Here is a 57,671-nt window from a genome sequence, read left to right as displayed (position 1 = left end):
GAGTGTAAACTTGGGTTGAGGCTAAACTAGAATGTCCTAGTAATTCTTTAACCGAATTTAAATCCGCACCTTGATTGAGTAATTGGGTAGCAAAAGTGTGCCTAAGAATATGCGGACTTTTTTTTGTCTTTGTCGAGACCTTACTAAAGTAACGATTTATAATTCGATAAACAAGTGTTTCATAAATTTTATTTCCTTTCTCTGTTATAAATAAGTATTCATTATTTTCAACTATTTCATTTCTACTGGTTATGTATTTCTTCAGAGTTTGGGTTACAGCAAATATCAAAGGAACTATTCTTTCTTTATTTCTTTTCCCTAATATTTTCACTGTATTAGAACTTAAATCTACATCAGATAACTTAATGTTAATTAGCTCTATTCTTCTCATTCCTGTAGAATAAAACAACTCTACAATTAATCTGTTTCTTAAAGAAACAAAATCATCCTCATTTAAATCTTTAAAGACATTTTCCATTTCTTTTATAGAAAACGGAATTTCATTTTTCTTCTGTGTTTTTAATGCCTTATGTTTAGAGAGCGGATTAGCAGTAATCACTTCTATTTTTTGAAGAAATTTATAAAAGGTCTTTAAACTACTTACTTTTCTATTTATGGTTCTATTTGATATCCCTTGATCTACTAAAGTAACTATCCAACTTCTAATTTGATTATAATTGATAGATTCTAAATCAACTTGATCGAATTCGACCTCACAATAATCTTTAAAAGCAATTAAATCTGTTTTATATGCTAACACAGTATGTGCTGAATATTTTTTTTCAAGAGATAAATAATCTAAAAAAGCATCAATAAACATAAACCAACTTCAATTTTGAATAATATTAATAAAAAAATAAGCCCACACAAAATGTATGGGCTTAATTCTTATTGTAAAAAATTGGTTTAACCAATTTCTTCTTGTGTTCTTAATCTTTGGATATAAGAAGCTTTAATTTTCTGAGCTCTTTTTGCTACAGATGGTTTTGTGTACTGCTTACGAGCACGTAAGTTTCTCATAGTTTTCGTACGATCGAATTTACGCTTGTAACGTTTTAAAGCTCTATCGATATTCTCACCTTCTTTAACTGGAATAATTAACATGTTTTTGCACCTCCTCTCATACGTATCTTCTATATTTTTGTTTCAAAATCAGAAAGTTATCTAATTTTAAAAATTATTATCTTATTTTTTGGGACTGCAAAGATACATATTATATTATATAATCCAATTAATCAATAATTTATTTTGGTGACCAAACTGTATAACTTTTAGGTGGCGCTTGAACTTTAACCCATTTTCCTCCTTGAGTTACAGGTTGCCAGTTTGAATTTCCTGTATAATCTTTTATTCTTGTATTAGACCAGTTCGTTTCAATCCATCTTTCTTTCCAAGAATTAGAATTATTTATATAAACTACTAAACCAGCATTATTGTGTCCATTTCTTCTTGCTACATACTCATCGTTATCTACATGAAGGATAGATGTACTTCCACCTGCAAGATTATTATGAATCCAAATTAAATTCTTCAATTTTGTTTTACTTAGCCATTCTTCGTAATCTCTATAAAAAATAGTTGGATACCCTTCATGAGTTAAAATGTAAGCATAAGCTAATAATTTTCCATTATAAATTTCATCTGTGTCATGATTTGCTACGAATGTAACTGCTTTTCTAGAATTTCTCTTCCAAAGCATATCTCCTTTTAATTTATTTAAATCATTGCCTTGAAAAGCATCTCTCATTCTGTAATAACACGCAAAATCAAAAGCTGAAACTTGTGCTTCACCTGACCACCAATCTAAAGTACTTGCATTACCATCCCAATACTCTCCTACTGAAAATCCGCCTACTGCATTTTTCCATTCTCTTACTACCCATGGTTCAAAACCTTTTACATAGTCGAATCTCCAACCATCGAATCCCATAACATTCTTATAATATTTAGCTACACTGTTAGATCTCTTCCATAGCCAATCTTGCACATAGGGTTGACAATGACTTAAATCTGGAAAACCTCCAAATACCCCTGAATCACTATTACAATTTGCATTTGGATGAAAATCACTGTTAGTTCTAAAAAACTTTCCTGATTTCGGATTAAAATCTGTATAATATGGTGTACCAGTATATGGATTGTCTTCTAATTCTCCTCCACTATTGTGATTGATTACGATATCTGCAATTACACTTAATTTTGCATTGTGCGCTTTATTAATTAAACTTTCTAGTTCAGTTTTCGAACCAAAACGTGTTTCCACACTTCCCATTTGATTGTACTGACCAAAATCATAATAATCAAAAGGATCATATCCCATTGAAAAAGCTCCGTTTTGTGCTTTTGATACTGGTGGTAGCCAAATAGCATCGATTCCAGCATCACTCCAACTTTGAACTTTGCTTTCTACTTTTTCCCACCAAGTACCACCTGCTGGAACATCCCAATAAAAAGCTTGCATCATAACACCTGTACCGATAGGTTTTAAACCTTGTCTGGCTTTCAGTTTTTTTTCTGAACTATTTTGTGATGAAGTTTCATCTATAACTGAATCTACCCCTGCTTCATTATTTGAGCAAGAATAATTGATAAATAATAGTATTATCAAAAATTTAAAAAGAGTTTTCATTTTAATAAGATTTATTTGTTTTTCTCAAGTTATTTAATGAGAAGTAAACTACGAAATCGGTGTAGAAGCGAAATCGATTTCGTGTTAATAAATTAAACAAATCGTAATAAAAACAACCTCTAAATTTTGTTTTAATAAATTATAAGACAAAAAAAAGAGAATACCTCGGTATTCTCTTTTTTATAAAATTGTTTCCACCTACTGTTTTTAAGTTGCAGACTTATATTCCTTTTTGTCAATTATCATTTTTGCAATGTAGAGATACATTTTTGCAAAAAGAAATTGACATAAATTATGTTGCTGGCTTGTACTCTTTTTTGTCAATTATCATTTTTGCAATAATCTCTTTCAAGATTTCAGATGTTCCTCCTCCAATAGGTCCTAACCTACTATCTCTAAACATACGAGCTAAAGGATAATCTTCCATATAACCATAACCTCCTAATAATTGCAAAGCATCATAAATTACTTCGTCTGCAATTTTAGTAGATAAGAATTTACTCATACTAGCTTCTTTAACTACATAAGTACCATCGTTTAGTCTTTTTGTAATAGAATAGTTATATTCTTTACACATATCAACTTTAGAAGCCATTTCAGCCACCTTATGTCTTAATGCTTGGAATTCATTTATTTTTTTACCAAAAGCTTCACGCTCGTTCATATAGTCTATGGCATACTCTAAAGCATACTCTGCCCTAGCATGCGCATTAACTCCCATGATTAATCTCTCTAAAGCAAAATGTTGCATAATGTAAGGAAAACCTTTTCCTTCTTCGCCCATTAAGTTTTCTTTAGGGATTACAACATTATCAAAAGCTATTTCTCCTGTATCAGAAGCTCTCCATCCTAATTTATTTAATTTTGTAGAAGAAACACCTTCTGTTTCTCTATCAACAAGGAAAATACTCATCCCTTTATATTTATCGTTAGGATCTGTTTTAGCAGCCACGATTAAATAATCAGAGTATACTCCATTAGTAATAAATGTTTTAGAACCATTTATTACATAATTATCACCTTGTTTAACTGCTGTAGTTCTCATACCAGCAACGTCACTACCACCAAAAGGTTCTGTAATACACAAGCAACCTATCTTTTTTCCTTCTATACTAGGAGTAAGATACTCTGTTTTTATTCTGTGATCTCCTTCTTTTTTAAGGTGTGTCATTGCTAAATATGCATGTGCCCACATAGCAGCAGCAAAACCTCCTGAGTTAATCCTTTGTAATTCTTCTAAAAATATTATTGTGTAAAATAAATCAAGATTTAATCCACCATATTCTTCTGGTTGGTATAAACCAAAGTACCCCATTTCTCCAAATTTCTCCCAAATAAAGCGATCTATGGTACCAGTTTCCTCCCATTTTTCAATATGAGGAACTACTTCTTTCTGTAAAAAGTCTCTAAAACTTTTACGAAATGATTCATGTTCTTCAGTAAAGTACATACTGTAAATAAGTTTTAATTAAGTTTGTTGTTTGTTATTTTGCATTCAAATATAATACTATTCTGTCGTATTTGTTTTGAGGAAAATCTTTAATATTTCTTAATTCTTTTATATCTTGAAGTTCGGCTACCTCATCTCGATATTCAAAAATCTTCTTACATAAATTATAATCTATGTAGGGTAAATTCAATATTTCCTTAAATGAAGCTGTATTTACATTGATTTTTTCAATGTAAGGTTTTTCTTGAATCTCAAAGGTTTTTAATATTTCATTTGCGAGTCCTTTCTCTAAACCCCAGACTTCATAAAGTTGATCTTTAAAACTAAATCCCTTTAATTTAGAACGATACTTAATAATTCTAGTTGAAATTACTTCTCCTACTCCACTCACAACAGTAAAATCGTTTACACTAGCTTTATTGATATCGTTTGTAGAAACTGTTTTTTTAATAGAAACATCTGAATCGTCGATTACAGATTTATTGATAGTTTGTTCTGATTTATACTTCTGTTTCTTAGTAACCCAATCTGGAAATTTAAAATATGGAGAAATTACATTTAATAAGCTATCAGAAACCTGAGTAACTCTTTGAAATTCTGATGCAGAATTCACAAACTTATTTTGTTTACGAAAAGCATGTAATCTATCAATTTCCTCTAAAGACATTCCTAGTTTTTCTCCTTTGTAATCTGTAATGTAATTTGGATTAAACGAATATATTTTATTAAGCTTTTCTTCTTTTACTTTTCTAAGGCTATCTATTTCCGATTGTAATGTTACTATTTCATCTGTATTGACAGGAATTTCATTTTCAGGAGAGACATCAATAAAAAAGTATACCAATTGAAATATTATAATTAGTAAAGCCAAAAATAAAATCCCATTTCTTTGGCTTTTAGAATACCAGAAATGGGATTTGAAATTTTTCATATTTATGATAATTAACTATCTTTTGATAGCATCTAAATATCTTCTTAATTGTTTTTTTACAACTGGCATTAAGAAATATAATCCTACCATATTTGGAAACACCATTGCAAAGATCATTGCATCAGAGAAAGCCCAAATAGACCCCATACTTGCCGCAGCTCCAATTACAACAAAAGTTAAGAATAAAACCTTATAAGTTAAATCAGCTTTTTTACCTCTACCGAATAAGAATTTCCAAGATTGTAATCCGTAGTAAGACCAAGAAATCATTGTTGAAACAGCAAATAATACTACTGCAATAGTTAAGAAAACATCTGAATAAGGAATGTAAGCAGCAAAAGCTTTAGAAGTAATTCCTGCTCCTTCATATGCTACACCATCAATTAATACAGCTCCTGTTCCGTCTCCACCATATTCAAAAACTCCTCCTGTATTAAATATAATAATTACTAAAGCAGTCATTGTACAAATCACTACTGTATCAATAAAAGGTTCTAATAATGCTACTAAACCTTCAGAAGCTGAATATTTCGTTTTTACAGCTGAGTGTGCAATTGAAGCAGAACCAGCTCCGGCTTCATTTGAGAAAGCTGCTCTTTTAAATCCTTGTAATAAAACACCTATAAAACCACCTACAGCAATAGATCTAGGACTAAAAGCTTCACTAAAAATTAATCCAAATGCATCATCTACTAAAGAGAAATTACTAAAAATAATATATAAACATGCAAGAATATAAACTACAGCCATAAGAGGAACTACTTTTTCTGTTACTGTAGCGATACGCTTAATACCACCTATAATAATAATACCAACGATTAATGCTAATACTAAACCGATAATTGCTCCTGCGCTAGTGCTTTGAATTCCTAATAAATCTTTAATTACTACAGTTGCTTGATTTGACTGAGCTGCATTACCTCCACCAAAAGATCCTCCAATACAGAAAATTGCAAATAAAACAGCCGCAATTTTACCTAGCATTTCGAAACCTCTTTCCTTTAAACCTTTAGACAAGTAATACATTGGACCACCATAAACAGTACCTTCTTCATCTACATCTCTATATTGAACTCCTAAAGTACATTCAACAAATTTTGTTGACATTCCTAACAAACCACAAATAATCATCCAAAATGTAGCACCTGGACCACCTAAAGCAATTGCTAAGGCAACACCTGCAATATTTCCGTTACCAACAGTACCAGATACTGCTGTTGCTAAAGCTTGAAAGTGAGTTACCTCTCCTTCTTTACTTTCATCTCTAATAGTTTCTATTGAATCTCCACCTGGAGTAGAATCTCCATAAGCTGGCTCTACTACAGCTTTATCTAAATCGTCATATTTTCCTCTTACTACATTTATAGAAGTTAAAAAATGACGGATATTTGGAAATCCAAAATAAATTGTAAAAAAAGCAGCACTGAATACTAACAGTACTAAAACGAATGGAATATTTGGGTCTTTCCAAACTGGAAAGAAAATTACTTCACTAAAAAAATTTGAAATTGGTTGAAATGCTTCATCTATTTTTTGATCTAAACCTTTCTCCTGGGCGAAAGTTAACATCGGCAATAACCCCAATAGTAATGCCGTTAGTTTTTTATTCATCATGTGTAAATAATAGTTTTGTTGAATTAGTAGCTCGCAATATCTTAAAAAACTGAACTTTTAACAAGTTTTTCTCGTTAAAACTACTTTTTAATCACCTAAACTATTAGAAACTCTGTAATGGTTAAAACAAAATTAATTTTTCTGATTTGTGTTTATAAATTAAAACAACTCTCTCAACTTATCAATTTGTTCTGGTCTTCCTAAAACAATTAAATTTCCGTTAGTTTCTAACTTTAAAGAAGCATCTGGATTAATTATATATTCATTGTTTAAAGTTTTGTAACCTATTACAGTACAACCTGTTTTTTTTCTTAAATCTAAATCTAAGATTGTTTTATTTAAATACTCTTTAGGTAAATCATTAATAGCAACTTCTTCTAAATTTGCTGTTGTGTCGCCTTCAATTGTTAATCGATCTACAAATTCAATAACATCAGGAGTTACGACTAAAGATGCCATATGTGCTCCACCAAGTTTATCTGGCATTATTACATTATGAGCTCCTGCAATTTTCAGCTTACTATATGTAGTCTCTTTAGAAGCTCTACTAATAATCTTACATTTCTTATTTAATTGACTTGCTGTTAAAACCACAAATAAATTATCTGCATCTGAAGGTAATGCTGTGATTAAATACTTCGCTTTTTCGATTCCTGCTTTAAGTAAGGTTTCATCTGAAGTTGCATCTCCTTCTACATTTAGAACACGGTTTTCATCTAAATGTTTAATTAACTCTTTATCTTTTTCAATAATAACAACCTCTCTTTTGTAACTTTTTAGTTTTGCTAAAGCTTGCTTTCCATTTCTTCCAAAACCACATACAATAGTGTGTCCTTCTAGTTGTTCAATTTGTTTTTGCACTCGTTTTATTTTTAGTTGTTGAAAAAAATCGCCGCTTATTAAATATTCAGAAAAGGAAGATACAGCATATCCAAAAGTAAATAAACTCGATAATATTAAAAATGTAGTAAATACTTTCTCTTCAGTAGAAAATGGATGAACTTCTCCAAAACCAACAGTAGTAACTGTAATAACAGTCATGTAAAAAGCATCAATTAGGGAATAATCAAAAAAAAGTAAATACCCTAAAACTCCTATAGAAAATATTAACCCTGTAAAAAAGAAAGCTTTGTAAAGACGAGATTTTAAAACTATTCGAATCATAAATCAAAAACAGAAGTTCTTTTAGTGTAAATTTTATCCTTTAGTTTTAAAATAAAAGCTAAAATTAAATATAATCCGAAAGATAAACCGACGGTTACAAATGAAAAGTAAATAAAAAATAAACGCACATTTACCACTCGCATTCCTAGTCTATCTCCTAATCTAGAAGATACATCAAAACCATTTCGTTCAAAAAAATGTCGTATTGAATCAACCATTACATTTATAATTTAACGCAAGATACATCGAATTTTAATTGTTATCAATATCAATTTAAAAATCAGAATGTATTCAGTAAATTTGCTTTTTGTCAAATATATTACTTTGAAAGAACAAGAATTCATTGAAGTTTACGGAGCAAGAGCTCATAACTTAAAGAATATAGATATTAAAATTCCTCGTGAAAAACTAGTTGTAATCACTGGTTTAAGCGGAAGTGGAAAATCTTCATTAGCTTTTGATACCATTTACGCTGAAGGGCAACGTAGATATATTGAAACATTTTCTGCTTATGCACGACAATTTTTAGGCGGATTAGAACGACCAGATGTTGATAAAATTAATGGTTTATCTCCTGTAATTTCCATTGAACAAAAGACCACTAATAAAAGTCCACGTTCTACCGTTGGAACAATTACAGAAATTTATGATTTCTTACGTCTTTTATTCTCTAGAGCTTCAGATGCTTACTCTTATAATACAGGGGAGAAAATGGTTAGTTATTCTGATGATCAAATCAAGGAATTAATTCTAAAAGATTTTGAGAATAAACGAATTGCCGTTCTTGCTCCTTTAATTAAATCTAGAAAAGGACATTATCGTGAATTGTTTGAACAAATATCTAAACAAGGTTTTGTTAGAGTTCGTGTTGATGGAGAAATTAGAGAAATAGAAAAAGGCATGAAACTCGATCGTTATAAAACTCACGATATAGAAGTGGTTATAGATCGACTTGTTGTTAACAATGAAGCTGAAAAAAGATTAGAAGAAACCATTAAAACTGCTCTTTACACAGGAAACAATATTTTAATGGTTATTGATGTTGATGATGTAAAGCCACGATATTTTAGTAGAGAATTGATGTGTCCTACTACTGGAATTGCATATCCAAATCCAGAACCAAATACTTTTTCTTTTAACTCTCCAAAAGGAGCTTGTGAGAAATGTAACGGACTTGGTATTAACAACGAAGTTAATCTTAAAAAAGTAATACCTGACGATTCTGTTTCCATTAAAAATGGAGGAATTGTTCCATTAGGTGAACAAAAAAACAGTTGGATTTTTAAACAACTTCAGAATATTGCGGAACGCTATAAGTTTAAACTTACAGATCCTATTAATAAAATTCCAGAAGAAGCATTAGATGTAATTTTAAATGGAGGAAAAGAGAGTTTTAAAATTCAATCTAAAACAGCTGGAGTTACACGTAGTTACGATATCGACTTTGAAGGAATTATTTCATTCATTACAAATCAATATAAAAATTCCGACAGTTCATCTATCAAAAGATGGGCGAAAGGATTTATGGATGAAGTAAAATGTACAAGTTGTGAAGGAAAACGATTAAAAAAAGAAGCTTTAAACTTTAAAATCACAGATAAAAACATCAGTGATTTAGCACAAATGGATGTTAGTGAATTAGCTAATTGGTTTGCTAATATTGAAGAAAAATTAAGTGCTAAACAATTAAAAATCGCTTCAGAGATTTTAAAAGAAATTCGTACTCGGATTCAGTTTTTATTAGATGTTGGTTTAGATTATTTAACCTTAGATCGAACTTCAAAATCTTTATCTGGTGGTGAAGCACAACGTATTCGTTTGGCAACTCAAATCGGATCCCAACTAGTAGGTGTACTTTATATTTTAGATGAACCGAGCATTGGTTTACACCAACGTGATAACCAGAAGTTAATTGATTCTTTGATAAAACTTAGAGATGTTGGCAACTCAGTTTTAGTTGTAGAACATGATGAAGACATGATAAAACATGCAGATTATGTTTTAGATATTGGTCCGGGTGCAGGTAGACATGGTGGAGAAATTGTAAGTAAAGGATCTTTTGAAGATTTGACCCAACAACAAACACTAACTGCAGATTATATAGCCAAGCGAAAAGCCATTGAAGTTCCTAAGCAACGTAGAAAAGGAAACGGAAAAAAGATAAAGTTAACAGGTGCTTCTGGAAACAACTTAAAAAATGTTTCTGTAGAATTCCCTTTAGGGAAAATGATTTGTGTTACAGGAGTTTCAGGAAGTGGAAAGTCTACCTTAATTAACGAAACGCTATATCCTATTTTAAATGCACACATTTACAGAGGCGTAAAAAAACCGATGCCTTACAAAAGCATTAAAGGATTAGAACATGTAGATAAAGTGATTGATATCGATCAATCTCCGATTGGTAGAACGCCACGTTCAAATCCAGCAACCTACACAGGAGTATTTAGTGAAATTCGTAGTTTATTTGCTAAAACACCAGAGGCTTCAATTCGTGGTTATAAACCAGGCCGTTTCAGTTTTAATGTAAAAGGTGGAAGATGCGAAACTTGTCAAGGAGGTGGTTTACGTGTAATTGAAATGAACTTTTTACCCGATGTTCATGTAGAATGTGAAACTTGTCAAGGAAAACGTTTCAATAGAGAAACTTTAGAAATTCGTTATAAAGGAAAATCAATTTCTGATGTGTTAGAAATGACGATCAATGAAGCAGTTGCATTTTTTGAACACATTCCAAAAATTTATAGAAAGTTAAAAACCATTCAAGATGTTGGTCTTGGTTATATAACTCTCGGACAACAATCTACTACATTATCTGGTGGAGAAGCACAGCGTATTAAACTAGCTTCTGAACTTTCTAAACGAGATACTGGAAACACCTTTTATATCTTAGATGAACCAACTACTGGTTTACATTTTGAAGACATTCGTGTTTTAATGGAAGTTTTAAATAAACTTGTAGAGAAAGGAAATACTGTTTTAATCATCGAACATAATTTAGACGTTATAAAATTAGCCGATCATATTATAGATGTTGGTATGGAAGGCGGAAAAGGTGGCGGACAAATTCTTGTTACTGGAACTCCGGAAAAAGTAGCAAAACACAAAGAAAGTTATACTGCTAAATTCTTGAAAAAAGAGTTATAACTGTAATAATAAAGTCCATCAAAAAAAATTAAAAAACCATTAATGAAAACAATGTCATTAATGGTTTTATTGTTATATTTACTTTATATGAAAAAGTAAAAAATTGTACTTGCTATGCAATCTTTTTATTTAATATCATTTTATACTAAACAAGATAGTCTTAACGAATATCTTCTATAATATTTTTCGCGAAGAAAGACACAAACCTTGAGTGTCTATAAATGTTCAAGGATTTAATCATTTTTAAATCTTAATTATTATGAAAAAATCAATCTTAAATCTAGGTAAAACTTTAAATAAAAACCAACAAAAATCTATTAACGGTGGTAATACTTGTGCTTCTTACCCTATTTGTTACGGAATAACAAGTTTCGGATCGCCTCAATGTGCTCCTTGTGAAGATTATAAAAACTTACCTGTACACTGCCAAAACCAAGTATTTACAACTTGCCCTTTTTAATATTCTATATATTATAGAAACTATGTAATTAATTAGATATTTTCTTTAGTCTTTGTACAAACAAAATTCTAAGCCAAACGTATACTTGATACATATCAAGTTTTATATGACGTTTAGCTTAACTATTAATGGAAATAATATAAAACTAATAGTTTTTATTACTAGAGTGTTTCTTAATATACATGTGAAGTAAGGTGTTTTTAAATTACATTAATCCTAAAATATTATAAAACATTTTTCGCGAAGAAAGACACAAACCTTGAGTGTCTATAAATGTTCAAGGATTAATAATTTTTAAATCTTAATTATGAAAAAATCAATTTTAAATCTAGGTAAAGCTTTAAACAAAGTAGAGCAAAAAAATGTAAACGGTGGTACTCGTTATTTTTGTCCAGGTGGCTATAACCCTCCTGGTGTTATATTACCAAGATGTCCAGCTTTCTGTTTTCAAGGAAACTGTCTTTTTTAAATGACTTCTAAAGATAAGGGTATTAGTAAATACCCTTATTGAATAAATTTTATCTAAAACTTATTATTCAAAAAAATGAAAAAATCAATTTTAAACTTAGGACTTACTTTAAATAAAACGGCACAAAAACAAATTAAAGGTGGATATTATTTAGGAAGATGTTTAGACAGTTGTGCGGAAAGACACACTGGTGATGATGTCTTCGAATGTGAAGAAACATGTTATTTAGCCCATGGAGGTACTTTTTAAAAACACTCAAATAATCTTAAAGTATAAATCATGAAAAAATCAATTTTAAATCTAGGTAAAGTTTTAAATAAAACAAAACAACAAGAAATTGTTGGAGGTATTAATTCGGCTGTTCCACAATTAATAGGATGCGAATGTGAAGAAGTTCCAGATCCTACTAGCCTTATTGGTGTTCGATATGTTATCACAAATTTCCCATGTGATATGAGTGCAACACCATTGAAGTGCTTTGGTATATTTCCACAATAGAATTATTTTTTAGATTGTAGTTTACAATTTAAACTATACAGGTATTAGAAAAGGAGAGTTTTAAACTCTCCTTTTCTTATATTTTATCTAAAATTTTTTCTGCTTTATCTTTATTAAACAGTTTTTCCTTTACTATTTTTTTAAATACTTCCTTAGCTTCTTTTTTATTGTTAGATTTTAAATACAAAAGACCTAAATACCAATATCCTTTTTCTGCATCAATGAAATCACTATTAGTTAGTGTTTTCAAAGTTCGCTTGGCGTTATCAAACTTATTCAATTCAACTTCAGAAAGTGCTTTATAAATAAATATGTTACTATTTTTATTTTCTTCCAATTCGATAGAAAAAATAGCCAATGCATCTTCATATCTTTTAGCTTTGAATAGTTTTTCTGCATCGACGAGTTTTACATCAGTTGTTTGACTTCTAGTAACAAAAGATGGTAATTTTTCTAATTGAATATTATCTGCATATAAAACCTGTGCATCTACAGTTTCCTTTAAGAAAATATTAGAAGCTAGTACCAATACAATTGCCGCTGCAAAACCTGAAATAAATGCAATAACTTTTCTGTTTTTACTTTTTGTTTTTACTCTAGAGGCATCTTTAATTGCTTCTTTAATTGCTATTACTTCTGGACTATTATACAACTGTTCGTATTCTTTGACTTCGATATCATCTGTGTTTTCAACAAAACTCCAACTGTCGTCGTTTAAAGATTCGAATAACTGTTTTTCTAGATGATAGTTTTCTTTAAAATCAGAATCATCTTCTAAACGTTTTAAGAAATCTGACTGTTCTTCATCAGTCAATTCATTTCTTAAAAAACGTTCAATTAATATGTCGTCTTCTAAATTCATAATTCTTGTAACGAAAGATATCTTTTATCTCCCCTAATTAAGTCGGTTAATTTCTTTTTACACTTAAACACTCGCTGTCTTACAACAGTTTCAGAATTGTACTCAGTACTTTCTACAATCTCAGCATATGGTACTTTGGCAAAGAAAAGTGATAGTATTTTTTTACAATTATCTGAAACCATATTTAGCTTTTCTAAGAACAATTCGTGTCTTTTTTGTTCTACTAAAGCATTTGCATTTTCTTTAGCTTCACTAACCAGTTCAATAACCTCCTGATTTGTTACCCTATTTTTTTTACTATTTAATTCTCTTCTCCATAAATTCTTACATACTGTGAATAAATAAGCATCAAAACTACTTTTAATTGCTATACCTTCCTTTTTATGACGAACTGCGATTTGTAATAACGCTTTTTGAAAAACATCTTCTGCATCTACTACTCCACCTTTATTTTGAAGTATAAATCTTTTTACTTGAGAAAAATTAGTACTGTAAATTTTTGAGATGATTCTTGAATTTCCTTCAACTAGCGCATTTAAATATAAACTACTATCCATTTTTTCTATCTGATACACAAAAATAAAATTTTATACTTTTGCGAGGGTAACATTTTAAAGTTTTATAAACTAGGGGACAACGAATATATATAAAAACAAAATATTATGAAATTATTTCAATTAGTTAATCCAACAATTTTAGGACTATTAGTACTTGTTTGTTTTAGTTTTGCTGGAGGAAGCATAGACAAAAGTATTACTCAAAGATTTAAAAGTTTAAATCAAACAGAATATTATATTATGCATATATTTCCTAATTCAAATGATAGCTCCGAAGAAATCAGAAAATGTCTTAGTGAAAGATATGTTTTTATAAATTTAATTTATAAACCAAATACAATAGGTGAAACTTGGAAAGTAAAATTTCGTTTACAAAACACAACAGGTGTTACATCTAATGATACAGAAGAGGCAGATTTCCCTTGTTTTTACCCCTATTTTCTGAGTCCATACACAAATACAAATATATTTTCTGGACCTCCTTCACTAAGCACATTCAATTAAAAACACTAATGATTAAAATTAATTGGGATGATTTTATATGTAAATTTATTAACTAATAAAGTAATAATCATCCTATTTACTTTATTTACATTTAACTATTGTTTTTCTCAAAAAGTTTTGTCTATTAAAGATATTGAAAAACTTAGTTCTAAAATAGAAATCAATAGTCAATTGATAGATTCTTTAGCTAACAAGCTAAATAGTTTAGAAAGTAAGAAGGAGCTATACCATAATTTTTCTAGATTCTTCAGGATATATGGAGATAATAAGTCAGCCTTGAAATATGGGAATATTGAATTAACGTATTTTGATAAATTGAATTTAAAAGATAAAAAATACCATATAGCTTTACATCTAGTAGGCTGTTACTATCATGATAACAATCAATTTTTAAAAGCTATAGAAATATTAAAAAAATCTGCTAGATTAGATATTTATCCTAAAAAAGCTGCTCAGTCACTATGTATGCTAGGAAGTTGTTATAGAGCTAAAGGTGATATAAAAAAATCAATAAATTATTATAAGAAAGGTATTAGTTCTTTAAAAAAGTTAAATAATAAAAAGAGTATAGTTGCACACTCCATCAATCTAGCTTTAACTGCTAATTTTAGTAATAATATATCAGATATACAAGATGCAATTAACTATCTATTCAAAGTAGATTCGATTATAAAAAACAAATCATATCCAAATTTTTTTTTAGATGTTTTTAATATTAATAACTCATTAGGTAACCTATATAGCAAAAAAGAAACATTTGATATAAAAAAATCTAAATACCACTACCTTAAATGCTTAAGACTTTCAAAACAAGAAAACAAATATTTTTTCCTCTCTCTAGCTAGTATGAATTATGGAGAGTTACTACTTAAAATCAAAAGCGATAGTTCAATATATTATTTAAATAAAAGCTTAATAAAAAACACAAATAAGAAACATCAAAATTATAATCTCTTAAAAGCTGAAAGTCATCGAAATATTGCTAATTACTACTTCTGGAAAAAAAACTTAAAAAAAGCTTTAAAAAGTATAAATATTTCTTTGAAAACTAGTTTCAATTTAGAAATAGAAGATATGAGTCCTACTAAATTTCAATTACATAAGACTAGTGAGAGATTAAATATTTCCAAAGCATTAAACACTAAGATCCAAATTTTAAATCAATTGTATTTAAAAACTGATGATTCTAAATATTTAAATCAAATTATTGAAACAGTAAATATTAGTGATCAACTAGTAGAAATCATTTTGGAAGATAGTACAGAATCTAGTACTCAATTTTCTTGGCGTAACAATATTTCTAAAATTTATAAGTATGGAATTTACGCAGCTAGATTATTAGGTAGCGAAAATCTACAATTTCAGTATCTAGAGAAAAACAAAGCTTTTTTGCTCACCCAAAGTATAAATGACAATAACTATTCTTTAAACTTACCAAATCATATTGTTGATGAAGAGTTAGGGTATAAAAAACAGATATTACAATTAGAGGATCAAACTTTAACTTCTGATTCTAAAAAATTAAAAGATTCCTTATTTGATATCAAATTTGCTTATCAAAGCTTTAAAGATTCTATACAAAAAATTTATCCTGAACATTTTGAAAGTAAGAAAAAAGTTGAACTAACTTCTTTACAAGATGTAAAACAACAAATAGACAACAATACTATTGTTATTTCTTATGCTTTACATGATGAAACAACAACTTTTAACGCTTCTACTGGTTTGTTGATTTCAAAAAATAAATCTATCCCTTTTTCAATTTCAAACATCGAAAAATTGAAAACAGATTTAAACATCTATCGTCAACTGCTAGCTAGACCTTTGAGTAATAAAAACAAAATTAAGCAATACAACACTGCCGCTAATTCTTTATATAACAGCTTATTTCCTACTGATGAAATCAAAGATTTAATTCAAAATAAAAAAGTTGTTATTATTCCAGATGATAATCTTCAAAATATTCCTTTTGAAGCATTTATTACAGATACTACTTCTAACAAATACCTGATAGAAAATACTGATATCAGTTATGCGTATTCTATGTCGTTTTTAAATGTGAATAATAAAATCTCCAGAACTCCTGAAAAAGACTTTGCTGGTTTTGCTCCTGTCGAATTTGAAAATGAAAAATTAGCTACACTACAACATTCCGCTGAAGAGATTTATTCAATAAATAACAATTTAAACGGAATAACTTTAACAGGTGAAAATGTAACTAAAGACAGTTTTTTAACTAATGCTTCAGATGCTAAAATCATTCATTTGGCTACACATGCTGATATTTCTAGAAAACCTGTAATTCATTTTAGCAAAGACTCTTTAAATCTTCATGAATTATATACTTATAAAAATAATGCAGATTTAGTGGTTTTAAGTGCTTGTGAAACCAATGTTGGAGAACTAAAAAAAGGAGAGGGAATCTTAAACTTAGCCCGCGGATTCTTTTATTCTGGTTCTAAATCTGTAGTATCATCTTTGTGGAAAGTAAATGACGTGGCAACTACAGAATTGATGACTGATTTTTACACTAACTTAAAAGATCATCAATCAAAATCGGAAGCTTTAAATAACGCAAAAAGAAAATATTTAAAAAATCATTCACTATCTGAAAAATCTCCCTATTACTGGGCTTCTTTTATCTTAATTGGTGATACTAATCCTACTTTTGAAAGCAACTCTTTAATATATTGGATTTTGGGTGGAATATTTATCGTGTTTCTCTTCTTTTTTTCTTATAACAAACTAATTAACAAGAGAAAATAAAATTTTATACTTTTGCTCGGGTAACATTTTTAAGTTTAAAAAACATAGAAGATGTATATAAAAATAAAACACAATGAAATTATTTAATTATTTAAAATTAGCTGTAGTATTTTCTATTTTAATATTTGCTTTTAGCTGTAGTGATAATGAAAATTTAGACGAAGTTATTGAACCAGAACTCGAGTTGATGGGTAGAGGAAATGCTTTTACGGAAGATGGAATAATTGTAAAGAATGATTTGAGTAGTGACGATGACAACCAAGAAAATGATGATAACTTTCTTGATTTTAATTATCAGAGAGAGTTTTGTTTCATAGAAGGTTTAAGTATTTCTCAAAAACAAGAAGCTATAAATTGTTACATTTTCCCTTTTAATACTATAAGTAGAGTTTCAATCAATGGCAACTGTGAAGTATGGCTTATTCGTGGAGAACATGGTGACCCTGTTGATGATGAAGATGAAGATGAAGATGAAGACTTAATTCTTAAAAAGTCTTCAATTATAGAAGATTTTCATAGTCAAACTAAAGGAATATGTAATGGTATTTTATCTACAAGAATTATTTTAAAGGATTAACATAAAACAAAATACAAAAATAATTTATGGAACCTATTAATTTTAAAGTTCCAATTCTGATAATATTTATTGCTCTTTTTTCTATTAAGATTGAAGGGCAATCTTTATTTAAGGATATTAAATTAGACGAAATTGTAAATTTTAATGAAAAGAAAGCTGATAGTATTCTCGATACTGTAATTAACGAAGAAGAAAAAGCAAAAATTTATTCTATTTTTTTTAGATTTTTTTACAAAAAGAAAAAAATTAATATAGCTATAAAATACTTAAAACAGGAAATAAAAATATTAGATAATCAAAAAAAAAATTCATATTACCAACATCTAATATTACAATTGGGTTATCTATATTTAAGAAAAAATGATTTATTAAAAGCTGAAAGATTCTTAGTTATTGCTTCAAAAGCAAGCTATAGTAAAAAGAGAAAAGGACAAGCTTTATGTTTATTAGGCAAATGTTTTTTTTTAAGAGGGGATTACAATAAATCTTTTAACTATTATCACAAGGGAATTAACATCTTAAAGATACACGGAAAACCAACCAGTATAATAACATATTCTTTAGATATTGCGAAAAACTCATACTTTACTGAAGACAAAAATCATTTAAAAAACACGATTAATTTTTTAAAGTTTTCTGATGCTTTATTAAAGAGATATAGGAATAGTTTGAAAAATCAAAAATTAGCTACTAGAATTAATCTAAATTTAGCTAATGCACACTCTCAAAAAATAATGGAAAGCTTTGATAAAGCTAATTTTTATTATAAAAAAGCCCTTAAAGAAGCTAAAAAAATTAACAATAACAATCTAATTACCTCAATTATCAGAAACCAAGGTCAACATTATTTAACTCATCAAAAAGATAGTGCATTTTATTTTTTAAATAAAAGCCTTAATTATTGTAATCAAATTGATGGCCTTGAATTAATCAAAGCTAATGCTTATTTAAACTTAAGTGAGTTTTTTTACAAGAAGAAAAATTACTTAAAAGCCTTAAAAAACTCATACTTAGCTTTTGACTTTTTCTATACCTCAAACAACAAGAAGTTCAGTGAAATATATCCAGAAGTTTTACATCAAAATAATAATAGAAAAAATAGTTCCTTAATTACCTATAAGTTCAATTTAAAAGCATTAATAGCTTTAATTGAAAAGTCATCAAAACTAAAAGAAAAATATATAGATGACGCTATTGTTAGTATCCAAAACTTTGACAACTTAATTTCAGTTATTTTAGACAATGATACTAATTCAGAATCTCAATTTCGATGGAGAAAAGATGCTTCAGAAATTTATAATTACGCAGCTTATATTTATTACTTAAAAAAAGATTATAAATCTAGCTTCAGGTATTTAGAAAAAAACAAAGCCTTTTTATTAGCACAAAATATAGATAACGACAATATAAATAGAGAGCTTCCAAAAGCTATTTTAGACAAGGATAAACAATATAAAAAAAAGATATTAGATTTAGAGTATAAAATTACCAATAAAGAAACTAAAACTGTAAAAGATTCTTTATTTGATTTTAGATTTTCTTATCAGCAATTTAAAGATTCTATTCGAACTGTTTTTCCTAAGTATTTTCAATTAAAAAGTAAAACAGATTTAATTTCTCTTCAGGAAGTTCAACAAAATTTAGATGATGATACTGTAGTTGTTTCTTATTCTATTCAAAATAATAATGAAGAAAACTTCATAGATACATCTATTGGTTTATGTATCAGTAAAAATAATATTCTCCCCTTCACTTTAAATAGCTACACAATAAAAAATGAAATACAAACTTTTACAAAATTTATTGCAAAACCTTTAAACAATAAAAACGAAATTAAACAATACAATACCGTAGCAAATTCTCTATATAATAGCTTATTTCCTACTGATGAAATCAAAGATTTAATTCAAAATAAAAAAGTTGTTATTATTCCTGATGATAATCTTCAAAACATTCCTTTTGAAGCTTTTGTTACTGACACGACTTCAAATAGATTTTTAATAGAAAATACTGATATCAGTTATGCATATTCTATGTCGTTTTTAAATGTGAATAATAATATCTCTAGAACTTCTGAAAAAGAATTTGCGGGCTTTGCTCCTGTCGAATTTGAAAATAAAAAATTAACTACACTACAACATTCCGCTGAAGAAATTAATTCAATAAATAACAATTTAAACGGAATAACTTTAACAGGTGAAAATGTAACTAAAGACAGTTTTTTAACTAATGCTTCAAATGCTAAAATTATTCACTTGGCTACACATGCTAATGTTTCAAGAAAACCTGTAATTCATTTTAGTAAAGATTCTCTTAATCTACATGAATTATATACTTATAAAAATAATGCAGATTTAGTGGTTTTAAGTGCTTGTGAAACCAATGTTGGAGAACTAAAAAGAGGAGAAGGAATCTTAAACTTAGCTCGTGGGTTCTTTTATTCTGGTTCTAAATCTGTGGTATCATCTTTATGGAAAGTAAATGACGTAGCAACTACAGAATTAATGACTGATTTTTACACTAACTTAAAAGATCATCAATCAAAATCGGAAGCTTTAAATAATGCAAAAAGAAAGTATTTAAAAAATCATTCTCTTTCTCAAAAATCACCTTATTATTGGGCCTCTTTTATTTTAATTGGTGACACTAATCCTACTTTTGAATCAAACTATACAATACACTATATCATAGCAATTTCAACACTATTTTTATTCTTTTTTATTTTTTTAAAAAAAGAGGGTAACAAATCTAAACAAGATGAACATAAGGGTGTAAATAACAAATTTTGAGAGTTATTTCTCATAATTCATATTTGTTAGGTTTAATCATTTTTTGCTTGAAAAAGAAGCAAAATTGTTATGAAAAGAAGAACGTAAAAAGGTTAGTATTGAAAAAGAAATCTTTTTACAAAACACAAAGGAGAAACTAATGTTTCTCCTTTGCTTGTTTATATATAAATAATTTCTTTGAAATAATGGTAATAATCAAACAACAGAAAGAGAGATATGACTATTTAAGATTAACACGTAATTAGTGTAATTCCATTATTAAAAAATAATTTCAAAAAAAATGGGTAACGTTTTGCACACTAAAGAACATAAAGGTGTAAGTAACTAATTTTTAAGAGTTATTTCTCATAACATATACATTTTTGTTTGATTAAGTAAAATTGCTAGAAAAGGAAAATAAATTGTTGTGAAATGTTATTCGCGGAAATTACACTGTAAAAAAGTTATGGAAAAGAAAACGTAAAAAAGCTAGTACTGAAAAAAAAATCTTTTTTACAAAACAAAAGGGGAAACGTTAGTTTCTCCTTTGTTTGTTTTTATAAATTTTTATTCCTTCATTAAAAGATTATTCTTCCTAAGCTTTTGTATATCAAACTACATCAAAAAAATACGATATTCTTTCTATATTTTTAATGAAAAGTAGTTAACATTTCACTTATTTCAGGAACACTCTAATACAACTATAACTATCATAAAATAATAAAACACACATTATGATTCTATTATTCTATTTCGGTTTTGGAATAATTATCACTGATAAATTGCTATTTAATTTAATTACTCAATAATATTTTTTCGCGAAAATAGACATATACCTTGAATGTCTTTAAAATGATCAAGGATTTAATCATTTAAATCACAAAAACTAAAATGAAAAATTCAATCTTAAACTTAGGAAAAGAACTAAAAAAAACAGAACAACAAAAAGTTAATGGAGGAAGCCTAAGACGTTGTACAGAATTAGAATGTAGAGAACAACCAAATTGGTTAATTATACGTTGCTATTGTGAAGAATAAGATTTTCATGCTTTCAACTTATTAAAATTTTAAACCCAGTATTATTACTGGGTTTTTTGCATAAAATCTCCAACTAACCAACCCGCAAATAAAACACTAAAAATCAAAAACATAACTAGTTTCCCTTTGATTAAATCTGAACTTTCATTCTATTATTTTCTTATTTTTCAAAAAAAGAGGGTAACAATCATCTAAATCGAGAACGTATAAGTGTAATAAGAAATTTCAAAAGTTATTTCTCTTTATATTTTCGTTTATTAGGTTTGACAATAATTGCTAGAAAAAGAAAATAAATTGCTAAGAAACGTCTTAACGGGGAAATTGCGACGGGAAAAAGTTATGAAAGGGAGGTGTAAAAAAGTTAGTCATGAAAAAGAAATCTTTTTTACAAAACAAAAGGGGAAACATTAGTTTCTCCTTTGTTTGTTTTTACTAGTAGATAAAAGCTTATTGCATACTTCGCTATTTTATTTTTTCGAAAAATAGATTAACATTTTATTTATCCTAGGAACGTATTAATAAAAAGTAGAATTAACCTAACTATTTAAAAGATTAAAGAAAAAATAAATAAAAACTAAAACTGCTAATTAACTAGAAATAGTATCAAAAAAATTGTTTAATAAAATCACTCTTACACTAACAATACTTTTTTCGCGAAAAATAGACATACACCTTGAATGTCTCTAAATGCTCAAGGATTTAATTATTTAAATCATACAAAAATTATGAAAAAATCAATTTTAGACTTTGGAAAACCATTAGAAAAAAAACAACAAAGAAATATTACAGGTGGTATGCCTATATGTTTAGTAGACAATAGCCTGCCTGAATGTGATGATGATGAAAGAGTAAGAGTCGTTTAGTAAAATAAAGACTATCTGGAAACCAATTCCAGATAGTCTTTTGTTGATTCTCTTAAGTAAATTAAAAATTGTCGTTGGTTTCTATTTGACTGGTAACTTTTTTGAAATTAAGATTAACATTTTATGAGTTTCAAGAACGTATTAAAAAAGACAGACATATTTATATCTGATAAAAGAAATCATAATTAACAAATTGCTTAAGAAAATAAAACCTATTATAATTTTTAAAACAACAGACATGTTCCTTAGATGTCTTTAAATAACCTAGGGTTTTAAATATTTAAATCACACAAAAATTATGAAAAAATCAATTTTAAGTTTTGGAAAAACATTAAATAAAAGTGATCAAAAGAAAATTAGTGGAGGCAACCATTCATTTTTTGATTTAACAGGAGGAACATCAACAGGATCAAACCCTGTTAATAATTGTGTATGTGATTACGCTACAGGAACATGGAATAGTCCGCATTGTGGATCTGGTAGTTGTTATGAAATTGAAGTTCCTGACGAGCCTACTAGACTTTAGTAAAAAAGTTAAGAAGACAAAAACAAGTCTTATAAATAAAGCAGAAAAAACTTAAACATAAGTTAATTCATTAAAGGATATACCTAATTTCTTTCTAGTTTTTTTTAGGGAACCCTGTATGAAAGGTTGAAGGGAAGCTTTTCTGTTTGCAAAAAGGAGAAACAATATTTGTTTCTCCTTTGTTTATTTAAAAGCATTTTTAATCTAAAAAAAAGCACTAAATTAGCAAGTCCTTTAAAAATTGATAAAATGACAAACGACGATAGAAAAATCCGTGAGAAACTTCAACAAAAGACATGGAATGAGATAAAAACTAACGATTCTTGGGCTATTTTTAAAATTATGGCCGAGTTTGTAGATGGATATGAAAGGTTGAGTAAAATCGGACCTTGTGTTTCTATCTTTGGTTCTGCGAGAACTAAACCAGACCATAAATATTATAAATTAGCTGAAGAAGTTGCTTATCAACTAACTCAAAGTGGATTTGGTGTAATTACAGGTGGAGGACCTGGTATTATGGAAGCAGGTAATAAAGGAGCTAATAGAGGAAAAGGAACATCTGTTGGTTTAAATATTGAATTACCTTTCGAACAACACGATAACCCTTGGATTGATCCAGGTAAAAGTTTAGACTTTGATTATTTCTTTGTTCGTAAAGTAATGTTTGTAAAATACTCTCAAGGTTTTGTAGTAATGCCTGGTGGTTTTGGAACTATGGATGAACTTTTTGAAGCTATTACTTTAATTCAAACTCATAAAATTGGACGTTTCCCAATCGTTTTAGTTGGTAAAAAATTCTGGAGTGGTTTATTAGATTGGATTGAAAACACACTTTTAGAAGAAGGAAATATTAGTCCTGGTGATTTAAAATTATTTAGAGTTGTAGATACAGCTGAAGAAGCAGTTGAACACTTCAATAAATTCTATGCTAAATATCAATTAAAACCAAATTTCTAATCTGAATTTCTGTTAAAAAAACAGAACCGATTTTAAATTAAAAAATAAACTTTATCTTCAACTCGTTGTTTATAGCAACGAGTTTTTATTTGTATGTAATTGATCAAAAAAACACTACATATTATCCTTTTTTTATTTTCTTGTTCAATATTAGCTCAAGAAAATTCTATACATATTTCTGCTAGTTTAGATACAATTCACCATACTCTCTCTATTCAACAAGAAATTACTTATATAAACACTACTCATGAAGATTTAAACAAAATTTACTTGCATAATTGGGGAAATAGCTTTAAAAATAATTATACTCCATTAGGAAAAAGATTAGTAAAAGATTATAAGAAAGATTTTTATTTCTCTGAAGAGAATGAACGTGGTTTTTCAAATGTTGAGAAGATTACTTCTAACCATGAAGAGTTAGATTATCAAGAAGTCCCTAAAAGAAATGACATTATTGAAATTCAGCTAAATAAAATACTACCGCCTCAAGATACAATTACTTTATCAGCAAAATATACTGTAAAACTTCCCAAAGCAAAATATACTGGATATGGTAGAACTGGAGATGGATATCATCTGCGGTTTTGGTATTTAGTTCCTGCTGTGTATCATAATGGCTGGGAATTAATGAGTAACTTAAACATGGATGATTTATATGAAGATGTTGCAAACTATTCTCTAGAAATCGATATTCCTAAAAAATTAAACTTAGAAAGTAACTTATACCAATACAAAACTGAAAAAGAAAAATTAAATCACTATTACTTAGTTGGTAACAAAAAAAAAGACATCATACTCAGTATAAGTAAACGAAAGAAATTTCGTGTATTTAAAACAAAAACTTCACAAATTAAAACTGATATTTTTGATAAACGTATAGATTTAATTTTAGCTAATGAAATTGTAAATAAACAAATTGCTTTTATTGAAGAATTTATAGGTACACATCCACATACTGAAATTTTAGTAGATGGTAATACTGTAAACAAAAACTCACTAAGAGATATTTATGGAATACCTAACTGGTTACGTCCCTATCCTGAAAACTTTAAATGGGAAATACGTTTTTTTAAAGCTTTAACTAGTAAATACATAGAAGATGTACTTATTTTAAATAATCGAAAAGATTATTGGTTAACAGACGGCATAGAAACATATTTAATGATGGAATATATTAATAAGTATTATCCAGATATTACTGTTTTTGGTCGTTTTTCAAAAATATGGGGTTTCAAAAAGTATAATCTTGCCAAACTAAAACAAAATGATAAACAAGCTTTCTTTTACCAGTTTAGTGCTAGACGTTTTTTTGATCAAGCATTAACAACGAGAGCTGATTCTTTATCTAATTTTAATCGAAAAGTAGTAAATCCATACAAAGCTGGCTTAGGATTTAAATATTTACAAGATTTTCTTAATAAAGATATTTTAAAAAATTCATTAAAAGAATTTTATAAAGATCAATCATTACAGTTAACAAATTCTAAAGCGTTTGAGAAAATACTACAACGTAATTCAGATAAAGATTTAGATTGGTTTTTTGGTGATTATATTAGAACAAATAAAAAAATTGATTATAAAATCAAAAGGATCAAACAACTGAAATCTGAAGATTCTTTAGCTGTTACCATAAAAAATAAGCGTAATATAAGTGCTCCTGTTTCCTTATACGGAATTAAAAATGATTCTATAAAATTTAAAACTTGGATTACAGATGTAGATAGTACGAAAACTATTAAAATTAAAGACAATGATTTTGATAAGTTGGCTTTAAATTACGAACAAATTTATCCTGAATACAACTCACTAAATAATTACAAGAAACCTAATAATGCTATAATTAGTAAGCCTATACAATTTCGATTTTTAAAAGACATTGAAGACCCAAATTTCAATCAAATTTTCTTCAATCCTAATGTTAAATTTAACTTATACGATGGAGTTATTTTAGGTGTTAATTTTAATAATAGAGCGATAATTCGTCATAATTTCGATTTCAATATCACACCAAATTATGCATTCCGAAGTAAAAACATAACAGGCTCTTTTTCTTTAGGTTATGATCATTTCTTTGAGAAATCAAAAATTTACAAGATTCGTTATGGAATTAGAGGTAGTAATTTTCATTATGCTCCAGAATTAAGTTATAATATTTTTTCTCCTTTTGTAAACATCCAATTTAGACGAAACACGTTAAGAGATGTTGGGACTAAATTCTTGTTATCTAGGATAATATATGTAGATCGGGAAATAAACCCTGTCGATACTGAAATAGAAAGTGATAAATATAGAATTCTAAATTTCAGATATGTATACAGTAAGCCTGATGTTATTCGTAGATTTCAATATGCCGTAAATGGTGAATTTGGAGATAACTTCACAAAGTTTTCTACAGATATTCGTTATTTAAAATTTTTCACAGAAAAGAGAAGTTTCAATTTAAGATTCTTTGGTGGCTTTTTCTTGTATAATAATTCTGATGGTAACTTTTTTAGTTTTGGTTTAAATCGTAGCTCAGATTATTTATTCGAACAAAATTTATTTGGAAGATCAGAAAGCTCGGGATTATTTAGTCAACAATTTGTGGTTTCAGACGGAGGTTTTAAATCCTTTTTTAAAGAACGATCTTTTGCTAATCAGTTAATGATGTCTGCTAACACAAGTGTTAGTGTGTGGAGATGGGCAGAAGTTTATAATGATTTTGCTATGCTGAAAAGTAAAAACTCAAAAGCTCGATTTTTCTATGAAAACGGAATTCGTTTAAACTTTGTCCCAAATATTTTTGAATTCTACTTCCCTATTTACACTAACGAAGGTTTTGAAATTAATCAAAGAGCATATCCTACTAAGATTCGTTTTGTGATCACTACTAGTTTAGATCGTATTTATAACTTTTTACGCCGTGGTTTATTATAGATAATTCAACAAAACACATCTTTTTTTACTTTTTTTACGATTAATTCAAACTCTAAGGCCGATTTTTAAATTTCATTTAAAAAATGTATCTTTGCAGCAATAGCCAAAACAAAACTTTTTATTTATGACTGTAAAAGTAGCTGTACCAAACTCACAACAGATATCATTCGAAGATTTTAAAAAAGAAGTATTAAATGATTATCGAATCGCCAAAATGAGTCGAGAATGCAGTTTACTCGGTCGACGAGAAGTATTAACCGGAAAAGCTAAATTCGGAATTTTTGGTGATGGTAAAGAAGTACCTCAACTTGCTCTAGCTAAAGCTTTTAAAAATGGAGATTTTAGATCGGGGTATTATCGTGATCAAACTTTCATGATGGCCATTGGAGAATTAAGCGCTCAACAATTTTTTGCTGGTTTATACGCTCATACAGATATTGTTCAAGAACCAATGTCTGCTGGTCGTCAAATGGGTGGACACTTTGCTACGCATTCTATAGATGAAAATGGAAAGTGGAAAAACTTAACACAACAAAAAAATTCATCTTCAGATATTTCTCCAACTGCAGGACAAATGCCTAGATTATTAGGATTGGCACAAGCTTCGAAAATTTATAGAAATGTAAAAGGACTTGAAGGATTTACTAATTTTTCTAATGAAGGAAATGAAGTAGCATGGGGAACAATAGGTAATGCAAGTACCAGTGAAGGTTTATTCTTTGAAGCAATTAATGCTGCTGGAGTTTTACAAGTACCAATGGTAATGAGTGTTTGGGATGATGAATATGGAATTTCTGTTCACGCTAAACATCAAACAACTAAAGAAAGTATCTCTGAAATTTTAAAAGGTTTCCAAAGAGAAAATGAAAGTAACGGATATGAAATTTTCGTTGTTAATGGTTGGGATTATGTAAAGTTGGTAGATGTATACAACAAAGCTGGAGAAATTGCTAGAGAAAAGCACGTTCCTGTTTTAATACATGTAAAAGAGTTAACACAACCTCAAGGACATTCTACTTCTGGTTCTCACGAAAGATATAAATCCAAAGAACGTTTGCAATGGGAACAAGAATTCGATTGTATTGCTAAAATGAGAGCTTGGATATTAGACTTTGAACTTACAGACGAGTCTGGTAATGTCTTACGTTTTGTTGAAAATGAAGAAGAACTTACTAGTTTAGATAAAGAAATTAAAAGAGAAGTAAGTACAGCTAAGCGTAATGCTTGGAGTGCTTTTGTAAATGAAATAAAAGCTGAATTAAGTAACGCTACTAAAATTTTAGAAAGGGTTGCAGCTAAAAGTAAAAATGGTTCTTTTATTACTAAATATAAAAATGATTTAGAAGCTTTAATTGAGCCAATTAGAAAAGATATTTTAGTTGCTTGTAGAAAAACACTACAACTAATTGTTGACGAAAATTTCCCTGAAAAAGTTGAATTACAAAACTTTATTAAGGAAAGAATTGACGATGCAGCAAACAAATATTCTACACACTTATACAGTGAAACTGAAAAATCTACAGTTAAAGTTAAGAAAGTTGAACCAACTTACGACGCTGAAAAGAAAATGGTAGATGCACGTATTATTATGCGTGATAATTTTGAAGCTATTTTTAATAAATATCCAGAAACTTTAGTGTTTGGTGAAGACTCAGGATATATCGGAGATGTAAATCAAGGTTTAGAAGGTTTACAAGAAAAATTCGGTGAATTAAGAGTATCTGATACTGGAATTAGAGAAGCTACAATATTAGGTCAAGGAATTGGAATGGCAATGCGTGGATTACGTCCTATTGCTGAAATTCAATACTTAGATTATTTATTGTATGCTTTACAAATAATGAGTGACGATTTAGCAACACTTCGTTACAGAACTTACGGAAAGCAAAAAGCTCCTTTAATTATTAGAACTCGTGGTCACCGTTTAGAAGGTATTTGGCATGCTGGTTCTCCGATGGGAGGAATTATTAATAATGTTCGTGGTATTCATGTATTAGTTCCTAGAAATATGACTAAAGCTGCTGGTTTCTATAACACTGCTTTAGAAGGAGATGATCCTACTTTAATCATAGAATGTCTAAATGGATATCGTTTAAAAGAAGCGTTACCAAATAACTTAGGTGAGTTTAAAACTCCAATTGGTGTTGTGGAAACAATTAAAGAAGGAACAGATATGACTGTTATTTCTTATGGTTCTACGTTAAGATTGGTAGAAGAAGCTGCTAAAGATTTAGCTCAAGTTGGTATTAGTATTGAAATTATTGATGCACAGAGTTTACTACCTTTTGATATTAATCATGATACTGTAAAATCTCTAGCGAAAACAAATCGTTTATTAGTTGTAGACGAAGATGTTCCTGGTGGTGCTTCTGCTTATTTACTACAAGAAATTGTAGAAAACCAAAACGGGTATGTACACTTAGATAGTAAACCTCAAACGTTAACAGCTAAGGCACATAGACCAGCTTATGGTACAGATGGAGATTACTTCTCTAAACCTTCAGTAGAAGATATCTTCGAAAAGGTTTATGAAATTATGCATGAAGCAAACCCTACAAAATTTAAAAGTTTATACTAATAAATTTTATATATAAGATTAAAAACCGATGAGATTTCATCGGTTTTTTTACTCTCAAATTTTACTAAAATTTCAGTATTAACAAACTATTACGTATGTTTTTAATAATTTAGTTCCCTTATCAACTAATTTTTAAAAAACCATGCGAAAAGTAGTATTGCTTCTACTCTTAATGAGTTTAGGTATTCCTAGCCAATTAGAAGCACAAAGAAAAAAAGCTAAAAGCAATAAAAAAGAAATTGCTAAAAAAACTTCCAAAAAAAAGAAACCTAAATACAGTGACTTTGTAACTAAAAAAACTAAAACAGATGAAGGGTTATTTAAAGTCCATGAAACTAATGGTAAATATTACTATGAAATTCCTAAGTTTTTATTAGGAAAAGAAATGTTATTAGTTAGTAGAATAAAAGCATTACCTTCTGGTTTTGGAGGTGGGTTTATGAACGCCGGTTCTAAAACTAACGAACAAGTTGTTGTTTGGGAGCATTACAAAAAGAAAATTTTATTAAAAATAAAATCCTACCAAGCTACAGCTAACGATTCTCTTCCTATCTACAAATCTGTAAAATCAAACAATTTAGAACCTGTTATCCATGCATTTGATATTAAAGTTCATAATAATGACTCAACTGCTGTTCTGATTGATGTTTCTAAGTTTTTCACTTCAGATATAAAAGCTATTAGCGGAATTGGTGCTAGAGCAAGAAGACAATATAAAGTAAGAAGATTAGATCCTAAACGTAGTTTTATCAACGCTATTAAAAGTTATCCAAAAAATATAGAAGTTATTCAAGACTTTACTTATGATGCTGCTACTCCTCCATCACAAAGAGCTGCCGGAAGTATTAGTATTAGAATGAATCAATCTATGATTTTACTTCCTGAAAAGCCTATGATGCCTCGTATATTTGACAAACGTGTGGGTTATTTTTCAGTTGGAACAGTAGATTATGGTTCTGAAGCTTTAAAAGCAGACTATAAAACATATATCAGAAGATGGAGATTAGAACCTAAAGATAAAGCTGCGTATAACAGAGGGGAATTAGTAGAACCTATAAAACCAATTGTTTATTACTTAGATCCTGCTACTCCCAAAAAACTAAGAAAATACATTAAACAAGGTGTTGAAGATTGGCAACAAGCTTTTGAAACCGCTGGATTTAAAAATGCAATCATAGCCAAAGATCCGCCTACCAAAGAAGAAGATCCTGAATTTAGTATGGAAGATATTCGTTATTCTTCTATTCGATATGTAGCTAGTACCACAAGAAATGCAATGGGGCCAAGTGTTTCCGATCCTCGTTCTGGTGAAATTATAGAAAGTGATATTGTGTGGTATCATAATCATTTACGTTCCTACAGAAATAGATATTTATTAGAAACTGGAGCTGCTAATCCTTCAGCTAGAACTTTAAATACTCCAGACGAAGAAATTGGAGAAATGATGCGAATGGTTATTGCACATGAAATTGGTCATGCTTTAGGATTACCTCATAATATGGCCGCAAGTTATGCTTACCCTGTAGATTCATTACGTTCAGGAAAGTTTACTCAAAAATATGGTATTGCTGCTACTATTATGGATTATGCTCGTTATAATTATGTAGCGCAACCTGGTGACAAGAATATTCGTTTTATTCGTCAAATTGGTCCATACGATCATTATTCTATTAATTGGGGATATCGTTATTTACCTTTTACTGGTAAACCTGAAGATGAAGTAAAAACTTTAGATAAGTGGATTACTGATAAAGCTAAAGATCCTATTTATAAATTCGGAATTCAGCGTTTTAATGGTTTTGATCCCGCTTCTCAAACTGAAGGTATAGGAAATGATCAAGTAAAAGCTAGTACTTACGGAATTAAAAACTTAAAAATAGTTGCTAAAAACTTACAAAAATGGACTTCTGATCAAACTAATAATTATGATGATTTAAATGAATTATATCGTGAATTACTTGGTGTTTGGAGTCGATATTCTGGTCATGTTGTTGGTAATGTAGGTGGTGTTTTTGAAGATAATAAAAAACCTGAACAAACAGGAAATGTATATACTGTACTTTCAAAAGCAAAACAGAAAGAATCCTTAAACTGGCTACTTAAAAATGTATTTGCTACTCAAAATTGGCTGTTAGATAAAAATACTCTGGCAAAAATTAATCATACAAAATATACTAACACAATGCTTTCTTTACAAAATAGACAACTTTCTAGTTTACTAAATACAAGCAGATTAGAACGTGTGATTAACACCGAAGTAATTAGCTCTGATTTCTACAGTGCTTCAGAATTTATAAGAGATTTAAGAAAAGGTTTATTTTCTGAAACAAACGCTTTAAGAAATGTTGATGTTTACCGAAGAAATTTACAGAAGAGTTTTATTAGTAGAATGGAAAAGTTATTAAGAAATGATAGAATTACTAATACAGATATTCCTTCTATAGTTAGAGGAGAACTTAATTCATTAAAGTATCAAGTGAATTTAGCCAGTAAAAGAGCTACAAATAGAATTACAAAATATCATTACAAAGATTGTTTAGAAAGGATTAATTCAATTTTAAATCCTAAAAAATAACAATAAAAAATCCCGATGAAATTCATCGGGATTTTTGTATTCATTATTAAAAGGATATTATTCATCTACTTTTACATCTTGTACATCTACTGGCACATTTTTAGACTCATAATCTCTAATCTTATCTTTAATTAAACTAATAAAAGTAGATTCTGAAAGATCAGAATTTCCTACCACTTCTTGTAAAGCTTTTATTCTATCAGTCATTGTTGGTTTAGCCATTGCTATTCCTGCATATTTTGCAGTTGCAATATCTATTGAATTATTTGAAATATTATTTGATTTTATCCAAACTTCTTCAATATACTTTCCTGTAGCTCTTTTTCCCTTTACTTGAACCCAATCGTCTTGTTCTCCAACAACAGCGATAATATCCATTGGACTAAACTCTTCTCCTGTTTTAGTTAACAAATCTGGTCTTTTATATGTGTTTGTTTTCTTAAGCATTACTCCTACTTTACCATTTACAGCTAAAAATGGAGCTCTAGACCAACCTTCTTTACCATCGATTAATTTTACTTTAAAATAATCTTTCTTAGTTACAGAATCAATATGTTTTTCTCCTGTAAAATATACTTTTTCACCAAGACTCATAGAGGTAATCCACTTCCCTTTAGCTGTTGGAGTTTCTCTAACAGATAATTTATCTAATAAACAAATGGCATCACCGGAACCATCATCAGTATTAGATGAAGTTGTTTTTTCTTCAGAATTGTTAGCTTCTACTGTAGTGTTGTTATTTGAACTTCCATTTTCAGTCTTACATCCAACTACTAAAAAAGAAATTGAAACAACAGCAATAAATATTTTTCTCATTTTATTTGATTTTGATTACAAAGATATAATTATAACTAACATTATCTTTTTTAAGTTATTGTAAAATACAATTCAGTGCATTTTCGCTAGTAATGAAACTATTTTAGTGATAACTTTTTAAATACTCATAAATTTTATGTTGAGCACTTTCTAAATAGTTTTCATTTTTTTGAACATAATTGTTTTCTTGATTTTCATCTATAACTCTAGCCTTAGCAACATCATTTAATTGTAAATTCATAATCTGTTTAATTTTAGATTGAATCTCTTTATCTGTAATTGGAGTTATCACTTCTATTCTATGATCTAAATTCCTTGTCATGTAATCTGCTGAACCAATATATGTTTTCTCTTTTCCTTTATTTGAAAAGATAAAGACACGCGCATGTTCTAAAAAACGATCAACAATACTTATAACTTCTATGTTTTCACTTTGTAATTTTATTCCAGGAACTAAACAACAAATACCTCTACAAATAATTTTAATTTGTACTCCTTTGTTACTGGCTTTATATAATTGTGTAATTAATTTTTCATCTTGTAAACTATTCAATTTTAAAATAATGCTAGCTTCATCGCCTGACTCTACAGCTTCAATTTCATTTTGAATTAATTCTGTAAAGCCACTACGCGTTGTATATGGCGAAACTAAAATCTTTTCTGTTTTAGGTATAATTAAATTTCCTTCTAACACCAAAAATACATGGGCAACATCTGTTGTGATTTTCTTTTTTGAAGTTAATAGCCCGAAATCTGTATAAATTTCAGCAGTTTTTTCATTAAAATTCCCAGTACCGATATAAGCAAAGTTTTGTTCTTCTCCTTCTATGATTCTTTTCACATACAGAATTTTAGAATGCACTTTTATCTCAGGATAACTGTAATGAACCTTCACTCCTTTTGCTTCTAAAATTTTTCCCCATTTAATATTATTCTCTTCATCAAACCTGGCTTTTGTTTCAATAAAAATTGTCACTTTAATACCATTTTCTACAGCTTTTATTAATGCTTGAGCAACTTTAGAATCACTAGACATACGATATAATGTCATTTTGATCTCAGTGACTGTAAGATCTGAAGCGGCTTCATTTACGAATCTTAAAAAACTATCAAACGATTCATAAGGATAAGAGAAAAGTCGATCTTTCTCTAAAACAGCTTCAAACATAGAATTATAATGATCAAATTCTTTTATTTGAATAGGTGGTAAATCAACAAAACTTAAATCTTGATCTGTAGGATTTGGAAATGAAAAGAAGTCTTTAAAGTTATGATACTTTCCTCCTACTACAATATCAGTTTCATTTACATCTAAACTTTTTTTGAGTTGTTCTAAATACGTTTCAGGAATAACTTCGTCAACTAAAATTCTAGTCACTTGTCCAACATCTCTGTTAGATAAAGATTGTTGTATTTTTTCCAGTAAATTTCCAGAAACCTCATTATCTATATATAACTCAGCATCTCGAGAAACTTTAACTTCATAAAAATTCACTTCAAACTGTTTCTGAAGATTCCAACGAATAATATCATCAACAAACATAATATAGTGCTGATTATCTTCTTCTTTTGGAAGGACTACAAATCTTGAAACTCCATCGATTTTAACCCATAATTCTTTTTCTTCTTTTACAGCAAATAAGTATAATTTTTCATTCTCTACAAAAACCTCTTCTTTAATTTCTACTTGTTTATTTTCTAGAAGTTTTCTGTAAAAATTCACACAAAATTTTTCTTGAGAAGAAGTTAAGTTTTTTTCATCTATTAAATGAATTTGATGATTTTTCAACTCAGGTAAAATTTGATTCCTAAATATTTTACCAAACTTATTTTGTTGCTTATCTACTTCTTTTTTTATCTGCTTTAATAACTTATTAGGCTTAGAGATTAGCTTTTTTCTTAGCGACTTATCTAATTTTTTTATTTGTCTAATATGAGAAACCCTAACTTTAAAAAACTCATCTAGATTCGATGAATATATTGCTAAGAATTTTATCCTCTCATACAAAGGATTTCTAGTATCCTGTGCTTCTTGTAATACTCTATGATTAAATCGTAACCAAGATAAATCTCTATTGTAATATTGTTTAGTAATTAAGCTCAATGAATAAATTTTTAGTTAAGATGATTACCTATTTAAAAGGCAAATATTATATAAATGTATACGATATTACAAATTACTATTTTTTTAACTAATTGTAAACTTTACATTATTTCAACTTCTCAATATTGTATTCCCGAAACTACAGGATAAACATTTTTTATGATTACAATAGTTTGTTTTTAGCTGAAGTAAAGCTTGACTCTCTAAAGCATTTTTTGAACTAATTTTTAACGATTCAAATTTTTGAATAATAGTATTTTTCTCTGGCTGAATACTCTCTAGTAATTTGAAAAAGTTAGTTTCTTCAAATTCGTCTCTATGCTTTAAGTACACAAATTTTAATGGTAAAATAGTATTGATTAAAAGTAAATCTATAAATGACTTTGTTAATTGTTTTTTATTCTTCTTTGATGATTTCAAAAACGTATAATGTTCTTCCCAAAATTCATTTACACCCGTAGAAAGTAGTTCATAAAAATCATCTATATTCTCTAAATGAATCAGTTTAGAAAATAAACTCCTGTAACTCGAATACAAAGTAGCTATTTGTGCCAATCGTATTGTTGGGAAATTATTAGGTCGCATTCTAAAAAATTGAAATTCATTTTTACCTAATGAATTCAGTTGATATTTATGTTTTAAATATTCATATTCTTTTTTAAGTTTATTTTGATATTCACTTTCCTCTATTTCATTTAAAAAACCTGCTTGACCGAATAACAAAGCTGATAATTGAAATTCATTTGCTCCAATTTTTCGAATCAAAGAAAAATCGAATGAGGTTGCTAATTTTAAGAAAGTATCTCCATTAACTTTAAGTCCGAAATTTTTGACTAACAATTGAAACAACACAGCTTCAAAATCATAATTCGTATTCTCTAGTAAAGTGAAAATAAACTTAGATTTACTTTCTAATCGTTCTAAATACAGTCGTTCTGTAAAGTTTTGATATATGAAACTATTAATCGTGTGAATTTCTTTTTCGCAAGAAATCCAATTTGTTTGTTGTTGAAATATTGATGCATATTTTTCTGTAATAGAGCTATCGATAAAATCTTTTAACTCTAAAGTGGAAATTTGTTTGTTTCCTTTCATGTAAATATCTACATCATGTTCATAAACAACATGTAAAATTACGGCATCATAATTTTTATCTTCCTCATGTTGATGCTGATACCAATCTGATGATTTCACGTGAATTTCTATATGACCATACCACAAAATTTTGTCAATAATTGCTTTGGCATTGAAAAAATCTGGACCAGAATTTTTATTAGATAATCCAGAATGTAATATTTGAAGTGATTCTCCTGATATCAGTTTTAAGTTGAGTTTGTTAAATAACTTGTACTGCCATACATAATGAAGGAAATTTTCTTTCATAGCTTGTAATTTCTTTTTCTTTTTTCGACAATAAATTTATGAAAAATCTACTTAAGTCAATTTTTATAAGTGCATTACCTGTTTTTGCTTTAATCATTTTTGTAAAAACACTTATACAGTTCGATAATAATCTTACTAATGTTGGACTTTTACTTAATGCGTTACCCATTATAATTTTCTTTAGCTCTTTATTTATAAAACCTGTAGCAAGAACAAGTACAACATTAACTTCTTTTACCGTTCCAGTAATAATTGGAACAGCTGTGACTTTATTTACATTAAATTTAAATGCAATCGTAATTAGTGTAGCATTAGCTTTAGGATGGTTTTTATATTTGACTTGGTATTCTAAATTTGAAAAGAGAGATCAAAATACCATTCAAGTTGGAAAAAAATTACCTCCACTAACTTTTGAAAATATTCAGAAACAAAAAGTGAATCTTACCGAATTTGACAGTGATTATAAAGTTTTGCTTTTTTTCAGAGGAAATTGGTGTCCGCTTTGTATGGCACAAATCAAAGAAATAGCAAATGAATATCAAGAATTAGCTAAAAGAAATACAGAAATCTTTTTAATTAGTTCTCAACCTCACAAGTTTACCGAAAGTTTGGCTAAAAAATATAATGTTCCTTTTCATTATTTAACTGATAAAAACAACGAAAACGCTAGACGTTTAAATATTCTTCATGAAAATGGATTACCGATGGGATTTCAAGTTTTTGGATATGAATCTGATGTTATTATGCCCACTGTAATTATAACAAATAAAATGAATGAAGTTATTTTTGCAGATCTTACAGATAATTATAGAGTAAGACCAGAACCAGCTACTTTCCTGAAAATCATAGATAAAAAAACACTATAAAATTCTTCGCTTTTACTATAGTTTTTTTCAATGCTCATTTTCATATTCATGCAGAAGTTAGTTGTAATTTTGAATTGTATTTATAAAACAAAATAATGAGTACAACTATTGACAGCTTAAAATGGCGTTATGCTGTAAAAAAATTTGACGACAATAAATATCTGTCAGAAGAACAGATACAAACTATAAAAGAAGCTTTTAATTTAACTGCAACTTCTTACGGTTTACAACCAGTAAGTTTAGTAGTTATTAAAAATAAAGAATTACAAAAACAGTTAGTTGAACATTCATGGAATCAACAACAAGTAGCTCAAGCTTCGCATGTTTTAGTTTTATGTGTACCGAAAGAACATACTGCTAAAGATGTTGAAAATTATTTCAAATTAGTAAAAGAAATTAGAAATACACCAGATGAAATTTTAAATCCTTTTAGAGATTTTTTAATGGATTCTTTTTCAAAGAAAACTCAAGAAGAATTATTAGCATGGAATAAAAACCAAGCTTATATTTCTCTCGGTAACTTACTAACAGTTTGTGCTTTAGAAAAAATAGACTCATGTCCTATGGAAGGTTTCATTCCAGAAAAATATGATGAGATTTTAAAGTTAAATGAAAAAAACTTACAATCTGTGTTAGTTTTACCGTTAGGTTTTAGAGCTGAAGACGACTACATGAAAGATTTAAAGAAGGTCCGCAAGAATATTAGCCAAGTTACCTTGGATATCAACTAACTAGAAAGATTTTTAATTGGGGACTATTTTTTAAAAGTGCTGGCAATTTTTATAATTGTTGGCACTTTTTATTTATTCCTATCTTAGTCTCCAAATAACTTTAGAGTAATGCAGCCAATACATATTGTACTTTTAATTGTATCTTATTTTAGTGTACTTATACTAATTGCCTATTTAACAGGAAAATCCGCAAACAATCAAACATTTTTTAAGGCAAATAATTCCTCGCCTTGGTATTTAGTTGCTTTCGGAATGATTGGAGCTTCTTTATCTGGAGTAACATTTATTTCTGTTCCTGGTTGGGTCGAAAATCAACAAATGGGATATATGCAAATGGTTCTAGGCTATATATTAGGCTATACCATAATTGGCCTAATTTTATTACCTCTGTATTATAAACTCAATTTAACTTCTATTTATACGTATTTAGAAGAACGTTTTGGAAAATTGAGTTATAAAACTGGAGCTTCATTCTTTTTAATCTCTAGAACTGTAGGAGCTGCTTTCCGATTATTTTTAGTTGCTAATGTTTTACAATTAATTTTATTTGATGCTTACGGAATCCCTTTTTGGGTAACTGTTACCATTACCATTTTATTAATTTGGTTGTACACTTTTAAAGGAGGAATAAAAACTATTGTTTGGACAGATACTTTACAGACCTTATTTATGTTGATTGCTGTTGGTGTGTGTATTATTGCAATAAAAGACGCTTTACAAATTGAAAGTTTATTAAGTTATGTAAATGAGAATAAACTCTCTAAAATTTTCTTTTTCGATGATGTAAAAGCTGGAAATTACTTTTGGAAACAATTCTTTTCAGGAGCTTTTATAGCTGTTGTAATGACTGGTCTTGACCAAGATATGATGCAGAAAAATCTTACTTGTAGAAGTTTAAAAGATGCACAAAAAAACATGTTTTGGTTTACTTTAGTTTTAGTTATTGTGAACTTCTTTTTCCTTGCCTTAGGAATTTTACTTACAGATTTTGCAACTCAAAATGGTATCGATGCTCATAAAGATCAGTTATTTCCAACTATTGCAATGAGTGGTAAATTAGGAATTGCTGCTTCTTTATTCTTTTTATTAGGTTTAATTGCTGCAGCATATTCTAGTGCAGATAGCGCTTTAACCTCTTTAACTACATCATTTAGTATCGATATTTTAGAAATTGACAAGAAAGAAGATGAAGCTGAAAAAGAAAAAACTAGAAAAAAAATTCATGTCTTATTTTCTTTTATTCTAGTGATTACTATTTTAATTTTTAAATATTTTATTGCTGATGAAAGTGTCATTGCTAAAATATTTCAATTTGCAGGATATACATATGGTCCGCTTTTAGGTTTATATGCTTTCGGATTATTCACCAAACTTAAAGTAAAAGACAAATTAGTTCCATATATCTGTATTTTATCTCCATTTTTAACCTTTGGAATTAGTTATTACACGAAACATAATTTAGATTTTGATTTTGGATTTTTCATCCTAATTTTAAACGGATTATTAACTTTCTTAGGATTATTAGCTATAAAAACTAAACACTATGCCTAAAAAAGGAAAAGCTAAAAACACAGTAAATAAGGCTAAACATAGTCGATTAATGAAGCAAAAAGAAAACAAGCTTCGACTAGAAAAGCAAAGAACTAAAGAACGTTTAAAAGCAATTATAAAAAAAGCAAACGAAGCTAAAGCAGAAGAAAACAATGACAGCACAACAGATAGTTAATAAATTTGGCCTTACACAACATCCTGAAGGAGGTTATTTTAAGGAAACTTATAGAAGTAACGGAATTATAAAAAATGAGAATTTATCAGAAATTTTTATTGGTGATAGAAATTACAGTACTGGTATTTATTTCTTATTAACTTCAGAGAGTTTTTCTGCATTTCACAAAATAAATCAAGATGAAATGTGGCATTTCTATTTAGGTACAACCTTAAAACTACATATGATCTCTCCTGATGGTGAATATTCTTTTGTTCGTATTGGGAATGATATTGTAAATAATGAAGTTCCACAATTTGTAGTTCCTGCTCAATATTGGTTTGCTGCCGAAGTTGTCAATGAAAACAGTTTTTCATTTACTGGATGTACTGTTGCTCCTGGTTTTGACTTTAATGATTTTGTATTACCTGAACGAAAGGTATTAATCGAATTATTTCCACAACACGAAAAAATTATTACACGACTTACACATCATTAGAAATGAAAAAAGTGTTCTTAGTTTTAATTTTAATCTCTTGTACTTTTATCGATTGTTCTTACAAGAAAAAAGAACAAAAAACACAACAAAAATCTCTTGAAATTACAATTGAACGTGGAGCTTTTCATTACGATACTTTTATTTTAAAAGACACTTTACTTTCATTTAACCCAGAAAAACTAGATAATAATGTTCTTGGAAATGAATCGGAACTAGCTAAATATTATCAAAAATCAGAACAAAAAATTTCTCAGCAACAATTAAAACAGTTAATTCAGAAAATAGAAGACAGTAATATCTGGAGACTGAATAATCAATACGGTTGTGATCGATCTTGTACCAGCAACTTAAAAGTTACAATCCAACTAGGTGAAAAGAAAAAAATTATCTCTTGTGATGATTATAAATGTGGATGTCCAGAAATACTTCAATATTTAGAAAATGAATTGATAAAACTCCAAGGAAAAGATTTAAAAAGAATTGATTTACCCGGCTAAAGAGAGCATTGTTAAATCTCAAAATTCTATATGATTGGTATGTTTTTTGATCAAATAAAAAGCTAAACTTAACTTTTTAAAAACCTACGACTATGATCAAGAAACTAACTATTACATTCTTCTTATGGCTTATTTTCAATTTTACTTATGCTCAAAAAATAAAGTTATTTAACGGTAACGTTTATCTGGACGATAAAGTAATTTTAAAATATGAAAAAAGAACATTTAATTCAGAATTAAAACTTTATACTATAGACTCTAACGAAGAAATTGGTGATTTTGTTGAATATTCTAGCCGACAATACATAAACGGAGGATTCAAGAAATTATATTTCACTAAAGAGAATTTTAAAATTGAATCTACTCGACTTAAAGCTAGAGGTTGGAAACATACAATTGCTGTACTTGTAGAAGAAAAAGTAATTAATGCTGATGGAAAAATTGTAAAAGAAAATTTAGAAAATTTTGCTCATAAATATCACGAAAATTTAAAAGATATGATTAATTACCCAATACAAAGAAACTGCAATTAACAAGATTTAAATTCATCATAAAACACTTATAATTTTCATAAAGCTTTATATTTATTAGTAGATATATTTCAGAATAATATTCCTGCTAAAACACGTATGAAATGGAGCTACTTAAAAATTGTATTAATAATCATATTAATGTAACTAACGAAACTCTAAATACTATTACCAACGAGTTTGAATCTGTTACACTAAAAAAAGGAACATACTTTTTAAAATCTGGAGTTATATGTCAGAAAATGGCTTTTATTCAATCTGGTTATATTAGAATGTTTAGCATTGCCGATGGAAAAGAAATTACACTTTGGATTGGCAGTGCTGGAAGGTTCATCACTTCTGTTGCTAGCTTTGTTTTTCAAACTAGTAATTTTTGGAATATTCAAGCAATAACAGATTGTACACTACAAGTTATATCAAGAGAAAAGCATTTTAGTTTATGTAAAAAAGAAATGAAATGGTTAGAGTTCGATAACCTTTTACTAGCACATTCTTTTGCTTTGTTAGAAAAAAATATGTTTTCTCAATTACACACTACAGCTCAAGAACGCTACAATTTATTAATGAAAGAAGAACCAAATTTATTTAAAGATGTACCATTGCAATATATAGCTTCTATGATTGGAGTTACTCCAGAATCTTTAAGTAGACTTCGAAAAAATGTAAGTTAATTAGATTTCTTACCATTTGTCAAGAGAGAAATGAAATAAATGAGCAAATTTTGTGTAAATCAAAATTTTACACAATGAATCGTCTTCAAAAATCTCTTTTAACAAATGCAGTATTCTCTGGAGTTTCTGGCTTTATATTAATCTTATTCTATAACTCAACATCAAAAGTTTTTCAACTAAATAACAATAATGTTTTTTGGATTATCGGACTTATTCTACTCTATTTCATGGTAACTATTTTTTATGAAATAAAAAAGCAAAGAAAGATTGCTGTTTTATGGATTATTATTCAGGATTTTCTATGGGTGATAGGTAGCTCTGTACTTTTAATTTTTAATCCGTTTCAAATTTCAAATGCAGGACTTACTATTATTGGAGTTATAGCCTTAATTGTTCTTTTTATGGGAATAAATCAATTAATTGCACTAAAAAAAAGTTGCTAATATTTTTATAAACGCAACCTTTTGGGTTTTTAAATATCTATAGAGTATAAACTTTATATACATATGAAAAAACAAATTAGAACTATCGTATCGATTACTTTTTTAACTCTTTTAATTGGCCTTACAAGTTGCTCAAAAGATGAAGACAATAACATTCAACCTAATACAATAGAAGGAAGTTGGAAAGTTACACACTATATCCAAGACGGAAATAAAATTACTAAAGCTGAAAAACCAACATGGCCTGATATTAATGATGGTGAAATCACCTTATTATTAGCAGCTGAAAATGAAGAAGGAGAAAGATCAGCTTCCGGAAAAACGGTTACCAATAATTTCTTTGGAGAGTATAATATAGATACGGATAAAAAAATCTCTTTTTCTGTGTTTACAACTTTTATTAGTGAACCAGAATGGACTCAACTATTTGCTCTAAATAAAGTAAACCGTTATGATATTATTAATAATAATCTAATTTTATATTATGAAGATGTATCAATAGTTTTGGAAAAGCAATAATTATATACTAAATAAAAAAATCCTAAGCTTAGGCTTAGGATTTCTATTTATCTATTGAACCCAAAACTCGCTTCATAAAGTTATTTAAAGCTTCTTTCTTTGGAGTTCCTTCTTTTATCATTTTATCAACTTCAATCGCTCCATACATATTAGAGATTAATTCTCCAATAACATCTAATTCTTCATCTTTTAATGATGGAACTTCAGTTAAAGCTTCTAAAGTTTCAATTGTTTCAATAACATAATCCTGATCATTCTCTTCGATAAACGAAGTCAAATGTTTAATTACTGGTAACTTCATAATTATATTACTTCTTCTACTAATTCTTTCAATACTTCAAACTTATTTGTTTGAACTTGATTTACGAATTTACCATCAACAAAAGTAGCAAATGTAGGTAAGTTATCTACAGTAGCTAATTGTCTACTTTCAGGGAATTTCTCAGCATCAGCAATTACAAAAGAAACGTTTTCATTCTCTCTTGCTAATTTTTTAAATTTTGGTTTCATAATTCTACAGTTACCACACCAAGTAGCTGAGTATTTTACTACTACAGTTTTATTCTCTGAAACGATATTTGTTAAATTATCGCTATTTAATTCTTGTACCATATTTTTAATTATGATTTATAAATGAAGAATTACGAATTATGAATTGAAAATTAGCAATCCATAATTCGTAATTAATATTTTATTAGTTTACAGCTAAGTATTCAGCAGTAGCTTTAGCATTTGGTTGCATAGCCGCTTTTCCTTCTTCCCAGTTAGCTGGACAAACCTCACCTTTTTCTTGTACGTGAGTGTAAGCATCGATTAAACGTAAATATTCGTTTACATTTCTACCGATTGGCATGTGATTTACACCTTCGTGTACAACAGTTCCTTCTTCATCGATAATATATGTAGCTCTATAAGTTACGTTATCTCCTTCTACTTGTACAGTTCCTGTAGCTTCGTCATATACTTCGTTAGTAATATCTAAAATTCCTAATATAGAAGATAAGTTACGGTTGCTATCTGCTAATAATGGGTAAGTAACACCTTCAATTCCTCCGTTATCTTTAGATTGGTTTAACCAAGCGAAGTGTACTTCAGGAGTATCACAAGAAGCTCCAATTACGATAGTATTTCTTTTCTCAAACTCTGGTAAAGCAGCTTGGAAAGCATGTAATTCAGTAGGACACACAAAAGTAAAATCTTTTGGATACCAAAATAATACTACTTTCTTTTTATTATTTACTGCTTCATCTAAAACGTTTAATTTGAACGTGTCTCCCATTTCGTTCATTGCATCTACGTTTAAGTTTGGGAACTTTTTTCCAACTAATGTTGCCATTCTATTATTTTTAAAATTGAATTATTATTTGCATTGTTTTTCAAAAACAGGTGCAAAATTAAACTCTTATTAGCCCCAAACAAATCAAATTCTAAATGAAAATCTTATTCAATCATAAGAAAATTCAATACTAACCAAATCTCTTTTATCGTATCTTTATAAGACACTATAAAACAAACAAATAAACAATAAAATAGCTAAATCTTATTTTAATATAAAATTTATAGATAAAAATAATACTTAATTTTATTGTAGCTTTGAATTCGAACTAACTTAAAAAAGTCTTATAATAATGAACGATAGTAACAAACACTCTGGAGACATCTCAAAATGCCCATTTCATAGCGCTCAAAAAAAGCCTGCTGGGGAAGGCACCACCAATAGAGATTGGTGGCCAAATGAATTAAAATTAAACATATTACGTCAAAATGCGACAAAGTCCAATCCTATGGGAGAAGATTTTGATTATGCTGAAGCATTTAATAGCTTAGATTTTGCCGCTTTAAAACAAGATGTAATTGATTTAATGACTGATTCTCAAGATTGGTGGCCTGCTGATTATGGACATTATGGAGGATTTATGATTCGTATGGCTTGGCATAGTGCAGGAACCTATCGTGTTGGTGATGGACGAGGTGGTGCTTCTTCTGGAACACAACGATTTGCACCTTTAAATAGCTGGCCAGATAATGGAAATTTAGATAAAGCGCGCTTATTACTTTGGCCTATAAAAAAGAAATATGGAAATAAGATTTCTTGGGCAGATTTAATGATTTTAGCTGGAAACTGTGCATTAGAATCTATGGGATTCAAAACTTTCGGTTTTGCCGGAGGAAGAGAAGATGTTTGGGAGCCAGAGAAAGATATTTATTGGGGAAGTGAAACAGCATGGGGAGATAATGAAGAACGTTATAAAGATGGAGAGTTAGAAGGTCCACTTGGCGCAGTAATGATGGGATGGATTTATGTAAACCCAGAAGGACCAAATGGTAACCCTGATCCTTTAGGTTCTGCTGCAAATGTTAGAGAAACTTTTGGTAGAATGGCAATGAACGATGAAGAAACAGTTGCTTTAGTTGCTGGAGGTCATACTTTTGGAAAAGCACATGGTGCTGCTAATCCAGATAAATATGTTGGTGCTGAACCTCACAGAGCTTCAATAGATCAAATGAGTACAGGTTGGAAAAACTCTTATGGAACAGGAGTATTAGACGATACAATTACAAGTGGTATTGAAGGAGCTTGGACACCAAATCCTACACAATGGGATCATGACTATTTTGATGTTTTACTAAATTATGACTGGGAATTAACAAAAAGTCCAGCGGGTGCCCATCAATGGACTCCAACAGCAGCTTCTAATGCTAGAATGGCTCCAAAAGCAGGAAATGCAAATGAAAAGCAAGCATTAATGATGACAACTGCTGATATTGCTTTAAAAACTGATCCAGAATATCTTAAAATATCACAACGTTTTCATAAAGATCACGCAGCTTTTGAAGATGCTTTTGCTCGTGCTTGGTATAAGTTAACACACCGCGACATGGGACCAGTTGATCGCTATTTAGGTCCTGAGGTTCCTTCTGAAGAATTAATTTGGCAAGATCCAATACCTAAAGTTGATTATACATTAACTGGAGAAGATATCGCTTCTCTTAAGAAAATGATTTTAGCTTCAGAATTATCAATTTCTGAATTAGTAAAAACGGCTTGGGCTTCGGCTTCAACATATAGAGGTTCAGATAAGCGTGGTGGTGCTAACGGAGCAAGAATCCGTTTAGAGCCTCAAAGGAACTGGGAAGTAAATAATCCTGAAGAGTTAAATAAAGTATTATCAGTTTTAGAAGGAATTCAAAAAGAATTTAATGGAACAATTTCTATAGCCGATTTAATTGTCTTAGCTGGTAATACTGGTGTAGAAGAAGCTGCTAAGAATGCAGGACACGAAGTGAGTGTTCCTTTTTCTCAAGGAAGAGGTGACGCTACTCAAGAGCAAACAGATTTAGAATCTTTCAGTCATTTAGAACCTTTAGCAGACGGATTTAGAAACTATGTAAATCCTAAATTGAAAAAAGTTGCAGATGAAGATTTACTAATCGATCGTGCTAATCTGTTAACACTTTCTATTCCTGAAATGACAGTTTTAGTTGGAGGTTTACGTGTATTAGGCGCAAATTATGATAACTCTAAACATGGAGTATTTACTGATACCGTAGGGAGTTTAACTAATGATTTTTTCGCAAACATTTTAGATTTTGCTCTAACTTGGAAAGCTACCTCTTCTGATGATAAAGAATTTACTGGTAGTGATCGTAGGACTGGTGTTACAAAATTTACAGGTACTAGAGCTGATTTAATTTTTGGTTCAAATACAGAATTAAGAGCTATTTGTGAAGTTTACGGGGCTGATGATGGACAAGAAAAATTTGTTACTGACTTTGTAAAAGCATGGACTAAAGTAATGGATTTAGATCGTTTTGATCTCTAGTTATCTATAATATTTATTACCAAAAAAAGATCAGAATTAATTCTGGTCTTTTTTTATACCAGTTTTTAACACTTCACATTATTTAGAATAATTTAAAATTACATTATATTTGCAACTTTGATGCAATAAACCCTCAAATTGAAAAAACTCAAAAGCATAACAAGTTTATTTTTGTCTTGCGTTATACTCCTAACGCACTTTATAGTTTTTTTTCATACAATCAAACACAACTATCATTCTTCAAGTGATAAAGAAATAGATGAAGTTATTGTAAAAATTGAATTCAGAAAGAGTAATCATACTGATGAAGAATGTTTAATCTGTGATACTTACCTAGATTTAGATATTAAAAAAAGTTTTTCAAAATTAGTTTCATCATTTTCAATTCATTTCTTTTCAAAAGAGATATTTCTACTAGAAAACAGTCTAGATTCAATAATACTTTATCTTAAACAATCTAGATCGCCACCTAATTTCATACAATACATTTAAGCTCAGTATTTGAATTAAATAATTGTTTTTTTTCAATATTGTTAAGTGTATTACACCATACATCTAGCAAATTATCTGCTAAAAATGTTCTTAATTCTTAAGGACTCATTTTTCATATTTAAATACAATTATTATGTTACAAGCTAAAAAACTTAGCATGCGCTATAATGAAAAAATAGCGTTAAAAGATTTAAGTTTTTCTGTAGCTCCCGGAGAAATTTTTTGTCTACTCGGACAAAATGGAGCCGGTAAAACTACTACAATCAATATTTTTTTAGGCTTATTAGAACCTTCATCTGGTGAAGCTCTTATTGATGAAATCCCTGTCAATAAAAATAATAACTCAACAAAAAACGCCATCGCATACATTCCTGAAATTGTTCAATTATATGGGAATTTAACAGGACTAGAAAACCTTGATTTCTTCAGTAGATTAGCTGGTTTTTCTTATAGTGAAGAAGAATTAAAACAATACTTAACTAAAGCCAATCTAGAACCGGAAGCCTTCAAGAAAAAACTAAAAAAGTATTCTAAAGGAATGCGACAAAAAGTTGGAATTGCTATAGCCTTAGCAAAAAATGCTTCTTATATTTTAATGGATGAACCTACATCTGGTTTAGATCCTAAAGCTTCTGTTGAATTTGCAAATACTTGTAAAGAGCTATCAGCTAATGGAGTTGGAATATTAATGGCCACTCACGATATATTTAACGCTGTTAATATATGTGCCCGAATAGGAATAATGAAAGAAGGTACATTAGTTCATATCGAAGAAACAGAAAATATTTCAGCTCAGCAATTGCAAGAACTATATATCAAAACAATTTAAACCAATATAAATACACAATAATGAAATTTAGAAAGTTAGTACTAGGAATCTTTATATTTCTGGTACATGTAAGTTTTTCACAATCTAGAATTACGGGGACAGTTTTAGATACGGATAACACCCCTATTTTTGGTGCTAATGTTATTTTAACAAAAGCATCTAAAAACATCAGAGGAGTTGTAACAGATTATGATGGTAAATTCATATTAGAGGCTAGTAAAAATGATGATTATTTAATTCGTATCTCATTTGTTGGTTTTGAAACACAAACTAAAGCTGTAACTATAGCTGACAATAATATCGATTTAGGTAACATAATTTTGAAAGAGTCTGCAGAATTACTTCAATCTGTAGAAATTATAGGTAGAAAACGAGATGATTATAATAGTGATTATTCTTTTTCAGCAACAAAAATTGCTATAAAAAATAAAGAATTACCACAAGCTGTTTCTACTGTAACAAAAGAATTAATTGCAGATCGTCAAGCATTTCAATTAACAGAAGCCGTAAAAACTGTAAGTAATGTTTCTATTACAGGTTTATACAATCATTATAATATTCGAGGTATTACCCAAGCAGACGATGGTCAAGTAGTGAATGGTATGCGTACGCGTCAATTTTATTTTATTCAGCCAATTACCTCACATTTAGAACGTGTAGAAGTAATCAAAGGACCTTCTTCTGTTACTTTCTCTAGTGCAGACCCTGGAGGTACTGTAAACATGGTAACTAAAAAGCCTTTAAAAGAAAAACGCAGCGAGATTTCTATTGCTGCTGGTAGTTTCGGAACCTTAAGAACTACTGCAGATTTTACAGGTCCTTTAAATGAAGAAAAAACTTTATTATATCGTTTTAATGCCGCATACCAAGAAGCAGATTCGTTTAGAGATATTGTTAATAATAATACCTTTTTAGTATCACCGTCTATTAGTTATATCCCAAATGAAAGCACTGCTCTTAATGTAGAAATGATCTATAATCTTGCTGATGGTAACTTAGATAGAGGACAACCTATTTTTACTCCAGTTGGAGCAGATTACGATCCTAACAGTACTCCTATCAGTTTAAATCCTGGTGCTTTAAATGACTTTTACAATACCAAAGAAGTAATGTTTATGGCTAGTTTTAGTAAAAAATTTACTGAAAACTTTGGGTTTAATGCTCAATACATGAAACAAACTTGGGATGAAGATTTAAAAGAACATAGGGCAGATGCTTTCCGTGGTGCTTATGACATTAATGGAGATATAGTTCCTAATCTTATTGCCATGCGATACAATGAAAGACAGCAAGCTTGGAACACTAACAATGTAAGTACTTTTTTTAACTATGACATTAAAAATGATAATTTCACCAATAAAATTTTAGTTGGATATGACGCCACACGTTGGGAAAGAGGTGTTTATGGCACTAATACTGCTAGAGATTATTTATTACTAGACGGTAGCACCAAAAGATTTAGACCTTCTGGTGCAAACGCTACTGATCCTGCTGATTTTCAACAAGCAAATGGATTATTAGTACCTGCTGTTCCACATTTAGATTTAACAAATCCTTTTAACGGTATTAGAAATACGAGTAGTTATGCACTTACACAAACTGAAATCCCAGCAAACTTTACAACATCTGACGGAATTTATCTTCAAAATCAATTTAAAATAGGTAAATTCTCTGCTTTAGTAAACTTAAGGTATGAATGGTTTTCAGATATTTTTGATTACAACGGAACTAATGAACAAAAATTTAGACAAGAATCTTTTATTCCAAGACTAGGTTTAACTTATGAAATTACCGATGATATTAGTGCGTATGGTACTTATTTAGAAGGTTTCCAACCACATACAAATACTGTGTCTTTGTCTCCTAGTGCAGAAGGTTTCTTCGGACAAGCTTCTCCAGGAAGATTTGATCCACTTGAAAGTCGTTTACTAGAATTTGGAGCAAAAGGATATTTCTTAAATGGAAAATTAAATGCAAACTTTGCTTTATTTGAAGTTACTCAGAAAAATATTTTAGTAGGTGATGTTTTTGTTAGAGAAGATTTAACAACTATAGGTAAGCAACGAAGTAGAGGTTTTGAAATGGATATTTCTGGTTACTTAACACCTGATTTCCAAATTACTGCATCGTATGGTTTTAATGACGCTAAAATTATAGAAGATTCTGTACAAGATTTAGTTGGTGAACGCATTGGAGGTGCTCCAAAACACAATTTTAATTTTTGGGGACGTTATGATTTTACTACTAAAACATTAAAAGATATTGGAATTGGTTTTGGTGCTCAGTATGTAGATGAAAGGTTTACATGGTATACACCAAGTTATCTTCCAGATAGAGTATTATTACCTGAATATACCGTATTTGACGCTGCTTTATATTACAAACCAGCAAATACTGGTATTCAATTAACACTTAAAGCGAATAATGTATTCGATAAAAAATATTGGCTAGGTGGTCTTTTCCCTTCAAGATTAGCTCCTGGTGCACCAAGCAATGTTTTACTAAACGTTACTTATAAATTTTAATAGATGAAAAAATCTGTTGTTTTTTTAATAGCAAAACAGTTCTTTAAAAAGACCTTTAATTCTAAAGGTCTTTTGGCTCTATTAATAATTTTCTTATTTATACTTGTTTATGTAACTGTAGATGGTTGGAATGCTTTTGAAGCAAATCATCATACCATAGAACATCATCAAGATAAAGCTAGAAAAAGTTGGGAAGATAATCCAGACAAACATCCACATCGTATGGCACATTTCGGAACTTTCGCGTTCCGAACTCAACATCCGTTACGAATTTTTGATTCTGGAATTGAAAGCTATACTGGTAATTCTATTTTTTTAGAAGCCCACAGGCAAAATACAGCAAATTTCTCAGAAGCAAGTTTATCAACCGGATTAGTTCGTTTTGGAGATTTAAACATAGCTATGCTACTACAGTTAATTTTACCTTTAATAATTTTCTTTATTGGTTATGCAGCTATTTCTTCTGAAAAAGAAAGCGGAACTCTAAAAATTTATTACACCCAAGGTGTATCCATGAAAGAATTATTATTTGGAAAATCTTTAGGACTATTTCTTATTGCTACTTTATTTTTTATTCCTGCTTTATTAGCACTTTGGAGTATCGCTTTGGTAGATGATTTTCATCTTGAAAATAATGCCGTAGTAGTACGTATAATTTTAATAAGCATATGTTACATCTTATTTTATGCCATATTATGTTGCCTTACCATAATTATTTCCGGGCGAAGTGCCAATTCAAATAAAGCCTTATTAACTTTATTAGGCGGTTGGTTATTATTCTTTGTTATCATTCCAAAAACTTCACAAGTATTAGGTAACTCTATTTACCCAAACTTATCTAAAATTGAATTTAGAGCTGAAGTTGAAGAAGAGGTTTCTAAAAAAGGAGATAGTCACGATCCTAACGATCCTCATTTTAATAGACTTAGAGATTCAATTTTAAAAGTCCACAATGTTACCGACGTTAAAGACTTACCATTCAATTATAGCGGATTCTTAATGAGTAAAGGAGAAGAACAAACAGCTTTAATTTACAATCAAGAACAAGATAAATTAATTCAATCATACAAAAATCAGAATAGTATAACCAATGGTTTGGTGATCTTCAATCCTTATTTAGCTATTAAAAACTTATCTATGAGTTTATCTGGAACAGATTTCACTACCTATGTAGGTTTCTTGAATCAGACTGAAAAGTACAGATATAAACAATCTCAATACATGAATGAACTTCAAATGAAGTTTATAAGTAATAAAGCAACAAGTAGCGAAGGAAAAGTTCATGTTGTTGGACAAGAATACTGGAAATCTGCTCCAAAATTTGAATACAAATTTTTATCCGTAAGTAAAACGATAAAAAATCAACTTTTGGCTTTCATCAGTCTTTTTGTTTGGTTAATCTCCTCTTTTATAATTATGATAAAATTTTCTAACCGTTTTAAAATTATCTAAAGTGTATACATTATTAATAAAACAGTTTTTTAGATCGAAAACCGTACTACTTGCCTTTGGAATTTTAATACTTTTGGGAATTCTAGGAATTAGTACAGGAAAACAGTTTCTTAATCAGAAGCAAACTGCAATAGAAAAAACGACAGAACAACAACGAAAACATATAGAAAATCAAGTTCATTTACATAAAGATGATATTGGTTTATTATTGTATTATTTAAAATTTTCGTTCATCAATAATTTACAACCTACTGCTGGAATAGCGATTGGACAAAGCGATGTAAATTCTCATATTCAAAATGTCAAGATTTTAAATCTTGAAGGTCAGAAATATGATACAGATTTAGTGAACCCAATGCGTTTGCAAGTCGGAAATTTAGATTTAAGTTTCCTTATTATCTTTCTATTTCCTTTAGTTATTATTGCTTTAAATTTCAATATTCTATCGGAAGAAGAAGAAAATGGAACTTGGAAAATGGTGACACTACAAGGAAAGTCTACTTTTCAATATTTAATAATGAAATTATCTATTCGATTAGTATTCGTTTCTATTGTTTTAGCTGTACTATTCATTCTAGCAAAAATAGTATTAAACATTCCTTTTTCTAGTGACTTTATAAACATGATTATCATAAGTTACATTTATATCTTTTTTTGGTTTGCGCTTTGTTTCTTTGTTATCATTTTAAGAAATTCATCAAATACAAATGCAATTACACTTTTAACAAGTTGGCTCGTATTGGTTGTATTTTTGCCAGTATTGGTAAATAATTATATCACTAATAAATACCCAGTTGACGAAGCTTTAAGCATGACGATTAAACAACGTGATGAATATCATAAAAGATGGGATACTGACAAGCAAGAAACTATGAAGAAGTTTTACGCACATTATCCTCAATTTTCTAAATATAAAGTTGAAGACAAAGGTTTTTCGTGGGTTTGGTATTATGCAATGCAACAAATGGGAGATGATGAATCGAAACTAGAACGTTCTAAGATGTATAACAAAATTGAAAAAAGAGCTGAATTGAGTAAACAAATAGCTCAATTTTTTCCTCCTTTACAAATTCAATTATCGATGAACACTATAGCCAACACAAGTTTAGTACAACATGTAAAATTTTTAAACGCTACTTCTGATTTTCATGAAAGAAAACGTTTGGATTTCTATCCTAGAATTTTTGAAAATGAAAGTGTGAATTCTGTATATTGGAAAAACTATAAGCCAGAGTTTTTTAAAGCAGAAAACAACTTTAGTTTAATTAAAACAATTATTCCAATCCTTTTATTAACCTTAATTTTACTAGGCTCAAGCCTTTTGATACACTTTAGAAAATAATTTAAGATGAAATATTTAATTGGTATTCTGTGTTTTTTACTTGCAAATGCATCTTTTAGTCAATTTTCCTTTCAAGGAGAAACTATAGCGGCAGGAACAAAAAAACATTTTAAAGTTCCTATTTCTGATAAAAACCATACAACCTTTATTCCTGTAACTGTTTTCTGTGGTATCGAAAAAGGACCCACTTTAGGAATTACTGCTGGTGTTCACGGTTATGAATATCCACCAATTATGGCAGGACAACGTTTAATTAAAAGTATTAATCCTAAAAGATTAAAAGGTGTAGTTATTTTAGTTCAAATTGCTAATGTTGGAAGTTTTTCAAACAGATCTCCATTTGTAAATGCTTTAGATGGAAAGAACTTAAACAGAACTTTCCCTGGAAATCCTAACGGAACAGTTACCGCAAAAATCGCAGATTTTATTACCAATTCTATAATTGCAAAATCAGATTTTTTTCTTGATGTACATGCTGGTGATGCTCCTGAAGATTTAATGCCCTATGCTGCATATTATTCAAATGTGGCTATGGCTTCTGCTTCTTCAAAAGGTCGAAAAATGGCAGAGGCTTTACTTTTTGATCATATCGTTATTTTTAAAACAGAAGGAAAAGATTATGTAAAAAAAGATAAACCAAGTTTATACTGCTCTGCTGAAGCTTTTAAAAGAAATATTCCTTCTGTAGACATTGAATGTGGTCGATTAGGAATGGTTGAAAATGAAGCTGTTCTTAAAATAGAAGAAGGGATATTAAATATGCTAATTCATTTAAATATGAAAATTAGTTTGGAAAAAGCTATTCAAAAAAACGCTTACTTATTCATAGAAAATCGAACTTACCAAAGTAGTTCTTTTGATGGTATTTATTATCCTTTCAAAAAATCTGGAGATTATATTACTAAAGGAATGAAAGTTGGCGAAATCACAGATTACTTTGGCAAAACACTAGAAACTGTTTATGCCAAAGCTGATGGAATTATACTTTTCACTATTGGAACTCCTCCAATAAAAAAAGGAGAAACACTACTAGTAATTGGAGATGTTCTTAAGAAATAACTCATGAAGAAAAGCTTTAGTCAACTAAGGCTTTTCTTATTTTTAAGCTACTCTTTTGTATAATTTTTTCGACTAAAAATATCGAAATCTCAAAAATTAAAGTGGTTTAAATTAACCTAAATACACTTAACACAGCTAAAATTATTTTCAACACTAGAATCTAAAGTATTAAAGAAAATATTCACTCAACTTTCTGATTAACTCGTTTAAAAATGGGTAATTGAGTCAACAATTATAGTTTTTGAGTTAAGATCAAACATGTTAGTCGTATAATTTTGTAATTGAATTTATTAACAATTAAAAAACGAAATAATATGGATAACAATAATATTGCAGGAGTATTACTAGGAGTTGTAGCTGGAGCCGGATTAGGAATTCTATTTGCTCCTGATAAAGGAAGTAAAACCAGAAAAAAGATAAAAGAAGGTGCTGTTTCTGCTAAAGACACACTAGTTAACGAAGCTAATACAATAAGTAACGAAATTGTAAACAAAGCGGAAAACCTTTCTGATAATATTTCTGAAGTTATAAATTCAAAGAAAAACACTTTGGAAGACAAATTAGAAAGTATTGTAAGTGATGCTAGTTATAAAACAGATGATATTATCACTAACTTGGAAGAAAAGTTAAAGATTTTAAAAGCTAAGAATAAAAAATTACAAACAAAGTAATGTCTGTTTTTGAATCTTTAGATACCACATCAGAAAAAGCAGTGGATAAAGCGGAAGAGTTTTTAAAATATTCTAAAAAATATTACGAATTAAAAATTTTTCAGATTTTAACCTCATCTATTAGTCTAATTTTTAGGTTTGCTATTGTTGGTGTTTTCTTACTTATTTCATTAATATTTATGGCTGCATTTGCTTCATCTGCAATCGGCAGTTATTTTAACAATGATACTTTAGGTTACATTACCGTTGCACTTATTTTCATTTTGTTTGCTTTTTTAGGATATCTAACAAAAGACTTAATAGAAAATAAAGTAATACAAAGTTTATCTAAAAAATATTTTGATGATGAAGAAATCTTATAAAAATCAAGAAGAAATAAGCCAAGAATTAAAACGATTAAAATTAAAACGAAATATCGCAATTGAAGAAATAAAACTAGTTAAGCATGAGTTTAATGAAAGTTTATCTATTCATAAATGGATTGTCTCTGCTATTAAAACAGCAACAAGAATTGGATTTTACGGATTAGCTAGAAAAATTATTAAATAAAAAGAAGAGTTTAAAACTCTTCTTTTTTTGTTGATTCTATTCTTTCTTCTACAAGAAATTAAATTCCTAGTAAAGCTTATATCATTTAACTCTTATTTACTTGCAAATAATTTGATATCGTTTGCTGATACTGTTTTTTCTCCAAGAATAATTAAACGCTCAACTACATTTCGTAACTCGCGAATATTACCTGTCCAATCGTATTCTTGTAATAATTTAATCGCTTCTTTAGCAAACTCTTTCTTAGGTGTACCTTGTTCATTTGCAATTTTATTTGCAAAAAACTCTACCAATGAAGGAATATCTTCTCTCCTATCGTTTAATGCTGGAACCTTAATTAAAATTACAGCTAATCGGTGATATAAATCTTCTCGAAAACGTCCTTCTGCGATTTCCTTTTTTAAATCTTTATTGGTTGCTGCTAATACTCGTACATTAACTTTTATGTCTTTATCTGACCCAACTCTTGAAATTCTATTTTCCTGTAAAGCTCTTAATACTTTTGCTTGGGCAGACAAACTCATATCTCCAATCTCATCTAAAAAAATAGTTCCTCCATTTGCAGCTTCGAATTTACCTGCTCTATCTTTATTTGCTCCAGTAAAACTTCCTTTTACATGTCCAAATAATTCACTTTCTATCAATTCAGATGGAATAGCCGCGCAATTTACCTCTATCATTGGAGCCTTAGCTCTATCTGATTTTTCGTGAAGCCAATGCGCAACTAATTCTTTTCCTGTTCCATTCGGACCAGTAATTAAAACACGTGCATCTGTAGCGGCTACTTTTTCAATGATATCTTTAATATGGGTAATTGCATCACTCTCCCCTATCATTTCATAATTTTTACTCACCTTTTTCTTTAAACGCTTGTTTTCTACAACAAGTTCTTTTCTGTCTAGAGCATTACGAACTGTATTTAACAAACGATTTAAATCTGGTGGCTTTGAGATATAATCGAAAGCACCTAAACGCATTGTATTTACGGCTGTATCCAGATCTCCATGACCAGAGATCATTACCATTGGAATTTCTGGTTTAATCTTTTTTGCTTTCTCTAATACCTCTACTCCATCCATCTTTGGCATTTTAATATCACAAAGTACAAGATCGTAATCGTTGTTTTTAATTAGCTCAATTCCTGCTAAACCGTCTTCTGCTTCTTCTACTTGATAACTATCATTTTCTTCTGAAATAATTTTTTTCAATACTCGACGAATTGCTGCTTCGTCTTCTATGATTAATATTTTAGACATATGGTATGTTTTTATTCAACACGTTTAAAATCTCTGTTTTGTTTTCTTGAAAATACGACTCTTCGTACTTAACAAAAAGAAATTTATCATTTTTCTTTGTAAACCTAATCAAAGACTGTTCCTCAATTAATGTATAAGTTTTAAAATCTTCCCAAAGATAATCTTCAAAGTAATTTCCTTTAGTAACCAAACCTTGTTTTGTATAATAAAAAATGCGATTATCATTTATTACTAAACTAATAAGGTAGGTTAAAGAAATTATATAGTAAGCAAAATGATTGGCTTTAGGATCAAAAAAGAAATTGACAAAAGTATTAGGTTTAAGCTCTAATAAATAGTCATATCTTATGGTTAAATACAATAGAAATATTGCTATGATAGAAATTAAGTAGTCCCAAAATTTTGATCTAAATAATTCAATTCTACCTAGTGATTTTCTATAGTTACTTCTGAAATAAATCATGAGTAATTCGTTTAGTTTCACTACTACTAAAGCAATAATAAAGAATACAACAATTTCAATAGATAATTGAACATCAACTATGCTAAATAAAAAGAATAATCCGAAACAAATAAACAATAATCCCTTTAGAACTTTTCTTATTTTCATTAATTTTTTAGCAATTAACATTTAATAGTTAGTCATTTCTAACGTCTTATTTTCTCCTTCTTTAAGTTCAAAATGTCTCATAATTCCTCCTCCACCATCAAAAATCATGAAAGCTACTATATAGTATTTCCCTGATGGTAAATTAGAATACTCAAATGTTCCATCAGCATTACAAGTTACTTTTATTGTATCATGATATCCTTTAGGGTCAGGAGTAAACTTTGGTACTCCGTCTGCTGCAAATACAAAATCTGCTTTTTTGTCTTTATAAATATGAGATAACCGTTCTTCTGAATAAGCAGTGTAAGGCATTAATTCAACAGAAAATTCTTCGCCAAAACGTATATTTCCTTTTTTAGACTTAAACCTTGCTACACCTTTTATTGTAGCTGTTCCTTTATTTTTAAACCACTTAACTTCTTCTTCTTTAAAGATATTTTTAATCTCGATTA

54 protein-coding genes (2 of these 54 only partly in view) are annotated in these 57,671 nt (G+C 29.0%); 35 read left to right on the top strand and 19 right to left on the bottom strand.

Annotated features, from left to right (window positions below):
* The 8 genes from AQ1685_RS06140 to AQ1685_RS06105 form a co-directional block, all read right to left on the bottom strand.
* Positions 1–820: the 5' portion of a tyrosine-type recombinase/integrase gene (locus AQ1685_RS06140; RefSeq protein ID WP_095070385.1), read on the bottom strand. Its footprint begins 68 nt before the window's first position; only the first 820 of its 888 coding nucleotides appear in the window; its start codon is at positions 818–820; its stop codon lies beyond the left edge, outside the window.
* A gap of 86 nt (positions 821–906) precedes the next feature.
* On the bottom strand, positions 907–1,104 hold the full coding sequence (gene rpsU / locus AQ1685_RS06135; RefSeq protein ID WP_095070384.1) for a 30S ribosomal protein S21: 198 nt from the start codon (positions 1,102–1,104) through the stop codon (positions 907–909).
* 139 nt (positions 1,105–1,243) lie between these two features.
* A complete protein-coding gene (locus tag AQ1685_RS06130) occupies positions 1,244–2,629 on the bottom strand; it encodes an alpha-amylase (RefSeq protein ID WP_095070382.1) in 1,386 nt (461 codons plus the stop codon).
* A 292-nt stretch (positions 2,630–2,921) separates the two neighbouring features.
* Positions 2,922–4,079 carry an acyl-CoA dehydrogenase family protein gene (locus AQ1685_RS06125; RefSeq protein WP_173862345.1) on the bottom strand — a complete coding sequence of 386 codons (1,158 nt, stop codon included), beginning with the start codon at positions 4,077–4,079 and terminating at the stop codon, positions 2,922–2,924.
* 34 nt (positions 4,080–4,113) lie between these two features.
* Positions 4,114–5,010 carry a ComEA family DNA-binding protein gene (locus AQ1685_RS06120; protein WP_095070379.1) on the bottom strand — a complete coding sequence of 299 codons (897 nt, stop codon included), beginning with the start codon at positions 5,008–5,010 and terminating at the stop codon, positions 4,114–4,116.
* Between the two features lie 15 nt (positions 5,011–5,025).
* On the bottom strand, positions 5,026–6,621 hold the full coding sequence (locus AQ1685_RS06115; protein WP_095070378.1) for an alanine/glycine:cation symporter family protein: 1,596 nt from the start codon (positions 6,619–6,621) through the stop codon (positions 5,026–5,028).
* 162 nt (positions 6,622–6,783) lie between these two features.
* The gene (locus AQ1685_RS06110) at positions 6,784–7,788 is read right to left on the bottom strand and encodes a potassium channel family protein (protein ID WP_095070376.1); all 1,005 of its coding nucleotides are present in this window, start codon (positions 7,786–7,788) and stop codon (positions 6,784–6,786) included.
* A complete protein-coding gene (locus tag AQ1685_RS06105) occupies positions 7,785–8,006 on the bottom strand; it encodes a PspC family transcriptional regulator (protein ID WP_095070375.1) in 222 nt (73 codons plus the stop codon). Before AQ1685_RS06105 ends, AQ1685_RS06110 begins: the two co-directional genes overlap by 4 nt.
* A 106-nt stretch (positions 8,007–8,112) precedes the next feature.
* On the opposite strand from AQ1685_RS06105, the gene uvrA reads away from it, so the two are divergent.
* The 5 genes from uvrA (at position 8,113) to AQ1685_RS06080 (ending at position 12,359) form a co-directional block, all read left to right on the top strand.
* On the top strand, positions 8,113–10,932 hold the full coding sequence (gene uvrA / locus AQ1685_RS06100; protein ID WP_095070374.1) for an excinuclease ABC subunit UvrA: 2,820 nt from the start codon (positions 8,113–8,115) through the stop codon (positions 10,930–10,932).
* A 259-nt stretch (positions 10,933–11,191) separates the two neighbouring features.
* Positions 11,192–11,392, top strand: a complete 201-nt coding sequence (locus tag AQ1685_RS06095; protein ID WP_095070373.1) for a hypothetical protein — start codon at positions 11,192–11,194, stop codon at positions 11,390–11,392.
* Positions 11,393–11,699: 307 nt separating this feature from the next.
* Entirely contained in the window at positions 11,700–11,861 is a 162-nt protein-coding gene (locus tag AQ1685_RS06090; RefSeq protein ID WP_157730129.1) for a hypothetical protein, read from the top strand.
* Positions 11,862–11,936: 75 nt separating this feature from the next.
* On the top strand, positions 11,937–12,110 hold the full coding sequence (locus AQ1685_RS06085; RefSeq protein ID WP_157730128.1) for a hypothetical protein: 174 nt from the start codon (positions 11,937–11,939) through the stop codon (positions 12,108–12,110).
* Between the two features lie 30 nt (positions 12,111–12,140).
* Entirely contained in the window at positions 12,141–12,359 is a 219-nt protein-coding gene (locus AQ1685_RS06080; protein ID WP_095070371.1) for a hypothetical protein, read from the top strand.
* Between the two features lie 76 nt (positions 12,360–12,435).
* On the opposite strand, the gene AQ1685_RS06075 is transcribed toward AQ1685_RS06080, so the two are convergent.
* Together AQ1685_RS06075 and AQ1685_RS06070 are read right to left on the bottom strand one after the other, a co-directional pair.
* A complete protein-coding gene (locus tag AQ1685_RS06075) occupies positions 12,436–13,221 on the bottom strand; it encodes a tetratricopeptide repeat protein (protein WP_095070370.1) in 786 nt (261 codons plus the stop codon).
* Complete coding sequence (locus AQ1685_RS06070) at positions 13,218–13,778, bottom strand: RNA polymerase sigma factor (RefSeq protein WP_095070368.1); 561 nt, start codon at positions 13,776–13,778, stop codon at positions 13,218–13,220. The genes AQ1685_RS06075 and AQ1685_RS06070 overlap by 4 nt, the downstream gene beginning before the upstream one ends.
* Before the next feature lie 105 nt (positions 13,779–13,883).
* On the opposite strand from AQ1685_RS06070, the gene AQ1685_RS06065 reads away from it, so the two are divergent.
* From AQ1685_RS06065 to AQ1685_RS06015, 11 genes are all read left to right on the top strand, one after another.
* Positions 13,884–14,282: a hypothetical protein gene (locus AQ1685_RS06065; protein WP_095070367.1), complete on the top strand. Its 399-nt coding sequence runs from the start codon at positions 13,884–13,886 to the stop codon at positions 14,280–14,282.
* A 117-nt stretch (positions 14,283–14,399) separates the two neighbouring features.
* Positions 14,400–17,048 (top strand): CHAT domain-containing protein, encoded by a 2,649-nt coding sequence (locus AQ1685_RS06060; protein WP_162288553.1) that lies wholly within the window; start codon positions 14,400–14,402, stop codon positions 17,046–17,048.
* Between the two features lie 73 nt (positions 17,049–17,121).
* Positions 17,122–17,625, top strand: coding sequence for a hypothetical protein (locus AQ1685_RS06055; protein WP_095070364.1), 504 nt, complete (start codon positions 17,122–17,124; stop codon positions 17,623–17,625).
* Between the two features lie 26 nt (positions 17,626–17,651).
* Positions 17,652–20,414, top strand: coding sequence for a CHAT domain-containing protein (locus tag AQ1685_RS06050; RefSeq protein WP_095070363.1), 2,763 nt, complete (start codon positions 17,652–17,654; stop codon positions 20,412–20,414).
* Positions 20,415–21,284: 870 nt separating this feature from the next.
* Positions 21,285–21,431 (top strand): hypothetical protein, encoded by a 147-nt coding sequence (locus tag AQ1685_RS06045; RefSeq protein WP_157730127.1) that lies wholly within the window; start codon positions 21,285–21,287, stop codon positions 21,429–21,431.
* A 725-nt stretch (positions 21,432–22,156) separates the two neighbouring features.
* A complete protein-coding gene (locus AQ1685_RS06040) occupies positions 22,157–22,294 on the top strand; it encodes a hypothetical protein (protein WP_157730126.1) in 138 nt (45 codons plus the stop codon).
* A gap of 298 nt (positions 22,295–22,592) precedes the next feature.
* Complete coding sequence (locus AQ1685_RS06035) at positions 22,593–22,820, top strand: hypothetical protein (RefSeq protein ID WP_095070361.1); 228 nt, start codon at positions 22,593–22,595, stop codon at positions 22,818–22,820.
* Positions 22,821–23,069: 249 nt separating this feature from the next.
* A complete protein-coding gene (locus AQ1685_RS06030; protein WP_095070359.1) occupies positions 23,070–23,777 on the top strand; it encodes an LOG family protein in 708 nt (235 codons plus the stop codon).
* A 99-nt stretch (positions 23,778–23,876) separates the two neighbouring features.
* Complete coding sequence (locus tag AQ1685_RS06025) at positions 23,877–26,693, top strand: gluzincin family metallopeptidase (protein WP_095070358.1); 2,817 nt, start codon at positions 23,877–23,879, stop codon at positions 26,691–26,693.
* Positions 26,694–26,817: 124 nt separating this feature from the next.
* Positions 26,818–29,271, top strand: coding sequence for an alpha-ketoacid dehydrogenase subunit alpha/beta (locus AQ1685_RS06020; protein WP_095070356.1), 2,454 nt, complete (start codon positions 26,818–26,820; stop codon positions 29,269–29,271).
* Between the two features lie 142 nt (positions 29,272–29,413).
* Positions 29,414–31,846 (top strand): zinc-dependent metalloprotease, encoded by a 2,433-nt coding sequence (locus tag AQ1685_RS06015; RefSeq protein ID WP_095070354.1) that lies wholly within the window; start codon positions 29,414–29,416, stop codon positions 31,844–31,846.
* Between the two features lie 57 nt (positions 31,847–31,903).
* On the opposite strand, the gene AQ1685_RS06010 is transcribed toward AQ1685_RS06015, so the two are convergent.
* From AQ1685_RS06010 to AQ1685_RS06000, 3 genes are all read right to left on the bottom strand, one after another.
* Positions 31,904–32,662: an SH3 domain-containing protein gene (locus AQ1685_RS06010; RefSeq protein ID WP_095070352.1), complete on the bottom strand. Its 759-nt coding sequence runs from the start codon at positions 32,660–32,662 to the stop codon at positions 31,904–31,906.
* Between the two features lie 103 nt (positions 32,663–32,765).
* Positions 32,766–34,766, bottom strand: coding sequence for a polyphosphate kinase 1 (gene ppk1 / locus AQ1685_RS06005; RefSeq protein WP_095070350.1), 2,001 nt, complete (start codon positions 34,764–34,766; stop codon positions 32,766–32,768).
* 111 nt (positions 34,767–34,877) lie between these two features.
* A complete protein-coding gene (locus tag AQ1685_RS06000) occupies positions 34,878–36,149 on the bottom strand; it encodes a DUF2851 family protein (protein ID WP_095070348.1) in 1,272 nt (423 codons plus the stop codon).
* Positions 36,150–36,187: 38 nt separating this feature from the next.
* Between AQ1685_RS06000 and AQ1685_RS05995 the strand changes: the two genes are divergently transcribed.
* The 10 genes from AQ1685_RS05995 to AQ1685_RS05950 all read left to right on the top strand — a co-directional run bounded on the left by AQ1685_RS05995 (position 36,188) and on the right by AQ1685_RS05950 (position 42,610).
* Positions 36,188–37,015 carry a redoxin domain-containing protein gene (locus AQ1685_RS05995; protein WP_095070346.1) on the top strand — a complete coding sequence of 276 codons (828 nt, stop codon included), beginning with the start codon at positions 36,188–36,190 and terminating at the stop codon, positions 37,013–37,015.
* A 95-nt stretch (positions 37,016–37,110) separates the two neighbouring features.
* Positions 37,111–37,746, top strand: a complete 636-nt coding sequence (locus AQ1685_RS05990) for an NAD(P)H-dependent oxidoreductase (RefSeq protein ID WP_095070344.1) — start codon at positions 37,111–37,113, stop codon at positions 37,744–37,746.
* A gap of 108 nt (positions 37,747–37,854) precedes the next feature.
* The gene (locus tag AQ1685_RS05985) at positions 37,855–39,297 is read left to right on the top strand and encodes a sodium:solute symporter (RefSeq protein ID WP_095070342.1); all 1,443 of its coding nucleotides are present in this window, start codon (positions 37,855–37,857) and stop codon (positions 39,295–39,297) included.
* On the top strand, positions 39,290–39,472 hold the full coding sequence (locus tag AQ1685_RS05980) for a hypothetical protein (RefSeq protein WP_095070340.1): 183 nt from the start codon (positions 39,290–39,292) through the stop codon (positions 39,470–39,472). The genes AQ1685_RS05985 and AQ1685_RS05980 overlap by 8 nt, the downstream gene beginning before the upstream one ends.
* Positions 39,450–39,950, top strand: a complete 501-nt coding sequence (locus AQ1685_RS05975) for a cupin domain-containing protein (RefSeq protein WP_095070338.1) — start codon at positions 39,450–39,452, stop codon at positions 39,948–39,950. The genes AQ1685_RS05980 and AQ1685_RS05975 overlap by 23 nt, the downstream gene beginning before the upstream one ends.
* A 2-nt stretch (positions 39,951–39,952) precedes the next feature.
* A complete protein-coding gene (locus AQ1685_RS05970; protein WP_095070336.1) occupies positions 39,953–40,447 on the top strand; it encodes a DUF6438 domain-containing protein in 495 nt (164 codons plus the stop codon).
* A gap of 92 nt (positions 40,448–40,539) precedes the next feature.
* A complete protein-coding gene (locus AQ1685_RS05965) occupies positions 40,540–40,980 on the top strand; it encodes a hypothetical protein (RefSeq protein ID WP_095070333.1) in 441 nt (146 codons plus the stop codon).
* A 101-nt stretch (positions 40,981–41,081) separates the two neighbouring features.
* Positions 41,082–41,648 (top strand): Crp/Fnr family transcriptional regulator, encoded by a 567-nt coding sequence (locus AQ1685_RS05960; RefSeq protein ID WP_095070331.1) that lies wholly within the window; start codon positions 41,082–41,084, stop codon positions 41,646–41,648.
* A gap of 74 nt (positions 41,649–41,722) precedes the next feature.
* The gene (locus tag AQ1685_RS05955; RefSeq protein ID WP_095070329.1) at positions 41,723–42,091 is read left to right on the top strand and encodes a hypothetical protein; all 369 of its coding nucleotides are present in this window, start codon (positions 41,723–41,725) and stop codon (positions 42,089–42,091) included.
* A gap of 63 nt (positions 42,092–42,154) precedes the next feature.
* Positions 42,155–42,610, top strand: coding sequence for an META domain-containing protein (locus AQ1685_RS05950; RefSeq protein ID WP_095070327.1), 456 nt, complete (start codon positions 42,155–42,157; stop codon positions 42,608–42,610).
* Positions 42,611–42,653: 43 nt separating this feature from the next.
* Here the strand turns inward: AQ1685_RS05950 and AQ1685_RS05945 are convergent, their stop codons facing one another.
* The 3 genes from AQ1685_RS05945 to AQ1685_RS05935 all read right to left on the bottom strand — a co-directional run bounded on the left by AQ1685_RS05945 (position 42,654) and on the right by AQ1685_RS05935 (position 43,946).
* Positions 42,654–42,911 (bottom strand): DUF6952 family protein, encoded by a 258-nt coding sequence (locus tag AQ1685_RS05945; protein ID WP_095070325.1) that lies wholly within the window; start codon positions 42,909–42,911, stop codon positions 42,654–42,656.
* A gap of 2 nt (positions 42,912–42,913) precedes the next feature.
* Positions 42,914–43,222, bottom strand: coding sequence for a thioredoxin family protein (locus AQ1685_RS05940; protein ID WP_095070323.1), 309 nt, complete (start codon positions 43,220–43,222; stop codon positions 42,914–42,916).
* 82 nt (positions 43,223–43,304) lie between these two features.
* Complete coding sequence (locus tag AQ1685_RS05935) at positions 43,305–43,946, bottom strand: peroxiredoxin (RefSeq protein WP_095070321.1); 642 nt, start codon at positions 43,944–43,946, stop codon at positions 43,305–43,307.
* A 292-nt stretch (positions 43,947–44,238) separates the two neighbouring features.
* Here AQ1685_RS05935 and katG point away from each other — a divergent pair, with 292 nt between their 5' ends.
* From katG to AQ1685_RS05890, 9 genes are all read left to right on the top strand, one after another.
* Positions 44,239–46,434 (top strand): catalase/peroxidase HPI, encoded by a 2,196-nt coding sequence (gene katG, locus AQ1685_RS05930; protein WP_095070319.1) that lies wholly within the window; start codon positions 44,239–44,241, stop codon positions 46,432–46,434.
* A gap of 625 nt (positions 46,435–47,059) precedes the next feature.
* The gene (locus AQ1685_RS05925) at positions 47,060–47,755 is read left to right on the top strand and encodes an ABC transporter ATP-binding protein (RefSeq protein ID WP_095070317.1); all 696 of its coding nucleotides are present in this window, start codon (positions 47,060–47,062) and stop codon (positions 47,753–47,755) included.
* Between the two features lie 20 nt (positions 47,756–47,775).
* A complete protein-coding gene (locus tag AQ1685_RS05920; RefSeq protein ID WP_095070315.1) occupies positions 47,776–50,280 on the top strand; it encodes a TonB-dependent receptor in 2,505 nt (834 codons plus the stop codon).
* 3 nt (positions 50,281–50,283) lie between these two features.
* A complete protein-coding gene (locus tag AQ1685_RS05915) occupies positions 50,284–51,732 on the top strand; it encodes an ABC transporter permease (RefSeq protein ID WP_095070313.1) in 1,449 nt (482 codons plus the stop codon).
* Position 51,733: 1 nt separating this feature from the next.
* Positions 51,734–53,074, top strand: coding sequence for a DUF3526 domain-containing protein (locus tag AQ1685_RS05910; RefSeq protein WP_095070310.1), 1,341 nt, complete (start codon positions 51,734–51,736; stop codon positions 53,072–53,074).
* Between the two features lie 6 nt (positions 53,075–53,080).
* On the top strand, positions 53,081–54,133 hold the full coding sequence (locus AQ1685_RS05905; protein WP_095070308.1) for a M14 family metallopeptidase: 1,053 nt from the start codon (positions 53,081–53,083) through the stop codon (positions 54,131–54,133).
* Positions 54,134–54,447: 314 nt separating this feature from the next.
* Positions 54,448–54,804 (top strand): YtxH domain-containing protein, encoded by a 357-nt coding sequence (locus AQ1685_RS05900; RefSeq protein ID WP_095070305.1) that lies wholly within the window; start codon positions 54,448–54,450, stop codon positions 54,802–54,804.
* On the top strand, positions 54,804–55,166 hold the full coding sequence (locus AQ1685_RS05895) for a hypothetical protein (protein ID WP_095070300.1): 363 nt from the start codon (positions 54,804–54,806) through the stop codon (positions 55,164–55,166). Before AQ1685_RS05900 ends, AQ1685_RS05895 begins: the two co-directional genes overlap by 1 nt.
* Entirely contained in the window at positions 55,150–55,353 is a 204-nt protein-coding gene (locus AQ1685_RS05890) for a hypothetical protein (RefSeq protein WP_095070297.1), read from the top strand. Before AQ1685_RS05895 ends, AQ1685_RS05890 begins: the two co-directional genes overlap by 17 nt.
* 92 nt (positions 55,354–55,445) lie before the next feature.
* Here the strand turns inward: AQ1685_RS05890 and AQ1685_RS05885 are convergent, their stop codons facing one another.
* The 3 genes in view from AQ1685_RS05885 to AQ1685_RS05875 are tightly spaced (at most 21 nt apart) and all read right to left on the bottom strand, a layout consistent with a single transcriptional unit that may run on beyond the window.
* Positions 55,446–56,609 carry a sigma-54-dependent transcriptional regulator gene (locus AQ1685_RS05885; protein WP_095070295.1) on the bottom strand — a complete coding sequence of 388 codons (1,164 nt, stop codon included), beginning with the start codon at positions 56,607–56,609 and terminating at the stop codon, positions 55,446–55,448.
* Positions 56,602–57,219, bottom strand: a complete 618-nt coding sequence (locus AQ1685_RS05880; protein WP_157730125.1) for a hypothetical protein — start codon at positions 57,217–57,219, stop codon at positions 56,602–56,604. The genes AQ1685_RS05885 and AQ1685_RS05880 overlap by 8 nt, the downstream gene beginning before the upstream one ends.
* Before the next feature lie 21 nt (positions 57,220–57,240).
* Positions 57,241–57,671, bottom strand: the 3' portion of a protein-coding gene (locus AQ1685_RS05875) for a hypothetical protein (RefSeq protein ID WP_095070292.1). 94 nt of this gene lie beyond the right edge of the window; 431 of the gene's 525 nt are visible here — the last part of the coding sequence; its start codon lies beyond the right edge, outside the window; the stop codon is at positions 57,241–57,243.

Origin of the sequence: Tenacibaculum jejuense, from assembly GCF_900198195.1 — a bacterium.
Lineage (GTDB): Bacteria > Bacteroidota > Bacteroidia > Flavobacteriales > Flavobacteriaceae > Polaribacter > Polaribacter jejuensis.
This window is presented reverse-complemented; position numbering and strand designations above follow the sequence as displayed.

Bases quoted from the DNA above. Each gene is read 5' to 3' on its own strand.
- rpsU (WP_095070384.1), bottom strand. From the start codon at position 1,104: ATGTTAATTATTCCAGTTAAAGAAGGTGAGAATATCGATAGAGCTTTA.
- AQ1685_RS06130 (WP_095070382.1), bottom strand. From the start codon at position 2,629: ATGAAAACTCTTTTTAAATTTTTGATAATACTATTATTTATCAATTAT.
- AQ1685_RS06125 (WP_173862345.1), bottom strand. From the start codon at position 4,079: ATGTACTTTACTGAAGAACATGAATCATTTCGTAAAAGTTTTAGAGAC.
- AQ1685_RS06120 (WP_095070379.1), bottom strand. From the start codon at position 5,010: ATGAAAAATTTCAAATCCCATTTCTGGTATTCTAAAAGCCAAAGAAAT.
- AQ1685_RS06115 (WP_095070378.1), bottom strand. From the start codon at position 6,621: ATGAATAAAAAACTAACGGCATTACTATTGGGGTTATTGCCGATGTTA.
- AQ1685_RS06110 (WP_095070376.1), bottom strand. From the start codon at position 7,788: ATGATTCGAATAGTTTTAAAATCTCGTCTTTACAAAGCTTTCTTTTTT.
- AQ1685_RS06105 (WP_095070375.1), bottom strand. From the start codon at position 8,006: ATGGTTGATTCAATACGACATTTTTTTGAACGAAATGGTTTTGATGTA.
- AQ1685_RS06095 (WP_095070373.1), top strand. From the start codon at position 11,192: ATGAAAAAATCAATCTTAAATCTAGGTAAAACTTTAAATAAAAACCAA.
- AQ1685_RS06090 (WP_157730129.1), top strand. From the start codon at position 11,700: ATGAAAAAATCAATTTTAAATCTAGGTAAAGCTTTAAACAAAGTAGAG.
- AQ1685_RS06085 (WP_157730128.1), top strand. From the start codon at position 11,937: ATGAAAAAATCAATTTTAAACTTAGGACTTACTTTAAATAAAACGGCA.
- AQ1685_RS06080 (WP_095070371.1), top strand. From the start codon at position 12,141: ATGAAAAAATCAATTTTAAATCTAGGTAAAGTTTTAAATAAAACAAAA.
- AQ1685_RS06075 (WP_095070370.1), bottom strand. From the start codon at position 13,221: ATGAATTTAGAAGACGACATATTAATTGAACGTTTTTTAAGAAATGAA.
- AQ1685_RS06070 (WP_095070368.1), bottom strand. From the start codon at position 13,778: ATGGATAGTAGTTTATATTTAAATGCGCTAGTTGAAGGAAATTCAAGA.
- AQ1685_RS06065 (WP_095070367.1), top strand. From the start codon at position 13,884: ATGAAATTATTTCAATTAGTTAATCCAACAATTTTAGGACTATTAGTA.
- AQ1685_RS06055 (WP_095070364.1), top strand. From the start codon at position 17,122: ATGAAATTATTTAATTATTTAAAATTAGCTGTAGTATTTTCTATTTTA.
- AQ1685_RS06050 (WP_095070363.1), top strand. From the start codon at position 17,652: ATGGAACCTATTAATTTTAAAGTTCCAATTCTGATAATATTTATTGCT.
- AQ1685_RS06045 (WP_157730127.1), top strand. From the start codon at position 21,285: ATGAAAAATTCAATCTTAAACTTAGGAAAAGAACTAAAAAAAACAGAA.
- AQ1685_RS06040 (WP_157730126.1), top strand. From the start codon at position 22,157: ATGAAAAAATCAATTTTAGACTTTGGAAAACCATTAGAAAAAAAACAA.
- AQ1685_RS06035 (WP_095070361.1), top strand. From the start codon at position 22,593: ATGAAAAAATCAATTTTAAGTTTTGGAAAAACATTAAATAAAAGTGAT.
- AQ1685_RS06030 (WP_095070359.1), top strand. From the start codon at position 23,070: ATGACAAACGACGATAGAAAAATCCGTGAGAAACTTCAACAAAAGACA.
- AQ1685_RS06020 (WP_095070356.1), top strand. From the start codon at position 26,818: ATGACTGTAAAAGTAGCTGTACCAAACTCACAACAGATATCATTCGAA.
- AQ1685_RS06015 (WP_095070354.1), top strand. From the start codon at position 29,414: ATGCGAAAAGTAGTATTGCTTCTACTCTTAATGAGTTTAGGTATTCCT.
- AQ1685_RS06010 (WP_095070352.1), bottom strand. From the start codon at position 32,662: ATGAGAAAAATATTTATTGCTGTTGTTTCAATTTCTTTTTTAGTAGTT.
- AQ1685_RS06000 (WP_095070348.1), bottom strand. From the start codon at position 36,149: ATGAAAGAAAATTTCCTTCATTATGTATGGCAGTACAAGTTATTTAAC.
- AQ1685_RS05995 (WP_095070346.1), top strand. From the start codon at position 36,188: ATGAAAAATCTACTTAAGTCAATTTTTATAAGTGCATTACCTGTTTTT.
- AQ1685_RS05990 (WP_095070344.1), top strand. From the start codon at position 37,111: ATGAGTACAACTATTGACAGCTTAAAATGGCGTTATGCTGTAAAAAAA.
- AQ1685_RS05985 (WP_095070342.1), top strand. From the start codon at position 37,855: ATGCAGCCAATACATATTGTACTTTTAATTGTATCTTATTTTAGTGTA.
- AQ1685_RS05980 (WP_095070340.1), top strand. From the start codon at position 39,290: ATGCCTAAAAAAGGAAAAGCTAAAAACACAGTAAATAAGGCTAAACAT.
- AQ1685_RS05975 (WP_095070338.1), top strand. From the start codon at position 39,450: ATGACAGCACAACAGATAGTTAATAAATTTGGCCTTACACAACATCCT.
- AQ1685_RS05970 (WP_095070336.1), top strand. From the start codon at position 39,953: ATGAAAAAAGTGTTCTTAGTTTTAATTTTAATCTCTTGTACTTTTATC.
- AQ1685_RS05965 (WP_095070333.1), top strand. From the start codon at position 40,540: ATGATCAAGAAACTAACTATTACATTCTTCTTATGGCTTATTTTCAAT.
- AQ1685_RS05960 (WP_095070331.1), top strand. From the start codon at position 41,082: ATGGAGCTACTTAAAAATTGTATTAATAATCATATTAATGTAACTAAC.
- AQ1685_RS05955 (WP_095070329.1), top strand. From the start codon at position 41,723: ATGAATCGTCTTCAAAAATCTCTTTTAACAAATGCAGTATTCTCTGGA.
- AQ1685_RS05950 (WP_095070327.1), top strand. From the start codon at position 42,155: ATGAAAAAACAAATTAGAACTATCGTATCGATTACTTTTTTAACTCTT.
- AQ1685_RS05945 (WP_095070325.1), bottom strand. From the start codon at position 42,911: ATGAAGTTACCAGTAATTAAACATTTGACTTCGTTTATCGAAGAGAAT.
- AQ1685_RS05940 (WP_095070323.1), bottom strand. From the start codon at position 43,222: ATGGTACAAGAATTAAATAGCGATAATTTAACAAATATCGTTTCAGAG.
- AQ1685_RS05935 (WP_095070321.1), bottom strand. From the start codon at position 43,946: ATGGCAACATTAGTTGGAAAAAAGTTCCCAAACTTAAACGTAGATGCA.
- katG (WP_095070319.1), top strand. From the start codon at position 44,239: ATGAACGATAGTAACAAACACTCTGGAGACATCTCAAAATGCCCATTT.
- AQ1685_RS05925 (WP_095070317.1), top strand. From the start codon at position 47,060: ATGTTACAAGCTAAAAAACTTAGCATGCGCTATAATGAAAAAATAGCG.
- AQ1685_RS05920 (WP_095070315.1), top strand. From the start codon at position 47,776: ATGAAATTTAGAAAGTTAGTACTAGGAATCTTTATATTTCTGGTACAT.
- AQ1685_RS05915 (WP_095070313.1), top strand. From the start codon at position 50,284: ATGAAAAAATCTGTTGTTTTTTTAATAGCAAAACAGTTCTTTAAAAAG.
- AQ1685_RS05905 (WP_095070308.1), top strand. From the start codon at position 53,081: ATGAAATATTTAATTGGTATTCTGTGTTTTTTACTTGCAAATGCATCT.
- AQ1685_RS05900 (WP_095070305.1), top strand. From the start codon at position 54,448: ATGGATAACAATAATATTGCAGGAGTATTACTAGGAGTTGTAGCTGGA.
- AQ1685_RS05895 (WP_095070300.1), top strand. From the start codon at position 54,804: ATGTCTGTTTTTGAATCTTTAGATACCACATCAGAAAAAGCAGTGGAT.
- AQ1685_RS05890 (WP_095070297.1), top strand. From the start codon at position 55,150: ATGAAGAAATCTTATAAAAATCAAGAAGAAATAAGCCAAGAATTAAAA.
- AQ1685_RS05885 (WP_095070295.1), bottom strand. From the start codon at position 56,609: ATGTCTAAAATATTAATCATAGAAGACGAAGCAGCAATTCGTCGAGTA.
- AQ1685_RS05880 (WP_157730125.1), bottom strand. From the start codon at position 57,219: ATGAAAATAAGAAAAGTTCTAAAGGGATTATTGTTTATTTGTTTCGGA.